The sequence below is a fragment of the Streptomyces beigongshangae genome, assembly GCF_019710745.1.
Lineage (GTDB): Bacteria > Actinomycetota > Actinomycetes > Streptomycetales > Streptomycetaceae > Streptomyces > Streptomyces beigongshangae.
In genome coordinates this window covers 1-55,621 of record NZ_JAHKJW010000034.1, presented here as the reverse complement: position 1 = coordinate 55,621, position 55,621 = coordinate 1, and the positions used below count along the sequence as shown (strand labels likewise).

Here is a 55,621-nt window from a genome sequence, read left to right as displayed (position 1 = left end):
CGTACGGCGGCACCACCCTGCTGCAGTACCCGCCGACCGTCTTCGCGAAGGAGCTGGTGCGCGGGGTGACCTTCGTCCTGCCGCTGGCCTTCGTCAACTGGCTGCCCGCGCTGTACGTGCTCGGGCTGCCGTATCCGCTCGACCTGCCGCAGTGGGTGGCGTTCCTGCCGCCGCTCGTGGCCGCCGGCTGCTGCGCGCTGTCGGGTCTGGCCTGGCGGGCGGGCCTTCGTTCGTACCGGAGCACGGGGAGCTAGCGCGTGGACACCGACACCAGTGACAGCGGCATCACCACCGGGACGGACGGACGTGACGGCGCCCTCATCCGTCTGGACCGCGTCGAGAAGGTCTTCGACGTACGCAGGAAGACCGGCTTCCTGCGCCGTGAGCGGCGGCGGGTGCGGGCGGTCGACTCGATCTCCTTCACCGTGTCGCGCGGCGAGATGGTCGGCTACATCGGGCCGAACGGCGCGGGCAAGTCCACCACCATCAAGATGCTCACCGGCATCCTCACCCCGAGCGGCGGGCACCTGCGGGTCGCGGGCATCGACCCGTCGCGCGAACGCACGCGGCTCGCGCAGCGCATCGGCGTGGTGTTCGGGCAGCGCACCACCCTGTGGTGGGACCTCCCGCTGGTCGACTCGTACCGGCTGATGCACCGCATGTACCGGATCCCCGACGCGCGGTACGCCGAGAACCTCGACCGGTGCGTCGAACTCCTCGAACTGGGCGACCTGCTGGACGTGCCCGTACGGCAGCTCTCGCTCGGCCAGCGGATGCGCGGGGACATCGCGGCGGCGCTGCTGCACGACCCGGAGGTGCTGTACCTGGACGAGCCGACGATCGGGCTCGACGTGGTCAGCAAGGTCAGGGTGCGGGAGTTCCTGCGGGACCTCAACGCGGAGCGCGGCACGACCGTGCTGCTGACGACCCACGACCTCTCCGACATCGAGCAGCTGTGCCGGCGGGTGATGGTCATCGACCACGGGCGCCTGATGTACGACGGGCCGCTCACCGGGCTGCACGAGGTGGGGGAGAGCGAGCGGACGCTCGTGGTGGACCTGGAGCGGGAACTGCCCCCGATCGACGTCGGGTCGGCTCGGGTCGTGAAGGTCGAGGGGCCGCGGCAGTGGCTCGCGTTCCCCGCGGCGCAGTCGGCGGCACCGCTGGTGGCGCGGATCGCGGCCGCGTACCCGCTGGTCGACCTGTCGGTGCGGGAACCCGACATCGAGGCGGTCATCAGCCGCATGTACGCGGGGAAGACGACCTCGTAGGCTGCTGTCATGACGGACGAACTCCCGGACCGGCGCCCCGGTCCCCCCGGGTCCCCCGGTCTTCCCGGGCCCCCCGGCGGACCCTCCGGGCTGCGCGCCTCCGACGCCGACCGCGACCGGGTCACCGAAGTGCTGCGGGACGCCCTCGCGGAGGGCCGCCTGGACATGGAGGAGTTCGAGGAGCGGCTGGAGGCGACGTACAAGGCGCGTACGTACGGGGAGTTGGAGCCCCTCACCCGGGACCTGCCCGCGCCGGGCGTCCCGGCTCCCGCGCCCGCCGTGCCGACGGGGAAACGGCCCGCGGCCCACGGGGGCGGGGACTGGGCGGACCGGATCGGCGGCGGTGACGGCCGGACGTCCCGGTGGGGCGTGGCGGTCATGTCGGGGTTCGAGCGCAAGGGGCACTGGACGGTGCCGCACGCGTTCCACTCCGTCGCGTTCTGGGGCGGGGTGACCCTCGACCTGCGCGAGGCGGACTTCGCGGCGGGCGAGGTGGTGATCAACTGCGTCGCGATCATGGGCGGGGTGAACGTGGTCGTGCCACCGGGGGTCGAGGTCGTGGTCCGCGGGATCGGGTTCATGGGCGGTTTCGACCACCGCGAGGGAGGTGTGCCGGGGGACCCCGGCGCGCCGCGCGTGGTCGTCACGGGGTTCGCCTTCTGGGGCGGGGTCGGCATCGAGCGCAGGGTCACCAGGGCGGAACGGGCCCGGCTGAAGGAGGAACGCCGCCGCGAGAAGCTCGAACGCCGGACGGGTGGCCGGGGAGAGCTGGGCACGGGCCGGGACTGAGGACCCCGCCCGGCCCCCCAACTGCCGGTGCGGACACGGGATCCGACGGGATCCGACGGGATTCGACCGGAAGTCCGGGGGCACGTGGACTCCACGACCACCGGGCGGTCCGGCACCGGCGGCCGCGAGATGACAGTCCGGTGGAAGTGGAAGTGGAAGTGGAAGGCGGCTGGCCATGGACCTCACGTCACTTCTCGTCTCCGGGATCGTCGGCGCCGTCTGCGGAGGCGCCGCGGTGATCGCCCTCGACAGGAGAAGGCACCGGCAGTAGCCCGGCAGCGGTCCTCGCCCCCGGAACCCGCCGACGCGGCCGTGCGGCCGGGCGAGCTTGTGCCGTCCGTCAGAGCTGGGCCGGAGCCGCCCCCCTGAGGTCGTCCACGTCGAAGGTCTCGGCCATGCGTTCGTAGCCCGCGTCGCTCGGGTGGAGGTGGTCGCCCGAGTCGTACTGGGAGCGCAGGCGGCGCGGGCCGTACGGGTCGCGCAGCGCCTTGTCGAAGTCGGCGTAGGCGTCGAAGACCTCGCCCGAGCGGATCCGGGCGTTGACGGCCTGGCGGGTGTCCTCCAGGTGCGGCCGGTACCCGCGGTGCCCCTGGAAGGGCATCAGCGTGACCCCGACGACCCGCAGACCCCGCGCGTGGGCCAGCCGCCGCAGCTCGCGCAGCCCGTCGGTGATCCGGCGGGCGTCGGTCTCGTGGGGCGTGCGCAGGATGTCGTTGACGCCCAGGGCGATCACGACGGCCCTGACGTTGGGACGGCCGAGCACGTCGCGCTCGAAGCGGACCAGGCCGCTCGGGTTCTCGGCGGGGCGGCCCAGGCCGCTGGCCAGGACGCGGTTGCCGCTGATGCCCTGGTTGACCACGCTGTAGCGGGGCCCCTCCCCGGCGCGCAGCCGGTCGGAGAGGACGTCCGTCCAGCGCCGGTTCTCGCCGACGGTCGAGGTGCTGCCGTCGGTGAGCGAGTCGCCGATGACGACGACCGTGCCCTCCGCCTCGTTGCTCAGCACGTCCACCGCGGTCACATACCGCCAGTAGGGCGTCTGCCCGGTGTACGCGGCCCCGCTGACGTCCTCCGTGCGGTCGCCCTCCGCGGTGTACGAGATCTGCCGTGCCTGCGGGTGGTGGGTGACGGGCCCGGACGGGGTCGGCGAGTACGTCGTCACCAGTACGTCCGTGTCGTGCGGGACCGGCAGCCGCACGGCGTCGCTGACGACCTGCTGCCCGGCGGGCACCACCACCGAGGGACGGCCGTTGAAGGTGAGGCGCCGCATGGTGCCCGCGTCCGCGGCGGCACCGTCCGCACCGTCCGCGACGGCGACCGAGGCGCGCGTGATGCCGAGCGGCTGCTGCCCGTACAGGTTGGAGAGCGTGATCCGGGCGGCGCTGCCGCCGACCCCCACGTGCACCACGTTGCGCACCGAACGCCCGGCCATGCCGTTCACCTCGGTGCCCGGCTCCGGTCCGACCGGGGACGCCGACCAGGCGCCGACCCAGGTGCCGACGGAGGCGGGGGCCGCCGGGTTGTTCGGGCCGCGGCCGTCGGGCACCGTGGTCTCCGCGCCGTCGTCGGAGGCGACCCCGACGTATATGGCGGCTGAGATGGCGACGATGACGGCGATGATCGCGGCCAGCAAGGCATAACCGTGACGCTTGGTCATGCGGTGCGTGTCTCCTCGAAGAATGTGGGAGCCCGTGGCTCCGATGTGATCACCCCATGATGAGGCATGGCGTGGAAGGGACCCGACCGGGCCCCGGCGTTCCCAGGATCCCGTCGGGTCCCGCGGGACTCCGGGATTTCGCCGGGAACTCCCCGCCCGGACAGACGCGGGGAACTGATGTTCCGTTCCAGTAGTCGGTCAGGTTGGGACAATGGGTTACGGGGGACCGGGAACGGATGGAGCGGATGGAACGCACGGAAGAGGACCGAACAGGGGAAACGGGCCCGGAGGGGCGGTCTTCCCGGCCTGGCGGTGTGGCGAAACCCACGCGGACCGGCGACGGCACACCGGGCGGCGCACCGGGCGGCGCACCGGGCGGCGCGCCCGGCAGTACGCCCGGCGGCGCGCCGAACCGCGCGATGAACACGTTCAGCCCCGCCGACGAGGAGAAGTTCCGCGGGGTGCGCCGGATGAAGCTCACGGCGACCGGCCTGCTGCTGCTGGTCGCCGTCGTCTACGTACTCGCCAAGTGGGCGGGGAACTCCGGTGCGGGTGCCTGGGCCGGATACGTGGCCGCGGCCGCCGAGGCCGGCATGGTCGGCGCGCTCGCCGACTGGTTCGCCGTCACCGCGCTGTTCCGGCGGCCCCTGGGCCTGCCCATCCCGCACACCGCGATCATCCCGACCAAGAAGGACCAGCTGGGCGTCTCCCTGGGCGAGTTCGTCGGCGAGAACTTCCTCTCGCAGGACGTCGTACGCCAGCGCCTGCGCTCCGTCGGCATCGGCAGCCGCCTCGGCACCTGGCTGGCCGACCCCGAGCACGCCGACCGGGTGACGGCGGAACTGGCCACCGCGCTCAGGGGCGCCCTCGCGGTGCTCCGCGACTCGGACGTGCAGGCCGTCGTCGGCGAGGCCATCAACCGCCGCGCCGACGCCCAGGAGATCGCCCCCGGCATGGGGAAGATGCTGGAGAAGGTCGTCGCGGACGGCGGCCACCGGCGGATCGTCGACCTGGTCTGCGTACGCGCCCACGACTGGCTCGTCCTGCACGACGAGCAGGTGATGGACGCCGTACAGGGCGGCGCCCCCGGCTGGACCCCGCGCTTCGTCGACAAGAAGGTCGGCGAGCGCGTCTACAAGGAGCTGCTGCGCTTCGTCACCGAGATGCGCGACATGCCCACCCACCCGGCCCGCGGCGCCCTGGACCGCTTCCTCGGCGACTTCGCCTCCGACCTCCAGTCCGACACCGACACCCGGGCGCGCGTGGAGAACCTCAAGCGCGAGGTCCTCGGCCGCGGCGAGGTCCAGGACCTGATCGCGTCCGTCTGGTCCTCCGTACGGCAGATGATCGTGGCCGCCGCCGAGGACGAGCGCAGCGAGCTGCGGCTGCGCGTGCGGGCCTCGCTGCTGTCCCTCGGCGCGCGGATGGCGGGCGACGCGAGGCTGCAGGCCAAGGTCGACGGCTGGGTCGAGGGGGCCGCGGTGTACGTCGTGACCACCTACCGCGACGAGATCACCTCCCTGATCACCGACACCGTCGCCGGCTGGGACGCCGAGCACACCTCGAAGAAGATCGAGGCACACATCGGCCGCGACCTCCAGTTCATCCGGATCAACGGCACGGTGGTGGGAGCCCTGGCCGGTCTGCTCATCTACACGGTGTCGCACGCCCTGGGCGGCTGACCGACGGCTGACCGGCGGCTGACCGGCGGCTGACCGGGCCCGGCCGGGCCCACGCCCCGGGGCGTCCCCGCCCGCCCCGGGCGGATGCCTGGCCCGATCGGGCGTAGCGCGCCCGTGCCGGGCGTAAGCCGGCGCGTCCGGGGGACCTGTAGGAGGTTCACCCAGGAGGTTCGCCCGCCCCCCCGTACGGGGTTCGCTCGAAGAGGAGAGAGCCCATGGCCGTAGCCGACGCCGGAGCCACCGGCACCGGAGCCGTCACCACCGCCGTGCCCGCCCGGCTGGACCGCCTGCCCTGGTCGCGCTGGCACTGGACCATCGTGATCGGTCTCGGCACCGTCTGGATCCTGGACGGTCTGGAGGTCACCGTCGTCGGCAACATCGCCGGCCGCCTCTCGGAGTCCGGCAGCGGTCTGCCGATCTCGGCCGCGCAGGTCACCGGTACGGCGGCCGCGCTCTACGTCGCCGGAGCCTGCGCGGGCGCCCTGTTCTTCGGCCGGCTCACGGACGTCTTCGGCCGCCGGAAGCTGTTCATGGTCACCCTGGCCGTCTATCTCGCGGCCACCGCCATGACCGCGTTCTCGTTCTCCACCTGGTGGTTCTTCCTCTTCCGCTTCCTCACCGGCTTCGGCATCGGCGGCGAGTACGCGGCCATCAACTCGGCCATCGACGAACTGATCCCGTCCAAGTACCGCGGCCGCGTCGACCTGATCATCAACGGCAGCTTCTGGCTGGGCGCGATCGCCGGCTCGCTGCTGTCGATCGTCGCGCTGGACACCGACCTGTTCGCGATGAACATCGGCTGGCGCCTGACCTTCCTCCTCGGCGTCGTCCTCGGCCTGGTGATCCTGCTGGTGCGCCGCAACGTCCCCGAGAGCCCGCGGTGGCTGTTCATCCACGGCCGGGGCGAGGAGGCGGAGGGCCTGGTCGACGAGGCCGAGCGGCAGATCCGGGAGGAGACCGGCCGCGACCTCCCGCCGCACGGCCGGGAGATCACCATCCACCAGCGCAAGAGCATCGGCTTCCTGGAGATCGCCCGCACGGTCTTCTCCACGTACCGCAGGCGCGCCGTGCTGGGCCTGTCCCTCTTCGTCGGCCAGGCGTTCCTCTACAACGCGATCACCTTCGGCTTCGGCGCGATCCTCACCACGTTCTTCGACGTGCCGACGGGCAAGACCGGCTACTACTTCGCCGTCATCGCGGCCGGCAACTTCCTCGGCCCGCTGCTCCTCGGCAAGTTCTTCGACACCGTGGGCCGCCGGATCATGATCTCGTCCACCTACATCCTCTCCGGCATCCTGCTCTTCGGCACGGCCTGGCTCTTCGACCAGGGCTCGCTGGACGCGACCACGCTGACCGCCTGCTGGTGCGTGGTCCTCTTCTTCGCGTCGGCGGGCGCGAGCAGCGCGTACCTGACGGTCTCCGAGATCTTCCCGATGGAGACCCGCGCGATGGCCATCGCCTTCTTCTACGCCATCGGCACCGCGGCCGGCGGCATCAGCGGCCCGCTGATCTTCGCCGAGCTGACGGAGACGGGCGTCGTCGGCGACACGGTCCTCGCCTTCCAGATCGGCGCCGCCCTGATGTGCGCGGCGGGCCTGGTCGCGGCGGCACTCGCGGTCAAGGCGGAGGGCCGCTCCCTGGAGGACATCGCCGCCCCGCTGTCGACGGCCGACGCACCGGAGAAGGGCGCGGGCGCGGGCGCCAGGGCCTAGCCCCGCCGGGCCCGAACTGAGTACGCGTACTCTGTCGGTCCCCGTGCGGCAGGGGAACCCTCGTTCCCATGACCGAGAAGCTGCTGGGCCCGCTGTCGAAGCGCCCCTGGACGGAACGCTGGCTGACCCGCCTGCTGGGTGCCGCCCTGTCCTCGGCGGCGTACCTCCTCTGCGTCCCCTGGGAACTGCGCGAGCACCCCGGGTCGGCGGGTCCGGCCGGACCCGCCGACCCGGTCGGCCCGGCCGCGGACACGGCCCCGGTGACCGCTCCGGAGGCCGCGGTCCTGGCCGCGTGCCTGCTCCTCCTGGCCGCGTACTTCGGCCGCCGGGACGCTCTCGCCTGGCCCCTGCTGCTGGTGGCGGCGCCGCCGGCCGCGCTCATGTACGTCTCGTTCCGCACGCACCGCGGGCCGTCCGACGTGTCGGAGAGCCCCTGGTCCCTGACCTGGGCCTCCGCCACGCTCGCCATCGCGGCGGGCGTGCTCGTCGCGACCTCCGTGGCCCGGCGTTTCCGGCAGGACACGGAGGAGTCGCTGGACGGCCTGGTCTCCGCCCGCCGACAGCCCGCCCCCTGCCGGACACAGGGCTGACCGTCAGGCGCCCGTCGTGGAACCGGGCCGCACGATCATCAGGATCGTGACGGTGGCCCACAGCAGATTGAAGACGCCGGTGAACATGGCGAGCCGGACGGTGAGGCGGGCGCTCACGGCGACGCCGGCGGACGTGCCGGCGCCGGTGGACGTGCCGATCGCCGAGTCGGCTTCCGCGGCACCGCCCGCGTCCACCGCTTCGAGCAGCTCCTCCTGACGCGGCAGCACCAGCGCCAGCAGGACGGCCGCCGCGACCCCGGTGAGCACCATCGACACGACCAGCCAGGTGTCGTTCAGCACACCCATGCTGAGCGCCGTGGCCATCCCGAGCACGGGAACGGCGATGCCCACGCCCGCGTACACCCGGCAGATCCGGTGCAGCAGCCGCAGGGTCTCCGCCGCCCGGGGATCACCGGGGTCGGCGAGCGCCCGCCGGGCACCGGGCGGGAACATGCTGGCCGCGACGGTGACGGGTCCGACGGCGACGATCGCGACGAGGACATGGAGGGAGAGGAGGAACTTGGTCACGAGGGGACGGTAGGCGGCGTACCGGATCACCCGGAAGTGGCAAGATTGCCACCCTCCAACGGATTCCCGCCAGGGCCGATGAACAGGTCTCTTCCACCAGGTCACCTGGCCGACTCCTTGGCGGGAAGCCGTTGCTCACCTACTCTCTCGCCATGCACACCGTGGCCGTACTGGCGCTCGACCAGGTCATCCCGTTCGACCTGTCCGTCCCCGTCGACACCTTCAACCGGGCGCGGCTGCCCGACGGCCGTACGCCCTACCGCGTCAAGGTCTGCTCGGTGGCCGGCGAGGTGGACGCCGGAGCGTTCGCCGTGCGGGCGCCGCACGGACTGGAGGCGCTGGCCGAGGCGGACACGATCATCCTGCCGGGCACCACCGACCCGACCCGGCCGCTGCCGCCGGAAGTGGCCGGGGCCCTGCGCGCGGCGGCGGCGAACGGCACGCGCATCGCCTCGATCTGCGTCGGCGCGTTCCTCCTCGCCGCCACCGGACTGCTGGACGGGCAGCGGGCGACGACCCACTGGAACGCGGCGGCCGACCTGGCCTCCCTGCACCCGGCGGTGACGGTCGACCCCGACGTCCTCTACGTCGACAACGGCCAGTTCCTCACCTCGGCGGGCGCCGCCGCGGCGCTGGACATGTGCCTGCACATGATCCGCGGGGACCACGGCTCGGCGGTCGCCGCCCACGTGGCCCGGATGTCCGTCATGCCGCTCGAACGGGAGGGCGGACAGGCGCAGTTCATCGTTCACGACCGGCCCCCGGCCCCGGCAGGCACGACGATGGAGCCCCTGCTCGCCTGGATGGAGGAGAACGCCGGCCGCGACCTGACGCTGGACGACCTCGCCGCCCGCGCGGGCACCAGCGCCCGTACGCTCAACCGCCGCTTCCGCGAGCAGACCGGCACGACACCCCTGCAATGGCTGCACCTGGCACGGGTGCGCAAGGCCCAGCACCTGCTGGAGAGCACGTCCCACCCGGTGGAACGCATCGCCGCCCAGGCCGGGTTCGGCTCCCCGACCGCGTTCCGCGACCGCTTCAAGCGGGTGGTGGGGACGAGCCCGCAGGCGTACCGGAGGGCGTTCCGCCGGGCACCGGTGGGCCAGGGATCGTGACCTTCGGCGCGGTGGCGCCGGGTACGCTCCCGGTCACCCGCCCAGTCCCCGGACGGCGCCCGGCACCACCTCGCCCGAGACCGGCAGCCCCAGCCCCGCCACGGCCCGCGCGACCAGCCGGGCCATCTCGACGGCGCCCCGCTCCTGGAAGTGGGTGTTGTCCTGGACCCCGTCGGGGAAGTTCGGGTACTGCCCCGCGTTCAGCCACAGGAAGATCCCCTTGGACGCCTCGACACCGATCCCGTCGAGGTAGGCCCGGCTGGCCGCCGCCAGATCGACCAGCGCAGCCCTCTCCTCCGCCGCGACGGCCTTCGCGGCCTCCACGTACGCGGGGAAGGAGACGTTGAACTTCCCGGTGGACGCGTTGTAGGAGCGCCGCGAGACGGGCGTCACGACGACCGGCGTCGCACCCCGCGCCCGCGTCGCCCGGATGTAGTCGTTGCGGAGGTACTCCTTGTAGTCGGCGGGGGAGGTGTACCGCTCCGCGTTGCCCACGGTGGCGTCGTTGTGCCCGAACTGCACGAACAGGCAGTCACCGGCCCGGATCACCTGATGGATCGCGGCCAGCCGCCCCTGCTCGATGAACGAACGCGAACTGCGCCCGCCGATGGCGTGGTTGGCGACGGTGACGTTCGAGGTGAGGTACGAGGCCAGCTTCTGCCCCCAGCCGGCCTCGGGGTAGTAGCGGGAGCTGTACGTCTGAGCGGTGGAGTCACTGGCGATGTAGACGGTGCCGACCGCCGCGGCGGCGGCGCCACCAGCGGTATCGGCGGCACCGGTGGCGGCACCCGCGGTACCGGACAGGCCCAGGGCACCGAGGACCCCGGCACCGGCCGCACCCGCGGCACCGCCCAGAAACCGTCTGCGGTCGGACACATTGCTGTTGCGGCTCATCAGGCCATCCCTGCACAGGAGTCGAGGAGCGGTCGGGGAAAGGTGGCAGCCGCGACGCGAAAGGTTGCCGGGAGGGCCGGACCGAAGTCCCGAGCAGCCGCAGCCGCTCTCCCCCTCGCCTTCCCCTCCCCGTGCTCAATGACGCGTGTCGGCCAGCCAGGTGCGCCAGACGAGCCGGCTGTTGGGCACCTCGGGCCGGTCGAGCATCCACAGCACGTACCCGGCGTGCAACCGGGCCCAGGGGTTCTCCGAGCGCCGGGCCGCTTCGAGCCGTACGCGCAGCGACTGCCCGTCGATGCCGTCGACGACCCGGGCGACGCGCACGTACTCACGGTCCTTGCACCGGTAGGCACGCCGCACGACGAGCTCCACCAGGTCGATCAACTTGCCCCGGGCCACCGGATCCTGCCCGACGGCGTCCACGGCCAGGTCCCGGATCAGCCCTTCCTTCGTCCCCCACGCCTTCGCGTGACGGGTCCACTCCTGCGGATACCGGGCCTCCCACTCCAGGAAGAGCAGCGCGTAGGGCAACCCCGGCCAGGAGAGAAGATCCTCGTAGTCATGGCCGCCCCACACCCCGTCGGGCAGCGAACAGTCGCGGACCCGCAGGTACTCCTCGTGGGCCGCCCGCAGCACCGGAACCTCGTACGGCTGCTCGGCCCCCTGCTCCTGCACCGCCACCAGCGTCCTGTTGAACTCGTCCAGGGCCTCCTCCGTCGCCTTCCGGGCGGAGACCAGCCGATCCAGCGCGACGGCCCGTTCGGCCGGGTCCTTCGAGATCAGCCCGTACGCCCAGGCCAGCCGCTCGTCCCACGCCCGGGCGTCGTCCATGCCCGCCCCGTGCCCGTTCTCATACCCCATGGCACAGATCATCCCCGAGCACACCGGGCGGCACCCCTCCGGGCACCTGTACAAGAAGGGAACGAAAACGCCACCTACCTCGCCTCGGCCGACGCAAAGACCCTCTCACCCAGCCCTGCCACCCACACGAGGCCGCCGAGCCGACCCGGCGTGCGGGCGAGATGAGCCCGCGCCCTCAAGCCCCGGCCCCCTCCACGGCCAACCCGCACAGACCCCACCCCGGCCCCCGCTCTTCCGGGGCTGCCCGCTCGCTTCCCTCCCGTGCCGGAGCGGGCCGGGTCAAGGGTGGAGCGCAGCGGAATCGCCGCAGGCGACGGCCGGAGGCCGCCCTTTACGCGGCTCACGGAGGCACGACACTGGGACAGGAAGCGGGCGGCCTTACGGCGCGATCAAAACCCGGGCTCACCAAAATCCACCCCCGAGCTCCGAATACCGGCCCGGGGTCGGACAAATGGAGGTCAGCGGGCGGCAGGCGCAGGAGTGCTCTGCTCCCTCAGCTCGGTCAATCGCCGCTGGTACAGGGGCCCGGCGGCGAACGCCCCTCTCGCCTCACTCGGAGTGGACACCTCCAACGACGTGCACACCCCCCGCAAGACACAACCTGCGAAACAGCGGGCGAAGAAGTCAACTACCCCACGATCACGCCGCACTGGTTAAAGATCAAGCTAGTGCACGGGCCGCCAGTCCGCGTGCGTCTCGTCCAGACGCGGCTGGTCCGGGTTCTGCCAGATGAGGCAGCCGTACACGATGCCGGGAACCTGCGTGCCCATCAGATCCGTCGGACCCTCCATGAGCGTGCGGTTGACACCCTCCAGGTAGGCGGCGATCGACGGATACCGGGGCTCGGTCATGAGCATGCCTTCGAAGCTCGTCCACTCACCGAGGCCCTCGGCCGACAAATACAAGCCTGCGTCGGTCGCCTCGGCGTAATTGCCGAATGGAGCGACCCACTGCGCGCTTTCCCAGTAGTCCTTGCCTTGTCGATCGAAGCCCGCCAAGCGTGGCCGGATCGACTGCTCAGGGGTGAGCAACAGTCCATGTGGCAGGAACCGCCCCGTCGCTACCTCACCCTCTTCGTCGTACTCGTCGATGTCGATCTGTCGTACCCCGCCGGCCAGCGCCCAGAGGTCCACCAGTTCGGGCGGGAAGCCGTACGCACAGTGCTCCCCGAGTCGGCTTTGCGCTGTCGCGATCTCGGCGTCGGTGGCCGGGGGGAGGATGGATGCATACGAGGCGGGCGCGTGGACCCGCAACCACTCGGCCAACTCCCGCCAGGCGTCTGCTGTACGCGGTGACTCTTCGGCGTTCATGAGTCACGTTCCTCCTCGTCCGAGACGCCGTACACCGTACCGAGCGAGAAGACGCACCACACCGCCTTGTGCCGCGCTACCTGCCAGGTGTGCTGCTGGCGCGCGTGACAAGAGTCCAAACTCACGGAAGCCGTGCAGCACACGAGATTGTCCTTGGGCGGGTGCGCGGTTGCCCCGTCCAGAGGAGCACATGGGGTGCGCAACGAATTCCTGTGGGAGCACCCCTGCCGCATCTATGAGGAGGACAACGACCCGCGTTGTGAAGCCAGAGAAGTCATCTACAGGCGTCAAGCCGGTGGATCCGGGCTCAGCCGAAGGCCACCCTGTCTCCAAGAGGCGTGCGCCAAGACGCCCGACACCAGGGACGTCCCTACAGCGCCCCCACGAAGGCATGCCAAGCGTGAACACGAATGGCGAGCACAGGCCCGTCGGCATTTTTGGAGTCACGCACGAGGGTTCCGCCGGCGGCGTGGGCGCACTCGACGCACTCACCGCCCGCGCCGTTGCTGTAGGAGGACTTGAACCACGAGGAGGGCACCGCGGGAGCAGACCGCGCAATCTTCATTCTGCGTATTCCTTAAGAACGGACTTGATCAGCTGGGCGGAACGCTGAGGACTCAGGGCGGCGGCCCGCAAGCCGTCGAAGGCTCTGGTGTACTCCCGCACATGATGCTCCCCTTCGAGGTAGACGGCGTCGGTGATGCCGTCCCGGTACACGACGTCCGGGTCCTCCCGGTCGGGAAATCCGCTACGACTCGGCCGGCGCCCCGGGCCCGGAGACCTTCACACTGCACGTCTGCGACGGTGGCCAGCACCTCCATCACCCGCAGTTCCCCGACCTGCCACTGCTCAGGCTCTGACGGGGCCTGTGGGCTCCGGGCGTCATGGTGGCCTCTACGCCTATAGGGGCGGGGCGGGATGGCGCGGGCCATGACGGTGATCACCTCTGCGGCGGGCAGCGGAACATAGTTGGCGAGGCTATGGCGTACGCGTCTCCCGAGCGGCCCCGAGGAACGCGGTCCAGGCGGCGGGGGATAGGGCGAGGCGTCGGCCGGCCGGTTGCTTCGAATCGCGTATGAGGATGCCGCAGGTGACGAAGGCGGCCTCTACGCACTCCGTCGTGGTAGCACCGCTGTAGGACGACTTGAACCAGGAGTAGTCGTCCTGGGGCTCGGGCGGGACGGGCATTACAGCTCCTTGCGGACACGATGGATCAGAGAGGCGGACGCCTCCATGTCCAACGCTTGTGCGCGCAGGTAGTCGAACGCAAGCCGGTATCGCTCCAGCTCCTTTTCCTTCTCCAGGAAGAGGGAACCGGCGTGGTAGTCCACGTATACGACGTCCAGCGTGGCTTCGGTGCCGCCGAGGATGACGAAGCTGCCCATCGCTGCACCGTGCGCGCCCTTGGAGAAGGGCAGGACCTGAAGGGTGATGTGAGGTGACTCCGTCGTCTCCAGGAGACGGTCGAGCTGCTGCCTCATGGTGGCTGGCGAGCCGACGACCCGGCGGATGACGGACTCATCGAGGATCGCCCACAGCCGGGGCGGTGCCGACCGGGTGAGGATTTCCTGCCGCTTCATGCGGATGCCGACGAGACGCTCGATCTCCGTAGGGGCGAGACGGATCTNTTCATGCGGATGCCGACGAGACGCTCGATCTCCGTAGGGGCGAGACGGATCTCGCTGGCCTGCTGCAAGGCGGTGCTGTAGGCACGGGTCTGCAATAGTCCTGGCACGTACACGCAGGAGAAGTGGTCCTCGCGCACGGCCTCGTCCTCAAGTGTGAGCAGCAGGTTCATGCTCTCCGGGATGGAGTCGGCGAAGGAGCTCCACCAGCCCTGCTGCTTGGCATCCTTGGCGAGCGCCACAATGGCGTGCCGCTCAGCGCTGGTCGCGTCGTACTGCCGGCACAACGCGTCCACCACGAGCCACTTGACCGGGCCAGCTTGCGTCTCGTACCGGCTGACCGTGGCCTTGGAGACGCCGACCAAGCCGCCGGCCTCCTCCAGGGTCAGGCCCTTGCGTGCGCGGAGCTTGCGCATCATCGCGCCGAGCTGCCGTCGGCGCGTAGTGGTCTGAACAGACATGCGGTTTCCTCCCCGCGCGCCGGGCTCCTGCCCGGCAACGCCCTGAAGGGTAGGCAGCCGGAGAGCGGCGGAGCCAGCGCATTCACTCGATAGATGTTCATGAGAAGTTACACAGCGAGAATTCTCTGTGCCATTCTCGTAGTCGTACCGCTACGCAGTGCTGTCGCCCCATGGCGGCAGGCGCAGGGCTGTGTGGCCAGGGAGGGAGCGAGCATGTCCTTCTGTGAAACGCGCGAGCGCCGGCTGCACGAGGTTCTGCCGTTCACGGCCGCGCCGGCGCAAGTCGGCCTGCTGCGCAGGTCGGTTCGCCGCACTATGCGGCAGTGGGGTGCCGAGGCCATCACGGACCAAGCCGAACTGGCGGTCACGGAACTGGCGACGAACGTTCTCAAGCACGTTGGGGATGGTGCGCCGGCGGTGGCCGTGCTGGAGCCCAGGGGAGACTGCCTGCGGGTGGAGGTGCATGACAGTAGTCGCAGTGTGCCCGTCCTGAGTGAGATGTGTGCCGAAGCGGAATGCGGCAGGGGTCTGCATCTGATCGCGGCAATGAGCCAGGATTGGGGGACCCTCTACACCGCCGACGGCAAGGCCGTCTGGTGCGAACTGTCCCTGGAGCCGGCCCGGCAGGGCATGAGTGTGCAGCGCGCGGCGATGGTGCTGGATGAGTACCGGCGTGTGGTTGGTGCCGACCCTGTGCCGGCCCGCATGGCAGCGGAGGAATGCGTCTCCGACGTCATCGCTGATCTTCTGCACTGGCTGGTGGCTTCGGGCGGCGATGCCGTCGAAACGCTGGGTCGGGCGCGGATGCACTTCGAAGCGGAGGCCGCGTAAGTGCGGTGTGCCGAGGGTGTGTCCTTACGCGTCGTCGCGCAGGACGTTCAACAGGGCGCGTGCATCAGCTAGATGACCTTCATCAAGCAAGGCCGCGGCGATGTTGATAGATGCCTGCACGTCACGGTCAGCGGCTGCGTTGAGCATGGTCTCCACTGCCTCTTCTGCCCCGGACCGCCTATAGGAAGCGACGGCGAGAGGGAACTCATTTGAAGGCAGCCTGCTTCCCATCGCCCAGGCGTGAAAGTGGGCATCGCGCACTCTGCCTGCCGCAAGGTGGCGCCCGTAAGCGGCGATGTCGGCGGCGTGTGAAGTGACACTGTTGCGCCGGTCCCCCTCACTGGAGGGGACCGGCGCAACAGTCTGTTCCGCCGGTGACGACTCAGAGGCGTCAGGAATAGCGGGTTCCGCTTCGTGCGGCGCCTTGGCTAAGGTTTCAGGGAAGCGCTTTTCCAGCGCGGCATCCAAGCGGAGGTCAAGCAGGTAGGGCAGCGAGTGCGGCAGCTCGCCCCCCTGAGCGACTACGTCCGCCTCAAGGGCCTTGTAAATGCTTTCGAGGTTTTCAAGCCCCGGTACACGCCTGCCCGTTACGTAACAGGACATAGTGGATGCGGCGATGCCCGCTTTCTCGGCGATCCGCCCCTGAGTGCGGTCAGCCGCGGCCAGGGCCAGGCGCAAGGCGGCAGTGAACGCCTCCTGGCGTGAGAAGAGGCTCCCTTCACCCTCGATCTCCGTAGCTGCTCTGTGCGCTTCCTTCATGGGATGGGCGGCCTTCCTTCTCGGCGTAAGCCACTGGCTGCGGATCTTTCATTGTGGTTCTGCCGCACGCTGGCTGAGAAGGGCTTTCGTGCAGTTGCGGAGCCGCAATTCTTTGCGCTGCCGCAATGTGCCGACAGGGCTGGCTTTGCTGCCGAGGTTCAGGCGAGAGTCGTTCTTGTCGCTCGCCGCCGCTAGGCGGGAGAGCGCCAGTCGGCATTCGGACGGACGTAAGGGGAAGCGATGGGCACGCCGTCCTGGACGGACACGAAGCTCGGCACCATGAAGCGCGCGGCTCTGTGGCTCGTCGAGGAGGTGAAGGAGGGGGAGATCTTCACGAAGGAGCAGGTGAAGGAAGCCTTCCCCGGCGTCAGCCAGGCGGACCGCCGGGTGCGGGATCTCCGTGACTTCGGCTGGCAGATCGATACGAACCGCGAAGACGCGTCGCTGGGCCCGCACGAGCAGCGCTTCGTCAAGCGGGGCGAGGCTGTGTGGGAGCCGGGCAAGGGCAGCCGGCCTGCTTCGTCCATCACCCAGACCCGGCGTCGGGAAGTGCTGGCGGGGGACGGTCACTTCTGCCGCTCGTGTGGGATCGCCCCCGGGGAGACCTACGCCGGCACGTACGAGTCAGCGCAGATCGACATCGCCCGGCGCGTGGTGCGGCAGCCGGACGGCAGCAAGACGACGGAACTGGTATCCGAGTGCAACCGCTGCCGTGTGGGTGGCAGGGGGGTGGAGACGGACCTCGGCTCCATGCTGTCCCGCGCGTCCGCGCTGAGCGCGCTTGAGCGCAGGATGCTCTCGGAGTGGATGGAGCGTGACCGGCGTGAGTTCAGCGCGGCCGAGACCTTCTGGGCGGACTACCGGGCGCTGCCCGAGGAGTCGCGTGCGAAGATCCGCGCGGCCTTGAACTCGCCGGCTCAGTAGACGGCCATGGCGTGGGCGGGGCCCAGGACAAGCAGTCCCGGGCCCCGCGGTTTGAGACACAGCACTGACGACAGAAGGCATGAGGAGATCTGGTGCGCAAGGAGTTCGGCCGGCCGCCGCTGGCAGAAAAGAACCGGTCGCTGGTTGAGCGGCGCCTGAAGGAGCTGTCCACGGGGGGCGCTGTCCGCGAGACCCTGACCGTCGAGTGGCGGACGCAACCCTTGCATGTGGAAGTCATCGACATGCCCGTCGAGATGCTCTACTACAATCCCGGGACGCACCGCATCCGGGCTCAGCGCAGCTACGCCCCCGATCGCGACCGGCTGCTCGATGAGTCGCCCTGGATCAGTGAGAGCCAGGATTACCTGCACCACCTGTTGATGGCTCTGCCGGCGGACCCGAGCAGGCCGGACCCCGAGTTCACCGAATTGCTCAACAGTCTGCGTGACTACCGGCAGAACGAGCCCGGGCTGATCACGCGCGACGGCATCCTCGTGAACGGCAACACCCGGCGTGCGGCGCTGAAGGAACTCGGTGTCCCGAACATCCGGGTCGGTGTGCTCCCTGAGTCGTGCACCTGGGACGACATCAACGCCGTGGAGCTGGCGTTGCAGCTCCGTCCGGACCAGCGACGGGAGTACTCGTACATCAACGAGCTCATTACGATCGACGAACAGCTGGCCCTCAACCGTCCCCTGGCGGAGGTGGCCAAGTCCTTCCGCCGCCGGGCCGACACGGTTGAAGCCGACATGTGGATCCTCGCGACGCTCAACGACCTCCGCGAGCGTTCCACTGACGGCAAGGCCCAGCTCAAGCTGGTGGACTTCGAGGGCGCCAAGGAAAGACTGCGTGAACTGTGGCGCCGTTACCGGAAGGACCGGGCGGCCAGCGAGGAGAAGGCCGAGCTGGTGAAGGAGCAGCGGCTGGCCGCGATCGTCATGGACTTCTCGAAGACGGACGTCCGCCTCATCGAGGACGACTTCAGGGCCAGATACCTGGACCGGATGCTCCCTGAATCGCTGAAAGCCGAGGCCCGTTCCGAAGCGCCGGCCGCGGTGCGGATTCCCGGCCTGAACCGAACGGTGAAGGCAGCTTCCGCCTCAGTCGCTGAGGCCAAGGAGCTGACGAACGCCATCCTGAAGGCCAAGGCGGTGGAGAAGGCCGAAGGGGAGAGCGTCTCCGAGCGCGCTGTGACCGCTGCCCGGATCTACGCTGACGCGCGCAAGGCCATGGAAGAGGCCCTGGAGCCCGCTGGCAAGGACGCCCGGGTACGCAAGCGGAAGCAGGCGGCCCCTGACCGCATCACCGACGCGTGCCAGGACATCGAGCAGTGCATCACCGATCTGACGCTCGCCAAGGCGTCCGGAAGTCTGGACGAGGAGGCGTTCGACGAGGCCGTACTTACCCTGCGGCAGTCGCTGACCAAGCTCGCCGTGGCTACTCAGCGCAGCATCAAGGCCCCGGGCGATGGCGTCTCGTGGCTGCACGACGCAGTTCGGCAGGAGGGCCCGTGATCGAGAGCCCATCTCTCCGGATCGCGTTCGACGTCACGCGTACCCGGGCCGTCCTGCGGGCGTCCCAGGAACATGCAGGTGACTTCGGCAAGCTGGCCGCCCGCTTCCCTGCTGGCGGCCAGCGCACCCTGACATCGGTCGAAGTCGATCTGGACGACTTCCTGACGGGCCTCGCGGCGCTGGGTGACTGGCCTGCCGCGGATACCGTGGAGTGGGAAGAAGACCTCGCCGTACTGGTGGGCGGTGTCCTGGATGACGCTGACCGTGCCGAGCAAGCGCTGCTCGACCCTTCCGCCGTCAGTTCTGTCGGCGACAGCGAAGTCCAGGACCGGCTCGGTTCCGACTGGCGCGCTGACCTCACGGATTTCCAGCGCCGGGATATAGCGCGGCTCCTCTCGCTCCAGCACGGAGCCAACTTCTCCGTCCCTGGAGCGGGAAAGACGCGCGTCGGCCTTGCGATGTTCGCCGCGATGCGGGAGCAGGGCGAGGTGCGGCGTCTGCTCGTAGTCAGCCCGAAATCGGCATACGAGTCGTGGACGTACGAGAGCGGAGTGTGTTTCGCGGAGCCGCTCACGGCCCGGGTGATGGGAAAGAGCCCCGAACCGGGTACGGAGGTGCTGCTGATCAACTACGAGAGGCTTGACCGTTCGCTCCCTGTCCTGGCCGCGTGGCTCAGGGCAGCTCCTTCGATGATCATCCTGGACGAAGCGCACCGTATGAAGCTGGGCGCCGAGGGCATCTACGGGAGTGCCTGTATGGCCCTCGGGCCCTTGGCTCGCCGCCGCCTCATCCTTACGGGTACCCCCGCACCGAACGGGGCCAAGGACCTGGAGAATCTGCTGTCCTTCGTGTGGCCGGGGCACGGCCGCCGGGTAGTGACCCAGGCCGTCGCGGGTGGCGACCTCGCCCACGCTAGCCAGGTGCTCCGCCCGCTGTTCACGCGCACCACCAAGAGCGAGCTCGGCCTCCCTCCTTTCGAGACGCGTATCCGTTACGTGGAGCTGCCCGCTCTGCATCGCGAGGTCTACGACGCCCTCGTAGGCAAATACACAGCGCGTGCGGAGTCAGGCCGGGACAACTTCGACGCCCTGGGCAAGGCGATGCTGCGCCTGCTCATGGCGGCGACAAGCCCAGCCCTGCTCGTGGAAGGCGAAAGCCGGTACGCGCCCCTGGACTATCAGGTGCCGCCCCTGGAGGTGCCGCAGACGGACTCGCTGTACGGCCTGCTGGAAAGGCTGCCGGACTACGAGTTCTCGCCTAAGTACAAAGAGGCACTGCGTATCGTCGCGGACAACGCGGCGCAGGGCCGCAAGACCTTGGTGTGGACGACCTTCGTCCGCAGCCTCACCACTCTGGAGCGGTTGTTCTCCGCCTACCAGCCGGCGGTAATACATGGCGGGACAGTGGACCGGGCCGGGCAGCTCAAGCGCTTCAGGGAAGACCCGGACTGCCACGTGCTGCTCTCCAATCCCGCGACGCTGGGCGAGGGCATCAGCCTGCACCAGGTATGTCATGACGCTGTCTACGTGGACCGTGACTTCATGGCGGGCCGCTTCTTGCAGAGTCTCGACCGCATTCACCGTCTGGGACTCGCGCCTGGCACCGAGACACGGGTCACCGTCCTCGCGGCCCAGGACACGATTGACGAAGTGGTGGCTCTGAGGCTCGAAGACAAGCTGGAGTTCATGGGGCGCATCCTTGACGACCCCTCCGTGCAGCAACTCGCGGACCTCCAGGAGGAGCCGTCGCTCGCGGCGGGAATGAACATGGCCGATATCCGTGCGCTGCTGCGCCACATCGAGTCCCATGCAGCCGAGTGAGGGAGTGCGGCGCGCGGCGCTGCGGTGGCTTGACCTGCTGCCGGTCGCTGACGTGCCGCGCGCCCGCGCTGTGCTCACCCACCACCCGGATTACGCGGATCTCACTCCGGCCCAGTACGCGGAGGGCCTCGCTTGGCTCCGCCGCGTACGCCTCCTCGACGGCGCTGACCGGCCAGTGCTGCGTGTCAGCGAACACGAGGTTTCCGACGAGCGGGCGGCGTTCCGTATCGCACACACCCAGTGGAGCGAAGAAGCGGAGGCCGCACACCGGGCCACGGGGACGGCGGGGGAGGCGGCCGTAGCGGAGTTACTGATGCGTGGCGGCGCGAGAGAAGTGGTGCACGTGGCTCTTCTCACGGACGTCTGCGGATATGACATCGAGGCCGTCTCGTCGACGGGCGCGCCCGCGCATATCGAGGTGAAAGCCACTACGAACCCCACCGGGCTGGTCATTCATCTCTCGCGGAACGAGTACGACGTGATGTGCCGCGACCCGGACTGGCTCCTGGTCGCTGTCCTTATCGGCAAGCGGGACGAGGCACTGAACGTGGTAACCGTGGATACCGAGTGGCTGCGCCAGCGCGGCCCCGCGGACCGCGACCGGCGGGTCAGCTGGGAATCCGCTCGCTATCGGGTGCCAGGGCACGCGCTGATCCCCGGACTGCGCAGAAGCGACGGCATGCACGTCATCCCGAAGAGAGCGTCCCCCGCGCTGCCCATATGGGGGATGTCGTCCTCACCGGCGTGGTCGGCCTGAGTCAGGGCGTCCGCGATGGACTGGCCCACGGCCCGTGCGACCGGAGGCGGGAAGGCATTGCCAACCTGCCTGTACACCGATGTCTTCCGCCCGGCGAACCGCCAGTCCGGAGGAAAGCCCTGGAGCAGCGCGAGCTGCGGGACCGTGAGCCGCACAGGGAGAGAGTCGCCGGCGGAGGGAGGCTCATCAGCGACGCTGGAGCCATTCACCCCCATCTCTGCCCAGGCGCGCCGTGCGCGGGAGGGACCCAGGTCCGCTCCACCGTGCTTCCTGGAGCCGCCACAGACAGTCGGAGCAAGTTCCCGGGCCTGAGCGGCCCAGGCGTCGGCCAGCTCCCAGCCGCGGGACGCCATAGAAGCGTGCAGGACGTCCCCCACAAGGCGGGGGATGTGAGCCGGATGCGTCGCGGGCCAGGTGAACGCGTCGAACGCTCGGGCTTCCAGCGCGACGAGAACCGCGCGAGGGCGGAGCTGGGGAACTCCAAAATCCCGCGCGTACAGCAGTTTCCATTCCGAGAAGTATCCCAGCGCGGACAGAGTGGCAAGAATTTCCGCTCGGTAGGCCGCAAATTTCCTCTGAAGAATCCCCTTCACGTTCTCTAGCATCACCGCTCTCGGTCGCAGTTCTGAGATCGCGGAGAGCGCGGCCGGGAAAAGGTCCCGCTCATCGGCACATCCCAGTCGCGCGCCCGCCAGTGAGAAAGGCGGACACGGCACTCCTGCGGCCAGGAGGGCGGGCCGGTCGCCGCACCGCCTGAGGGCGGGAACCGTCTCCCGGAGATCCGCCCGCACGACGTTCCAGTCCGGCCGGTTCAGTCGCAGGGTGTCGCAGGCGTCAGGATCGAACTCGACGAGCGTCCGATGGCTGAAGCCCGCTTGTTCGAGGCCGAGGGCCTGGCCACCCGCACCAGCGCATAGCTCGACGCAGGTGTAGGGGCCGTCCTTTGTGCGCTTGCCAGTCACGTAGAGCCTCCTGAGGCAGGTGTGTACGAGCCTGTTCGCACACGGTGAGAGCAGCTTGCCGCCACTTGCCGCGGCAAGTGGCGGCAAGCTAAGGTCTCCATCCCGAGGGGTTGGGTTACGAACATATGAGCGGATTGGCGGAGCTGTGGAAGAGGAAGAACTGAGCTGGCGGAACACGCACTTGGGCACCCGGATCAGGGTCGCGCTGTGGCTGCGTGATGAAGTGGGCGAAGGCGGTACCTTCTCCAAGGCCCGGCTCCGGGGAGCCATTCAGGGAGCCGAGCAGGTGGACCGCCGGATGCGTGATCTCCGCCCTGCTGGCTGGGTGATCAAGACGTACCGCGACAAGCCCAGTCTTCAGCCGGACCAGCTCTACCTGGAGGCGATGGGACAGCCGGTGTGGGAGCCGGAGCACCGGGCCGCCGGCCTGCGCCAGATCAGCGCCAAGACGAGGCGGTTCGTGTACGAGCGCGATCTCCATATGTGCCGCCGTTGCGGCATCGCGGCAGGCGAGGAGTACGCGGATGCCCCCGGTACGCGCGGCCGTCTCACGCTCGGCCACGTCAATCCGCACAAGTCCGGGAGCGCGGGGAACGCGGAAGACCTGATCACCGAGTGCGCCCGGTGCAATGAGACCGTGGGCCATCTCACCGGCGTGCAGATGACGAAGGAGCAGGTCTGGGACCGGGTGGCCGCCCTGCCCAACCGGAGCAAGCGGGACCTGCTGGAGTGGATGGAGGCCGATCATCGCACGCTGTCGTCGGCGGAGAAGATCTGGGGTATGTACCGCCAGCTTCCCGCGGTGATGAGGGAGGCGCTGCGCCAGGACCTTGAGTCGCTCCTGAAGAGCTGACCGCCTGCGCGTGGTCATCCCGGCTGGGCCGTGGCTCCTGGGGCCCGAGGGATGCGACACTTGCGTGTCTGCAATCGCCGCACCAGGAGGAGTCGAGTGGTTACCGCCGACGACCGCAAGCTGACCTCGATCGAGATCTGCGCGGGCGCTGGTGGCCAAGCTGTGGGGCTTCACCGTGCCGGCTTCCGGCACCTCGCGCTGGTGGAGATCGACAAGCATGCCGCCGCGACGCTGAAAGCCAACATCGAAGCCCGGCCTTCCTGGCGTTGGGAGAAGGGCAATTGCCTCGTCCGCACGGCAGACGTCAAGGAGTTCAAGCCTCTGGAGGAGGTCCCGGATCCTGAGGCTCTGGCGAGCGGGATTCCTGCCGGCGAGGCTGGCCGCATCAAGCCCCGGCAGCTTGATCTGCTGGCTGGCGGAGTTCCCTGCCCGCCCTTCTCGGCGGCTGGCAAACAGCTCGGCCGTGACGATGAGCGAGACCTTTTCCCGCGCATGCTCGAACTTGTCGAAGAACTCAGACCCCGCGCGGTGATGATTGAGAACGTGCGCGGTCTGGTCGAGCCGGAACTCAAATTCAGGCCCTATCGGAACCACATTAAAAACAGGCTCCGCGACCTTGGATATGTGATTTGCGGTTGGCAGGTCCTCCAGGCACAGGATTACGGCGTTCCGCAGTTGCGTCCGCGTGCCATCCTCGTGGCTATCCGCAAGGACGAGTACCGGGGCTTTGACTGGCCTGAGCCGCTGCCGAAGGTGCACCGGGTGGTGGACGCGCTTGAGGAGACCATGAAACGGCGACTGGGCGAAGGGTCGCCGCGGTACAACACCTGGTATGACGCGGCGAAGCTCGGGACCGTCGCGCCGACCCTCGTAGGCGGCTCGAAGAAGCACGGCGGAGCCGACCTCGGGCCTACGCGGGCGAAGCGGGCCTGGGGCATGCTCGGCGTCAACGCCATGGGAGTGGCCAACGATGAAGACAAGATGGTCGACCCGAAGCGGGACTTGGGCGACCTAGAGACAGGACCGATGCTGACCGTTCAGCAGGCCGCGCTCATTCAGGGCTTCCCGGATGAGAGGGATCCCGAGGGGCCCTGGGAGTTCCTCGGAGGCAAGACCGCGCGGTACCGCCAGGTCGGCAACGCGTTCCCGCCGCCCGTGGCCGCTGCCGTCGGTGAGCAGATCCGGGAGGCCCTGCTGCGCACGGGCCCTCTGCTGCCTGATCCCAGCCCTGAGTACGAGCCTGAGGACGAGCCCTCACTCATCGCGCCCGGAGGGCCTGAGCAGCAGAGCATCCTGACCCCGACGCTTGAGGACGACGCGGAGAACAGTGCTCGCGCACTCCTCGGGGGACTCGTGCTCCCAGAAGCGGAGCACAGTCCAGCCAGCCGCTGACAAGCGCTGATCGGTGTCACGGTCGCGGGCGACATTGCCCGCGACCTTGTCCGACCAGTAACCGGGGTTGGTTTTCGGAGAGACGTAGTGCTCCGGGCAGCCGTGCCAGTAACAGCCGTCAACGAAGACGGCCACCTTGACGGGCCGGAACACGATGTCGGCCGTGCGGCGAAGATCCGGGAGCGGCTTGGCCGCCACCCGGTAGCGCAGTCCCTGAGCATGCAGCAGACGACGCAGCGCTCGTTCCGGCTTTGTGTCCCTGCTGCGGATCGCCTGCATGTTGCGCCGCCGGGCCGCCGAGGAAGCCCATGACCCTTCGGGGGGAACCCAGTCCTCGGTGTCGGGCATCGCGGTGCCTTCCCTGTGCGCGATCGGTCCGGCCCCGGTTGGGGAGGACCAGTTTGCCTTCGTCTCTGTCCCCAAGCCGCGGTGCTATCCATTTTCCAGGTACCGGAGAACCGGTGTGGCCTGTCCCGTTCTCCGGAACGGGACAGGCCACACCGTCCCTCACTTCTCTCAGGGGCAGGTTTTCAGTCCAGCGTGGGCATAGACGAATCACCCGCGCGGAACCGTACGTAGGGGCGTGCTGGGCCCGCGCGGTGTACGGCGGGTACGAAGGCCGCGGCCAGTACAAGCCTGGTCGTGTTGACGGAGGCGGCCTTGGCCGGGCTGTTCGGGCCGGGCTCCGATTCCAGGACCGGGTACAGGAGGAGCGCCCCACGGCGCGGCTGGTGGAACTGGGTCGCGAAGGGGTCATCCGGTGCCAGAGCGCGAGCGCCGGCGATCCGTTCGGCTGACTGCCTGTGCGCCATACCGGAGATGCGGTTGAAGACGCCGCGGGCGTTCCGGCTTCGGTGGACGAGACTGAGAGGTTGGCTGCCGAGGATGCTGCCCGCTGTAGCTGTCCGGCCGCTGGTCTGGGGCAGGATCACCGCCCAGTCGTCGGTACCGCAACCGTTGTCGCTCGGATCCCGCAGGTACTCAAGGTGGGGCGCGAAGAGATCGGGGCGCTCCCAGATGAGGCTCTCGAAGATACCGAGGAGCTGGGCGTGCGGGATGATGTGTGTTTTCGCGGCGTAGGACACGTAGGTGCCGCGGTCGTCGCTCGGGAGATACACGAAGGGAACCGGTTCCTCGCTGAGCGCGGTGAGGACGGGCTTCCAGATCTCTGCGTTGTGCTTGAGATCCGCCGCGGCATCGGGGTAGGCCGTGGGCTCCACCCATTCGCCCGGTGAGCGGATCTCCACCAGTTCAGCGTTATACATCTTGTTCCGGGCAGCAGGCTTGAGCCAGGGCAGATGCTGGGAGACCAGCGGCCGGACCTGCGAAGGCGTCAACTGCGGATGTCCGTCCACCAGCTCCGCGTACCGCGCCAGCTGCCCGCGGAACAGTTCCTCGTCCCGGCAGACCGCCTCGAACGCCTCGTACAGGTCCGCCGTCTGGCTGCGGCCGTACGTCTCCTCGCGGCCGATGTACAGGCGTACGAGGTCGCGGTAGCCGGGGCGGAAGCCGAACCAGCGGCCCATCTGCATCAGGGTGTCGGCCTGCTGGGTCGTGCGGCGGTAGTAGGTGACCGTCAGGCCCTCCACGGTGAAGCCGCGCGAGAGCTTCGTGCCGCCGACGAGGATCTTCCAGACGTGCGGCGTGCGATCGAAGTCCAGGTCGAGCTGGTCGAAGTAGCGGTCCGAGTCGCCGTTCACGACGATGACGGGACGGCCGCCGGAACCGATGAGCTGGCGGGCGCGGCTGACGTGCGGGCGCAGTTCCTCGTACGAGGCAGGCGAGGGCAGGTCGGCCGCGCGGGCCTCGCTGACCTTCGCGTAGTCCGACTCCCACAGTGCGGCGAGCCGCGTGTGGCCCGTTGTGGACGCGTATCCTGCCTCGTGCCACATGGAGTTGATGTGCAGCGCGAGCTCCGCGTGGTCGTCCTTCTTCACCGATTCGTGCACCAGCATCGTGTGGTGGCGGAACGGCCCCTCCGGCACACCGTGCGCCGCCCGGTACAGCTTCAGCGCGCCGGACAGGACGAACGCGTCCATCGCCTCCTGGAGCCGGTCGCCCGTCGAGTCGTAGATGCCGCGTACGTGTGTCTTCTCCTGCGAGTTGGCGTACGTGCGCTCCTCCGGCGGCACCGCCGAGTCCAGGTCGTGGAAGTCCTGTACGCCCATGTAACCGGCGGGCCGCGGGAGGGAGATCAGGAAGTCCGACGGGAAGATGTCGTCGCCGTCGCTCGGGTCCACGAAGACGTTGGCGAACGGGGTAGCCGTGTAGCCGACGTACTGGGCGCGCGGCAGCAGGCCGAGGAGCTGGGATACCAGCTTGTTGATCGCGGTGCGCTCGGTGCGGCCCTGCTCCCACTTCTTCGGGTTCGACGTGTTCACGGACGCCTGGTCGGACTCGTCGTCGATGATCAGGGCGGGCAGCTCGCCCAGGATGCCGTGGATCTGCTTGAGGTCCTTGACCAGCTTCTCCAGGACGCTTTTGTTCTTCTTGACCACCATCACGCGGGCCGCCGCGTGGTGCAGGTTCGACGGGTCGTGCAGCGGACGGGTCGGTTCGCGCTTCTCGAACTCCAGGGCGCGGATGCCCTGCGCGAGGCTCTTGTAGTCGTTGTCGCGCGTGGTGAGGCGTTCGATGTCGAACGCGCCGCGGGTCGAGGGACGCCCGCCGTGCCGGACGAACTCCGGCCACTCCTCGTCGTCCCCCACGTAGTCCACGCCGACCAGGCTGTCCACGTCGTCGGGGTCCGCGCCGCGCAGGATGTTCTCCTGCCCGATCAGCTCCATGTCGAGGCGGCGCTGCGTCTGCGCGCGCAGCATGTTGAGGGTGCCGCCGAGGACGATGACCAGGCGGTATCCCGTGTCGATGGCCTTCGCGGCCACGCCGGTGAAGTTCGCGGTCTTGCCGGACTGCACGTAACCGACGACCAGACCCTTCGCCTGGCGCGCGGCAGTCTGCTCCGGGTCGGCGAGGCGCTCGACCACCGCGCGGCTCGCCTCATCGAGACCGGCGACCGCTTCCGGCGACCAGCCCTTGGCGCGCAGCTTGCGTTCATACGCCCGCCAGTAGAAGGAGCGGGCTTCCGCACGCTCCGGGGTGTACCAGGGGGTGAACTCCCGGGTGATGATCGTCGCGCCGGGCACCTCGGACACCCGTACCAGTTCGTCGAGCACCTTGCGCAGGTCCTCGCCGAGCCGCAGCCGGTCGTACGCGGCCGCGCGACGCTCCAGGGTGCGCGGCGGGACGCCGGGGGCCCAGGGAGCGGACTCGGCGAAGTCCCAGTCGTTGAGGTGACGGCTCCACAGGGCGAGGAGCGCCTCGTCGCCGGCGGTGAGCCGGGCACGGAACGTCTCCTCGGTCAGGTCGGCGTCTGGGTGGTCCTCGTCGGCGGCTAGCGCCGCCCACTTGGCGAAGTACTTCGGGCCGCTCGTCATACCGGACAGGGCGGAGGTGTGGATGGTGAGGAGGGCGTCGTCGCTCACGGAGGTCCTTAGACGATCGGGGTGGCGGTCACAGTGGAGGTGGCGGGGGAGGGAAGGTCAGGAGACGCCGCGTTCGCGGCGCTCGCGCTGGACCCGTACCGACGCCAGCAGGATCGTGTTCCAGTAGTCGACGCGGTCCTGCCGCGTCTTCTCCCAGCGCCCGAGGCCGAAGCAGTCCTCAAGGAGGAGATAGAGGAGCGTCTTGGTGACCGGGGCGTCGTTCGAGCCGCCGCGCCGGCCGTCGTTGAAGTCCTCCCGGAAGGACTTGTTGAGGAGGACGGCGTTCGCCTCGCGGTCGAGGTCGAAGAAGCGGTCGTCCGGCAGAGGGGCCCAGCGGAATTCGATGGGCTCCTCGCCCGGCTTCTCCGGAAGCTCCTCCTTGACGACCCGCTTGACCTTCGGGTCGAGGCCCTTGCCGGGCGGGGTCACCGGCTTGCGGACGATCTCGGTGCGCTTTGTGCCGTCGCGGTACGCCGCCTGCGCGTCCAGGAGGTAGGCGTGGAAGGTGTGGCCCGCCGCGTCCACCGCCTTCTCCACACCGAGCGTGAAGGCGGGGGTCACGGTGACGCCCTCCTTCTTCACGTCGAGGCTGAAGACACCGTTCGGCGTGGCCGACAGGTCCACCTCCACGCGGGCCAGGACGAGGTGGCCCTCCGGGCTGCGGAGGCCGTTCCAGCCGCCCGCCTGCACGAGCCGGTCGTTGCGGTAGAAGTAGAAGCCCTGCCGCTCGGCCAGGGCGCCGATCTGCCGGAAGCCCGCCTGCTTGGACTTGGCGGGCCAGATGTGCGCGGTGAGCGTCACCTCGCCGACGCCTTCGACCGGGGCCGTGAACGAACGGGGGTAACCCGACCGCCCCGGCACGCTGTAGCCGAACGGGTCGAGGGGCTCGACGCTGATGTGGTCCAGCTCCTCCCACTGCTCGCCGTCGCCGTCGCCGACGTCCCACACGGCGATGTCCAGCTTCAGGCCCTTGCGCAGGAACCGGTGGAAGTAGAGGCCGAGGTGGGTCTCCAGACGGGATATCGCCTTCGACAGGTACTGGTCGCTTTGTCCGCGCGCGACCGTCTCGAAGGTCCGCACCCGGTCCCAGCGGACCACCGTGCCCTGCCACTCGATGACGCCGTCGTAGCGGTCGACGAGGTCCTGCGCGTAGCGCGGGTCGACGGTGTCGCAGCGGAAGCCGTCCTCGATGCCCTCGGCCGTGAGGCGGCGGCCCGCGGCGCGGCTGCGCCGGGTACGGCTGACGACGGTGAGCGAGGAGGCGTGGGAGAGGGAGGCGGCCTTCAGGCCCGTGCCGTACATGCCGAGGGAGTCGTCCTCGTAGTCACGGCGCTTGCCGACCGTCATCGCGGCGTCCAGGCCGGCGTCGTCCATGCCACGGCCGTTGTCGATGATCAGGAGCGTCAGGATGCGCTCGGCGTCCCGCAGGAAGTGCACCACTATCTCGTCGGCGCCCGCGTCGAGGGAGTTGTCGATCAGGTCGGCGACGGCCACTTCGAAGCCGTACCCCTGGTTGGTGAGCGCCTTGCCGTAACCGGCGTCCGGGGGCAGGTGCGTACTGCCGGTGGTGGGGACGTCGTACTGCCAGGCTGCGCTTGATTCGTAGGGCATGGGCTTCCTCGTGCACACAGGTCGGAGCCTGCGTGGGGGAGGAGCGGCCCGACATCCCGATCGATGGTGTGACGGTACTGCAAAGATCGGGCACCGGCACCGTCGGTACCGAAATGAAGACAGAGAGTTCCTGGTGCCTCCTGCCCGGGCGCCCGAGGGCTCCAGTCTGAACCCTCGGCGCCGGGGACGAGCGGACAGCGTAAGGCCGCCTACAGATCCGCCCCATGACAAGCCTCGTAAGCCCGCCCCGACCCGCACCAGCAAGCCGCCCCCCGCTCCGGCGGCCAAGCCACCGCCCGCCCCCGGGCCGCCAGGGTCGTCGCGTACTGCGGGAGCAGGGACGCGTCGCCCGGGGACGCGGCCTCCGAGGCCGCGAACGCCTCGTACGACGGGACCGTGCCCGTCACGATGCCCAGGTTCGGGGTGCCCGAGGCGGCCAGTTCCCGCAGGGAGCCCTCTATCGTCGCGAGGTGCTCCTCGTGGGACGGGTACTCCGCGGACAGGGACGGGTACGCCGACAGGAGTTCGGCGAGTTCGGGGGCCGGCCAGTGCAGGACCGCCACCGGGAACGGGCGGGACAGGGTCTCCCGGTGCGTGCCCAGTTCGGCGCGCAGGCGGGAGATCTCCGCCGCCAGCTCCGCCGGGTTGTCGGAGCCCAGGGACCACACGCGCTTCGGGTCGTGCAGCTCGTCCAGGGAGACCGGGGAGGAGTGCAGCGTGTCCGCGATCCGGTCCCAGTCGTCGTGGGCCAGGCCCAGCATGCGGCGTACGCGGTGGCGGCCGAAGAGGACGGAGTGGGTCGCGTACGGCGGCTCCTGGACGTCGGTCAGGAGGTGGACCGCAGCCTCCGTGAACGTCTCCTGCGCGGCCTCCAGTTCGTCGTGGGACTCCAGGGACTCGGCGACGATCACCCAGGGGGCCGGGTCGCGCGGGGCCGCCGCGCGGACGCCCTCGATGATCGCCCTGGCCTCCGCCTCGTGGCCGTACTCCCAGAGGTTGGCCGCCTTCAGGGCCCGTACCAGGAACGGGTTCTCCAGCGGGATCGTGCCGGCGAGCAGGCGGTCGTAGAGGGAGGTGGCTCGCGGGCGGTCGTCGGCCAGTTCGAGGTGGGCCGCGGCCTGCAGGAGCAGGTGTTCGGCGTCCTCGGGGTACAGGCCGGCTGTCCGCTCCAGGCGTGCTGCTTCGGCGTTGTGGTCGACGTACTCGGCAGACGTGTCGGGGCGCATGGGTGACACGGTACTGCCGTCGGCCGACAGAGGTGAGGTACGTGCAGGCCAGGGGTGCGATCGAGGGAGCGGCTCCGCGCGGCGACGGCCCGCGGGACCCGCCCGTGCAGACCGGTCCGCGCCCTGGGAGGGGCAGCCGTCCACCGGACCCGTCCTGTATAACGGCAGGAGGCCGCAGGGGCGGACGGACCGGTGGGGAGGAGGGCAGGCGATGACACGGAGCTGGGCGCAGGTCAGGCCCGCCGTTCTGCTGCTCGTCCTCGTCCTCCAGGTGGCGCTCCTCGACACGGGCAGCCTCTCCGGTGCCGTCGCCGTCACGTTCGCGGCCACCGCCGCGGCCGGGGCCGCGCTCGCCGCCTGCTCCGTCATCGCCTCGCGGCTCGCGCCCGCCGTGCCCCGTACGCGGGTCCGTACGGCCATGCGCGACCGTGAGCAGCGCACGGCGTTCCTGCCGCAGCGCGACCCCGACGCCCGGGGGCGCAGGCGTCCCCGGGCTCCTGGGCTGTCCCTCCCGACGGCCGCGTAGGGGACTTCGCAGCGCAGCGGTGGCAGGAGCAGTGTTCCTGCCTTTCGTCTCCGTGGTTCTCCGCGCGGGCCGTCATGCCGACGCACGTCACGTCACCGGCACGACGAGACCCTCGGAGGGCTCACCCATGTCTGTCTTCTCTTCCGGCTTCTCCTCCCTCATGTCCGCTTTCGCGAGCCTCGTCGAAGGGCTGGCCGAACTGCTCGATCCGGTCTTCCACGCCTCGGCCACGGCGGTCGCGATCGTTCTCTTCACCGCGTTCGTACGGCTTCTCGTGCACCCCTTGTCGCGGGCCTCGGCGCGGGGGCAGCGGGCCCGGGCCGCGCTGCAGCCGCGGATCGCCGAGCTGCGGAGGAAGCACGGGAAGAACCCGGAGAGGTTGCAGAAGGCGGTGCTGGAACTGCACGCCGCCGAGAAGGTCTCCCCGCTGTCCGGGTGCCTGCCCGGCCTCCTCCAGCTGCCGGCCTTCTTCCTCCTCTACCACCTGTTCTCCACCTCGCGGATCGGCGACGAGGCGAACGCGCTGCTCGCGCACCGGCTGTTCGCGGCGCCGCTGGGGGAGCGGTGGGCGGACGCGCTCGGCGACGGCGGGGTCCTCGGGGCGCAGGGGATCGTGTACCTGGGGCTGTTCGCGGTGGTCGCCGTCGTCGCGACCTTCAGCTATCGGCGTACGAAGCTGACGATGGCCGCCGGTGCGGCGGAGGCGGCCGGTGCGGTCGGCGGGGGACAGGACGGGCAGGGACAGGTACCGGGGCTCGGTGTCATCACCAAGGTCATGCCGCTGATGTCCTTCTTCACGCTGGTGACCGTCGCGTTCGTGCCCCTGGCCGCCGCGCTGTACGTGGTGACCAGTACGACGTGGAGCGCGGTGGAGCGGGCCGTGCTGTACCGGGACATGCCGGGTGCGGTACCGGCCGCCGCCGCGCTGGGCTGAGTTGAGCTGACACGGTCCAGGATCACGGTCCGGTCCGTGAACCACGTGTTGCGGACTGAACGTCGACCTTGGAGGATCGACCGGTCCCGCGCCGGTCGCACCCGTCGGGCGGGCCGCCCGCGATCAGGGGAGAGTGCTCATGAAGTTGTTGCGCGTCGGTACGGCGGGAGCCGAGCGTCCCGCGCTCCTCGATGCCGAGGGGGTCCTGCGGGACCTGTCCGGCGTCGTGCCGGACATCGACGGGGCGCTGTTCGCCGACGACGGGGCGCTCGACCGGGTCCGTGCGGCCGCCGCCTCCGGGGAACTGCCGGTGCTCGACGCGGACGGGCTACGGGTCGGGCCGCCCGTCGGCCGGATCGGCAAGGTGGTCTGCATCGGGCTCAACTACCACGACCACGCCAGGGAGATCGGTGCCGGGCCGCCCGCCGAGCCGGTGGTCTTCCTCAAGGCCGCGGACACGGTCGTCGGGCCGTACGACACGGTGCTCGTGCCGCGCGGCTCGGTGAAGACCGACTGGGAGGTCGAGCTGGCCGTCGTCATCGGGCGTACGGCGCGCTACCTCGGGTCCCGTGAGGAGGCGCTGGAGCATGTCGCCGGGTACGCGGTGGCGCACGACGTGTCCGAGCGGGAGTTCCAGATCGAGCGCGGCGGGACCTGGGACAAGGGGAAGAACTGCGAGACGTTCAACCCGCTGGGGCCGTGGCTGGTGACGGCGGACGAGGTGGCCGATCCGCAGGCGCTCGGGCTGAGGCTGTGGGTGAACGGGGAGCTGCGGCAGGACGGGAGCACGGCCGACCAGATCTTCTCCGTGGGCGAGGTCGTGCGGTATGTCAGTCAGTTCATGACCCTCCACCCCGGGGACGTCGTCAACACCGGGACACCGGCGGGGGTCGCCATGGGGATGGCGGAGTCCAAGCCGTTCCTGCGGGCGGGGGACGTGGTGGAGCTGGAGGTCGAGGGGCTGGGGCGGCAGCGGCAGGTCTTCGGCGCGGCGTGATCGTCGCAGGGGGGTGCGGGGGAGGAGGGGGCCGGGGCCGAGGTGCGCCGCCGGGCGGGGCGTCGCGTCGAAGTCCACGATGCCGTCGAGCCGGCGGCTGACCACTCGGAATCGATGCCGAACGCCCTTACGTGCCGGAGATGTCGACGCTGAAGGAGGAGATCGAGTTGTCGAATCCCGTGGTGGAGAGCTTGGAGTTCCAGGACTTCGGGGGAATCACGGTTCGGCCCCCCTTGTAATTGGCGTCCTTGTGGAAGGACGCGGTGTGCCTGGTGTTGTTGATGATCGACGATATGTGGTCGTTCAGGTACACGCCGCTCAGCCACTTCGGCGGATCCATGTTCAGGTTGGGCTCGTAGTACCCGTTGGCGGCGGGAAAGGCGTAGACGTGACCGGCGAACGCGTCGTTGTCGTACACGCACACGTAGTCGACCGGGCAGCTGTAGGTGGCGGCCGAGGCTGTCGACGAGGAGAACATCATCGAAGCGGCTGCGATACCGATCGCAGAGCTCGCGACACCGATCCTGTGTGCCACGGTGTTCCTCATTCGGTGCTCCTTTTTCGATTCGTCCTGCTGTCTTCGGCCCGCGGGGTTCCGTGGGCCGGCCGACGTCGCTCAGATCGGTCGCATGGAACTGATCGTGTCGTTCTGGGCGACCAGGCTGGTCCATTTGCGGGGTGCCAGCACGTCCGCGTAGGACCCCCCGTAGTTCTGGTCGGTGTAGAACGCGAAGGTGAAGGTGGTGTTGTTGATCACTGAGCTGATGTTGTCGTTGACGGGCGTGCCGTCACCGAACTTGTACTCGACCTTGTTCAGCGTGACGTAGTTGTTGGCCGGGAAGGAGTACATGGGGCCGGTGAAACCGGCGTCCCTGTACACGCAGACGGACTGCTCCGGGCAGCGTTCCGCCGCTGACGCGCTGGGGGCGAGCGTGATCACGGAAGCCGCCATGGCGGCACCGACGGCACCGGCGGCGATTTTTCCTGCGAATATGCGAATCTTCAACCTACGGTCCTCGCTCGGTGAATGTGCTTCTTCGTGCGGTCATCTGTTGGTGAACGATGAGATCGAGTTGTCGAAGCCTGTCGTGGACAGCTTCGAGTTCCACTTGTGGGCGTCCACGTCGATCCTGTAGCCGCCGTAGTTCGCGTTCGTCCAGAAGTGGCCGACGTAATTCGAGTTGTTGATGATGGACGAGACGTTGTCATTTACCGGTACGGCGCGGGGGAAATAGTAATCCGGGCCGTTCAGGTCCGGCGCCTGCAGGACGGCTGTCGCGGGTGCGACCCAGGCGAACATGCCGCCACCGAACGCATCGTCCTGGTAGAGGCAGATGGAGTTGGCGGGGCAGACCGGGGCGGCGGACGCCTGCGTGGAGAACGAAACCGTCGCTCCCAGCGTCAGCGCCAGAACGACGGGAACCCTGAGACTCTTCCACTTGGCCATTGCGTGTGATCTCCGTGTGTCGTGGGGGAGTGGTGTCGAAGGGGATCCGGCGGGCGTTCCTGTCCGGTGGGAGGGTGCCGGGCCGGGGTTGTCGGAATCGCTGCCGTTCCCGATATGGCCGTCATGGTCGGAATTACTGCGCCGATTCGCGACCCGGCATTACGCATTCCTGTGCATTCCCTGGGTCTGTCTGCCGGGCGGCGATTCCGTATGCGCCACGTAATTTAACTTCCCGGCAAGCCGGTCAGATAGAATCTGAGCGCCAATGTGACGGCATGTTTCCGGCAGGCAGACAGGCAGACAGGCAGTCCGGCCGTCCGTGCCGTGGCAGGGGTCGTACGGCGGGGGCCGGACGATTCGGCGGGGCCGGCCGAGAGGGGGCGCAGGGTGCAGGAGCGGTTGCGGTTTTCGGTGCTGGGGCCCGTCAGGGCGTGGCACGGCCCGGACGAGATCGAGTTGGGCCCGGCGCAACAGCGCGCGGTCCTGGCCGTGCTCCTGCTGGCGGAGGGGTCGCAGGTGACGACGGGCGGGCTCGTCGACGCCGTCTGGGGAGGCCGGGTGCCGGTGTCCGCGCTCGGGAACCTGCGGACGTACGTCCACGGGCTGCGGAAGGCGCTGGAGTCCGCCGGGTGCGCCGCATCGTCCGTGATCCGTTCCACGGGGGACGGCTATCAGCTCCGTGTCCCGCCGCAGGGGCTGGATCTCGGTACCTTCCAGGAACTGCTCGCCCACGCGGAGGAGGCGCGACGCGCGGGAGACGCACAGCGCGCGGCGGTGTACCTGCGGGACGCGCTCGGACTGTGGCAGGGGACGGCGCTGGCCGGTATGCGTGGCGAGTACGCGCACACCCAGCGGCAACGGCTCGGTGAGCTGCGCCTGTCCGCGCAGACGGCACGTTCGGAGGTCGACCTCGATCTGGGCCGGTGGGCGAAGGCGGCCTCGGAGCTGACCGTGCTCGTCGCCGAGCACCCGTTGGACGAGCGATTACGGGAGTTGCTGATGCTCGCCCTCTACCGGTCGGGACGGCAGGCGGCCGCCCTCACCGTCTACCGAGAGGTGCAGACACTGCTCGCCGACGAGTTGGGGGTCGATCCCGGACCGGCGCTGCGAGCGATCCACCAGCGGGTTCTGCGGGCCGACACCGGCCTTCTCGCGCCGCCTTCCCCGGCCGGGCCCGCCGCCGGCTCGGCCTCCGGTACGGCCCCCGGCGCAGCTCCCGGTACGGCCTCCGTACCCGATCGACCGGATCGGCCGGCCCAACCGGATCGGCCGGACCGACCGGACCGACCCGCCCGGACCTCCCTCGTCCCGGCGCAACTGCCCGCCGCCCTGGCGGTGTTCGTCGGCCGTGACGCCGAGCTGGCCGAGGTGGCCCGGCTGCCCTCGGACGGCACGGTGGTGGTCAGCGCCATCGCGGGCATGGCGGGTGTCGGCAAGACCACCTTCGCGGTGCACTGGGCGCGGCAGGTCGCACACCGCTTCCCGGACGGTCAGCTGTATCTGAACCTGCGCGGTTTCGATCCGTCCGCACCGCCGATGCCGCCGGAGCACGCCCTGCGGACGCTGCTGGAATCGCTGGGCGCCGACACGCAGGAACTGCCGCAGGACGTCGACGCGCTCGCCGCCCTGTACCGGACCCTGCTCACCGGCAGACGCGTGCTCGTGCTGCTGGACAACGCCCGCGACGCCGCGCAGGTACGACCGCTGCTGCCCGGGGCGCCCGGGTGCCTGGTCATCGTCACCAGCCGCAATCGGCTCGCGGGACTGGTGGCCGTGGACGGTGCCCGTCCGCTGCGACTCGATGTGCTCTCCGTCCCGGAAGCCCGCGCGCTGCTGGTCCGGCGGCTGGGACCGGACCGGGTCGCGGCCGAACCGGAGGCCGTCGAGGAGATCATCGCCCGGTGCGCACGGCTGCCGCTGGCGCTGGCGGTCACCGCCGCCCGCGCAGCCACCCGGTCCGCCTTCCCCCTGTCGGTGATCGCGGACGAACTGCGCGACAGCGCCGCGGGTCTGGACGTGTTCCACGACGGCGACGCCGTGGCCGACGTCCGCGCCGTCTTCTCCTGGTCCTGTCACACGCTCACCCCCGACGCCGCCCGCCTGTTCCGGCTCCTCGCCCTGCACCCCGGCCCCGACATCGCCCTGCCGGCGGCGGCCGCCCTCACCGGTCTCACCGCCACGCACACGGGGCGACTGATGGCCGAACTCGTCCAGGCCCACCTCGTGGACGAGACCGCACCCGGCCGTTACGCCTCGCACGACCTGCTGCGTGCCTACGCCGCCGAGCTGGTCCGGACCGCCGATCCGGACCGGCAGGTGCGGGCGGCCCGGCACCGGATGTTCGACCACTACCTGCGCACCGCCCATGAGGCGGTCGCGCTGAAACTGCTCACCCGGGTGCTGATCGACCCGCCCCCCGCGGTCGAGGGGGCACGTGCCGAGGATTTCGGAGGTGACACCGCGAAGGCGACGGCCTGGTTCGCCGCCGAACAGGCGGTACTGCTCGCGGCCGTCGAGCAGGCCGCCGTCCACCGGTACGACGTCCACTGCTGGCAACTCGCCTGGGCCCTGACCAACCACCTGCACTGGCGCGGTCTGTGGCGCGAGCAGGAACAAGTGCACCGCACCGCGATGGAGGCGGCGCTCCGGCTGGGCGACCGGACCGCCCGGGCCCATGCCCATTGCGGCCTCGGCTGGGCCGCGGGGAACCTCGGCCGGTTCGACGAGGCACGCGGTCAGATCGAGCGGGCTGTCGAACTGTTCACCGAACTGGGCGACATGAGAGCCTGCGCCGAGTGCTGCCGCACGTTGGCCTGGGTGGAGAAGGAACAGGGGGATCTGCACGCCGCGCTCGACGCCGCCCGGCGCTTCCTCACCCTCCGCCCTGTTCGGGAGGGCCGTGGCGCGGACGGTAGGCGTGACCGGATGACAGAGGCAGCCGCACTCAACGAGGTGGGCGGGTACCTGAGCCTGCTCGGCCGGCACCAGCAGGCCCTCGACCACTGCCGGCGGGCGCTGGCCCTGTGTCAGGAACTCGGGTACGACACCGGGGCGGCGGACACCTGGGCGCACATCGGGCACGCGGAACACCACCTCGGCCGGTACGAGCAGGCCGTGACCGCCTACCGCAACGCCCTGGAGACCAACCGGCAGGGCGACTTCCCCCTGTTCATGGCCGACACCCTCCTGCACCTCGGGGACGCCCACCTGAGCGCCGGCCGCCCGGACGCGGCCGGTGCCGCATGGGCCGAGGCGCTGGACGTCAAGGAGCGGCTCGGCGGGCACGCGGACACGGAGTCGCTCCGCACCAGACTGCGTCGGCTCGACGAGCCGGGCAGCTCCGCGGACCCGGCGGACCCAGCGGGCTCTGAGGACTCTGAGGGCTCTGAGGGCTCTGAGGGCTCCGCGGAAGAGGACGCGATGGTCGACCCGTAGTCCGAGGCGTGCGCCGGGTGGCGCGAACGCTCCGTATATCCGCTGTGAATCAGTTGTGGATGGTCGACGGGTTTCCTTTGCCGGGCAGCCCGCGGTGTCGTCTCCGCGCGCTGCTCATCAAGACGTCGAAGCGTCAAGACGTCCTGCGGCGAACGGAGGAAGATGCGATGACCGTCAAGTCCCGGTCGGGTGTTCTACGGGAAGCGAGGAACGTCATCGAGGAGAACCTCGGAGATCCCGACCTCTCTCCCGCTCTGATCGCCCGAACGCTCGGCGTATCCCTTCGGACGCTCCACCGCGCTTTTTCGATGTCGGACGACTCCGTCATGTCGTTCGCGCGCCGCCGTCGACTGGAGAGGGCGCACGGCGATCTGGTACGGGCCGACAACCCGGCCGGTATCTCGGAGATCGCGGCTCGATGGCATTTCTCGGACGCGAGCCACTTCATCAGGAATTACAAATCCTTTTACGGAGCGACTCCGGCGGCCCATCTGAGGAGGGTGAGCCGGTCAGGCGTTCCGCGAACGCGTGTGGCACTCACGTTCTATGGGCGTGAGGCCGGGAGGGCTACGGTCTGACCGCGGCGCTTTCCCCGTGGCTGTCCGGTGCCGCCCGCTGGGTGGGACGGGCGGCAGGGGGCCGTCCACCATCGAAATCGAACCGACCGCGCTTCGGTGCACGGACGGAAATGAGAGACGGTTCCGTGAAAAAATACAGGATGCTGACCGTTCTGCCCGTGACGGTGCTCGCCGTCGGCGGCGCACTGCTCGCGGCCGCCCCGGCGAACGCGGCCGCGAGTCAGTGCCCCGCCGGAAAGGTGTGTATCTTCCAGGACAGTAATTTCGGGGGCGAGGTGTGGGTCGCCGACACCGTCTGCAGGTCGGACTTGTCGGAGGACTACCCGGGGAACTACCCGAACGTGAACGACAGCGCGTCGTCGATAGTGAACAACACGTCGAAGACGATCCGTCTGTTCGAGAACACCGGATTCGCCGGCAGGTACGTCTTCGTTCCCGCGAACGGGTCGATAGCCGACCTGAAGCAGAGGAACCTCACCGTCTACCACAACGACGGATCCATCTTCGCGAATCCCGGCGAATTCAACGACGTGGCGAGTTCCTTCTGTTAAAGGTCCTTGAAGCGGGTCAGGGCCTTCACCACCAGCGCGTGGTCGTCCAGTTGGGGGAGGCCCGAGACCACCACCGTGCCGATCACTCCCGCGCCCTCCACCGTGATCGGGAAGGCCCCGCCGTGGGCCGCGTAGGTGTCGGGGTCCAGGCGGGAGGACGCCTCGAACGTGGTGTCCTTCGCGCGGAAGCGGGTGCCCACCAGGAGGGACGAGGCCGCGTAGCGTTCGACGACGCGGCGTTTGCGGTCTATCCAGGCGTCGTTGTCCGGGGTCGAGCCGGGGAGCGCCGCGTGGAAGAGCTGCTGGCCGCCGCGGCGGATGTCGATGGCGACGGGCGCGCTGCGTACGCGGGCCAGCTCGACGAGGAGCGTGCCGAGGGTCCACGCGTCGTCGTGGGTGAAGCGGGGGAGCGTCAGGTCGCGCTCCTGCTGCTCCAGTTCGGCGATCGTCGGGGCCGCGGGGGCCGGGGAGGCGGGCGTGGAGGAAGTGGTCACAGGGTCACCGTCACCTTCTCGTGGGCCGAGCGGTGCGCGGCCTCCAGGACGTCCAGGGCGGCGGCGGCCTCCAGGGCCGTCACCGGGTTCTCGCCGGTGCCGCGCAGGGCCTCGGCGACGGCCGCGTAGTACGCGGGGTACGCGCCCGGCACGGTCGGGACCGGGGTGCCGCCGCCGGTCAGCGGGGACTCCCCGGAGCCGACGCGGCCCCACAGCTCCTCGGGCTCGACGCCCCACTCCTTCTCGTCGCCGCCCGCGGCCGGACGTGCGCCGTCGCGCAGGGCCGCCTCCTGGGGGTCCAGGCCGTACTTCACGTAGCCGGCCTCCGAGCCCAGCACGCGGAAGCGCGGGCCGAGCTGGGCCGTCGTCGCGGAGGCGTAGAGGTGGGAGCGGACGCCGTTCGTGTGCGTGATCGCGATGAACGTGTCGTCGTCGGCCTCGGCGCCGGGGCGGCGTACGACCGACTCGGCGTACACCGTGGCCGCCGGGCCGAACAGGACCAGCGCCTGGTCGACCACGTGGCTGCCGAGGTCGTACAGCAGACCTCCGATCTCCGCGGGGTCGCCGGACTCGCGCCAGCCGCCCTTGAGCTGGGGGCGCCAGCGCTCGAAGCGGGACTCGAAGCGGTGGACGTCGCCGAGGCCGCCCTCGGCGATCAGCTTCCGGAGGGTCAGGAAGTCGTTGTCCCAGCGGCGGTTCTGGAAGACGGAGAGCAGCAGGCCGCGCTCCTCGGCGAGGGCGGCGAGCTCGCGGGCCTCCGCCGCCGTGCCCGCGATCGGCTTGTCGACGACCACCGGCAGGCCCGCCTCCAGGGCGGCCCTTGCGATCGGGACGTGCGTCTTGTTCGGGGACGCGATGACGATCAGGTCCAGCTCGCCGGCGCGCCGCCAGAGCTCGTCGGGGTCCGTCGCGAACCGTACGTCCGGGAACTCGTCCTCCGCCTGCCGCCGCCGGTCCGGGTTCCCCGTCACGACCGTGTCGAGGACGAGGCCCTCGGTGGCGGCGATCAGCGGGGCGTGGAAGACGGAGCCCGCGAGTCCGTAGCCGACGAGACCCACGCGGAAGGGGTATCGGCCACGGGACTCCCCGGGGCGGGAGCCTTGGCTGAGGGGGGTGTCAGAGCCTGTGCCAGTCATGCCCCCCACTTAAACAACGCTGTTGCCAAAGTGCAAGCGCCGGTCACAATGGGGGTGTGGACGCGAGTGGTGCGGAGGGGTACGGAGTGGCTGGGATCAGGGTCGGAGGGCCGGGCCGGGGCGGTGGGGGCAGCGGGAGCAGAGGGGGCGGCGGGGGCGGCGGGATCAATCTGCTCGCTCTGCGCAGCCACAACGCCGCGCTGCTGCTGGAGCTGTTGCGGCGGGCCGGGCGGGTGGGGCTCAGCCGTCTCGAACTCGCCGAGCGCACGGGGCTGACCCCGCAGGCAGTCAGCAAGATCACCGCCCGGCTGCGGGAGGACGGGCTGGTGGCCGAGGCGGGGCGGCAGGCATCCACCGGGGGCAAGCCCCGCACCGTGCTGCGGCTGGTGCCGGAGGCCGGGCACGCGGTGGGACTGCATGCCGACCGGGACGAGCTGCGGGCGGTCCTGGTCGACCTCACGGGCGCGGTCGTGGCGGAACGGCGGACCGCGCTGGACCTGGGCGCGGGGGCGGACGCCGTGCTGGCGGCGGTCGTGGGTGCGGTCCGAGGGCTGGTGGAGGAGGCGCGGGGCGTCACGAAGGCGAGGGTTGGAGAGGGGACCGAGGCGAGGGCTGGAGAGGGGACCGAGGCGGGGGCTGAGGGCGACGGCGGGCCCGTCGTCCTGTCGGGAATCCTCGGCGTCGGCGTAGCCATGCCCGGTCCGCTCGACCACACCCACGGTGTGCTGCACCGGGTGACCGGGTTCCCCGAGTGGGACGGGTTCCCGCTGCGGGACGCCCTGGCGCGCAGGCTCGGCGTGCCCGTCGTGCTGGACAAGGACACGAACGCCGCGGCGCTCGGCCTGGCCGTCGCGGGCGAGCCCGGCGCCTTCGCGTATGTGCACCTCGGTACGGGACTGGGGGCCGGCCTCGTGCTCGGCGGGGCCGTGCACCGCGGGGTCCGTACCGGGGCGGGGGAGTTCGGGCACCAGGTCGTCCAGCTGGACGGACCGGTCTGCCCGTGCGGCAACCGGGGCTGCGTCGAGGCGCTGTGCCTCGCGGCGGTGGCCCGGGGCGACGTCGACGAAGCGGCCCGGGTCCTCGGCGAGGCCGCCGCGAACCTCGTCGGGCTGCTCGACATCGACCTCGTCCTGCTCGGCGGCCGTACGGTCGCCGCGGAGCCCGAGCGCTTCGTACGCGGCGTCGGCGCCGTCCTGGACGCCCGCGCCCGGCGCGGGGGCGCGGGCAGCCCCGTCCCCGTGCGGATCGCCCCCGGCGGCGCGCGGGCGGTGGCGGAGGGAGCGGCCCAGCTCCTGCTGGCCCCGCTGTTCGGCCGCGCGCAGGAGTGAGGGGGAGGCCGCCCACCGGCAGGACTCCGGCAGGGACCCGACCTTCACCCGACAGAGCGGCTCCCCGCCCTCCGAACGGCCCTCACCCCCGCGTGCCGCGGCCCTTCCGGCGCGCCGCGTGGCAGGCTCCCGTGTCCATGCGACTGAGCAAGCCCGTCTCCCTTGCCGTCACCGCCGCAGCCGCCCTCACTTCCGTGCCCGCCGCGCAGGGTTCCGCGCAGGCGGCCCCCGCGACCGGGACCGACCGGCGCGCCGACCGGTACGCGGACCAGCACACCGGCCGGTACGCCGACCGGCACGCCCGCCGACCGGGACCCGGGCCGTCCGGCTGTGCCGCGTCCGGGAAGCGGGAGTTCCCCCTCCGTACCCGGATCCACGGCGGGCCCGACGCCTATGACGCCGGGGGCGGGTACCGGACCTGGTACATCGACCTCACCAACACCACCGACGTCGTCTGCGAGAACATCCACCCGGTCGTCGTCCTGGTGGACGGGAAGCGGGCACTGCGGCCGGAGCAGCCGCGCCTGGAGTTCTACGGGGGGAACGGCGGGGACGGCGAGGGTGACGGGGAGCGACCCCGTCCCGTGACCTTCGAGCGGACCGACGAGGACGAGCACATCGGCGTGCTCGGCTCCGGCGCGGAGGGCGACGACTTCGCGGGGTTCACCGTGGCGCCCGGCAAGACCCTCTCCGTCAAGGTGCGGCTCGCGGTCACCTCGGACGCGGTGCCCAACGAGGTCGTCGCCAACGCGGCCGTCGTGCAGCGGCAGGAGGACGACGGGGCCTGGGTGGGGCAGTCGAACGACTACCGGTTCCGCATCGTCGGCGGAGAGGTGGTGCGGAAAGAAGGGGACGGGGAGCGCGACGGCACCGGTACCGGTACCGGTACCGGTACGAGCGCCGGTACCGGTACGAGCGCCGGTACCGGTACGAGCGCCGGCACCGGCGACCCGGACCGGCGGCGGGACGGCGGCGCCGCCGACGGCGTACCGGACGGGCTGCCGTTCGCCGAGGAACTGGCCGGCACGGGACTGTCCTCGCCCCGCGCCGTCCTCGCCATGGCGGCCGGCGCGCTGCTGCTCCTCGGCGCCGGGACCGTCGCGCTGATCGCGGCCCGCCGCGGCAGACGCTGAGCGCGCGGCGGGCCCCACCGCGCCGTGCGCGCCTCCCCACCTGCCCTCTCCACCAAGATCGAGCGGATGACTAGGCTGGGCACGTCGGCACACAGCTGTGTCCGGTGACGCCGGCACACAGCGGTGGCGGCGTCCTCCACACCCCCGCACGGCACACACCCCCGCACGGCGGACTCCGCACGCGTACGGCAGGAGACGGCACATGGCAGAGCGCAAGCCCATCGAATCGTGGCTCACCGACATGGACGGGGTGCTCATCCACGAGGGCGTACCGATCCCCGGCGCCGACGCCTTCATAAAGAAGCTCAGGGAGTCCGGGAAGCCTTTCCTGGTCCTCACCAACAACTCCATCTACACGGCCCGCGACCTGCACGCCCGCCTGCGGCGGATGGGCCTGGACGTGCCCGTCGAGAACATCTGGACGTCCGCCCTCGCCACCGCCCAGTTCCTGGACGACCAGCGCCCCGACGGCTCCGCGTACGTCATCGGCGAGGCGGGGCTGACCACCGCGCTGCACGACATCGGGTACGTGCTGACCGACCACGACCCCGACTACGTGGTCCTGGGCGAGACCCGCACGTACTCCTTCGAGGCCATGACCAAGGCGGTACGGCTGATCAACGGCGGCGCCCGCTTCATCGCCACGAACCCCGACGAGACCGGCCCCTCCACCGAGGGCCCGCTGCCCGCCACCGGCGCGGTCGCCGCGCTGATCACCAAGGCCACCGGCAAGAAGCCGTACTTCGCCGGCAAGCCGAACCCGCTCATGATGCGTACGGGGCTCAACGCCATCGGCGCCCACTCCGAGACCAGCGCGATGATCGGCGACCGGATGGACACGGACGTCCTGGCGGGCCTGGAGGCGGGCATGCAGACCTTCCTCGTCCTGACCGGCCTCACCACGCGGGCGGAGATCGAGAGGTACCCGTACCGCCCGTCCACGGTCGTCGACTCCATCGCGGACCTCGTCGAGCGCGTCTGAAACCTCCGCACCCCCTCCTGACACCCGTACGGAGCATCCGGACCCCTCTCCGGGTGCGCCCGTGTCCCCCGAGGGGCACGCTCCAGGTGTCTGGAGGTTCACGATGGGTTCACTGCGACTCGCTCTCTGTACCGGGGCGCTGGCCGCCGCCGTACTCTCCCCCGCCGCGTACGCGGCCGACGGGGACGTCCTGGTGACTCCGGGGTCCCCGGTCCCCGGCAGTGACATCCGGCTCCGGGTGCAGGGCTGCACCGGGAAGTCCGGCACCGCCGCGTCCAGGGCGTTCGTCGCCGACGCGCGGCTCACCGGGAAGACCGGGTCCCTGACCGGCGGAACCCGTATCCGCTCGACGCTCGACCCCGGCACGTACGGCGTCGAGGTCACCTGCGACGGATTCGGCAACAGGGTCGAAGGCACCGTCACCGTCGTCGACAGGAAGCAGCGGGAGGAGCCGCAGCGACGGGAGGAGGGGCGAGGGGAGCAGGAGGAGCAGGAGGAGGAGCCGCAGCAGGAGAAGCGCAAGGCGCAGGGGGCGCAGGAGGCGCAGGAGGACGTGCCCGCGTCGCCCGCCGTACCCACGCCCGCATCCGCATCCGCATCCGCATTCACGCCCGCATCCGTGCCCACGCCCGCATCCGTGCCCACGCCCGCATCCGTGCCCACGCCCGCGGCCGTGCCCGCGTCCCCCGTCGCCCCCGTGCACGCGGGCGGTGGCGGGTCCGCCCGGCTCGCCGCCTCCGAGAGCCGGTCCGAAGGGCCCGGTATCCGGCACGCGGTCGTCGGACTCGTCCTGGCCGGGGCCGCCGCCGTCGCCGTGGCCGTCAGCAGCGCCCGGCGCGCGCGCGACCGTACGGACTGAGCGGCCATGCCGGACAGGGAGTACCGGGAGAACCGGGAGAACAGGGAGAACCGGGAGCGTGCCTCCGGCCGCGGGCGTCTCCTGGTGGGAGTCGCCTGGGCCCTGCTGCTGCTCGGAATGTGGCTGTGGGGGCGCGAGGTCACCGACATACGGCAGGGCATGTCCTCGCCGACCACGGGCGACATGGCGGCGGTCGGACGGCCGCTCGGTGTCGAACTGCCGCCCGCCGTCCGGCCCTCGCGCGGCGCGCGGCCGCAGCGCGTCGACATACCCGCGCTGGGCGTACGGGCGCCCGTGGTGACCCGGGGCCTCGACCCGCGGGGCGCGATCGAGCCGCCGCCGTACGGGCGGCCCGGGACCGTGGGCTGGTACGGGGGCGGGGTGCGGCCCGGGGACGCCGGGGCCGCGCTGCTCGTCGGGCACGTGGACACCGCGACCCGGCCCGCGGTCTTCTACCACCTCAGCGAGGTGCGGCCGGGCGCGAGGATCAGGGTGCTCCGCGACGACGGCACGGTCGCCGAGTTCACCGTCGAGGACGTCCAGGTCTTCGCCCGCGACCGCTTCGACGCCCAGCAGGTGTACGGGGTGCGGCAGCCCGGGCGGTCGGAGCTGCGCCTGATCACGTGTGGCGGCTCCTTCGACCGGGACCGCCGCGCCTACACGGCGAACGTGGTCGTCTCCGCGTACCTCAGCGGCACCGACGGGAAGAGGGGCGAGGGGACCGGCCGCTGAGGAGGAGCCGGGCGCGGGGCCGCTGTGACAGCCGGGCTCAGGCGTCCTCGTACACGCTGTGCCGGTCGTCGGTGAAGGAGTAAGGGGGCCAGGGGCCGAGGAACCGGATGCGGACGGCGGGCTGCCGTGCCTGCAGTTCGCTCAGCACGCCGCCGACGGTGTCGATGTCCTCGGTGCGCACGAGAAGGGCGGCGGACAGGACACCGGTCTCGTCCGGGTTCTGACGGGGCAGCCCCCGGTCGCGGAGGTCCTCCGCGACGGAGAGCAGGTCGTGGCGGACTTCGGCGTGCAGGGTGTCGGCGAGTTGTCCGGCCAGGTTCTTCGCCTGCTGTTCCCGCTGCTTGAGCAGCAGCCGGCGCATACCGGCGGACCGGCCGGCCAGGTGGGCTTCCTCGTACGCCGGTGAGTCGGGTGCCGTGACGGCGGTGCGGTCCACGGTGATCTCCACCCTGAGTTCGCACCGGCCGGCCAGTTCCGCCAGTTGGGCGGTGATCTCCGGAGCCCGCTCGGTGATCCAGCGGGTCAGGCGCTGCTCGGCGGTCTGCCCGCGGTCACGGTGCCGGGAGCTGTCGGGGGAACCGTCGTGGGAGGCGGTGGTGGAGGACTCGTCGGCGACCAGGACGTTGAAGGTCATCGGCAGCAGGCTGCCGGTGCGTTCCCATACGGTGGTGACCGCCTGGTTCTGCTCTGCCACCCAGCGCCGGATCTGCTCGTCCTCACCCTGGAAGGGCGTCGGTGCGGCATCGTGGACCAGGGCCGCGACGGAGGTACCGGGCGCGTGCAGCAGCCGGAGGGCGCGGCCGTCGAGACCGGTGACACCGGCGAGGGCGCCCGCGGTTCCGGCTTCGCCGTCGTGGCGCAGGAGCGCGTACACGTACAGCGCCGTGTGCTCGGTCATCCGCGTGCCTCCTCCGCCCACCGCCGCGGGTTGATCAGCTTGTCCACGACGTCGTCGACCACCTCGTCGAGACCCCGGTGCAGATCGGCGACGGAGGAGGTGATGCCGTGGTCGTCCTTGATCTGTTCCATCGCCTCGTCCAGTTCCAGCAGGGCGTCGGCCAGGCGTTCCATCTCCTCCATGGTGAGGTCGTTGCCGTTCATGCGGCGCATGGCCTGGCGTTCGAGCGCTTCCTGGATGACCTCCACCAGAGTGACCACCAGAGACAGCACTCCGTGCTTGAGGCTCTTCTCGTCAACGGTCAATGCCATGGTGCGTACCCCTCATGTCGCTGTCCCCGCTGCTGTCGTCCCTGCTGCCGCCCCCGCTGCCGTCCCCGTCCCCGTGTCGGGCAGGACCGCGGTCAGCCCCTCCGTCCAGGGGCCGAGGCCGTCGGCGGTCAGTCGCACCTCGCCCCGGGTCGCGGTCCGCAGCACCAGGACGCGGCCGTTCCCGGCCGGACTGCGTTCGGCCGACAGGCGCACCTCGGTGATGTCCGCCGTCGCCAGGGCCAGGGCGGGCCGGGAGTCCACGGGGGACTTCCACGTCAGACGGCCGGCCGTCAGCCGTCCCTGTCCGCCACGCCACAGGGGTTCGCCGCGGCGTGACTCCTGGTACCAGAGATGTCCCTCGACGAGGGGCTGCTCGTCGGTGACGGACGAGGCGGGGAAGGGCGCGCGGAGGCGTCCGCCGCACGCGGCGGTGACCAGGTCGTGCAGCTTCCCGGGGTCCTGGGCCGAAAGACGTACCTCCTGGCCGTCGGCGAGAGCCACCTGTAGGCGCAGCCGCTCCTCACCGCCCACCGTGCGCTCGGGATCCAGTCGCACGGCCCTGACGGTGTCGAGTTCGGCCTGCCACAGGGTCTCCCGGGGCTCCTCCCGCAGGACGACCAGACGCCGGTCGGTCAGGTAGACGGTGCCGGGCCGCCATCCGGTGCAGACGCCCTCCGCCAGCAGATGACCACCGCTCATGCGGCAGACGAGACTCTCGTTCTCGCGCAGGTCGATGGCACGGCGTGCGGTGGACCGCTCGGCCCAGGCGCGAGTGGCCTCGTCCCAGTTCCGCATCATGCCGTACTCCAGCATCGTCTCCATCCCGGCGATGGCGGCGCGGATGGAGACGCCGATCAGGGGGATGTCGGCCACGGCGACGATGAGGTCGAGGTGCAGGACCGCCCCCTTGTTCAGCAGGACCTCCACCAGGTCGTCCAGGGTCACCCGCGGGTCCCGGGTGGGCCGCATGGGGGGTTGCCCGGCCGTCACGCCCCGTCGCTCCGCTCTCGTTGCGCGTCCGCTCCTTCGACGACCCGGTCGGCGTCGTGACCGGTCTCGGACTCGGCGTCGTGACCGGTCTCGGGCTCGGAGTCGTGACCGGTCTCGGACTCGGCGTCGTCTTCGGCCTCCCGCCCGGCGTCGTGATCGTCGCCGGTGGCGGAACGGACCTCGTCGCGCGGTCCGGTGACGGCGCGAACGCCGTGGTCCGTGTCGTGCTCCGCGCCCTGGCCCAGACCGTGCTCCGTGCCGTGGTCCGGGTTCTGGTGAAGCTGCGCCTGGGCGCTGCGCCATCCGCACCAGGGACACCATTGGTGGAGCAGTTGCTCGACGGGAACGCGCTTGCCGCATTCCGGACAGGTCTCCTTCTCCTCGCGTGCCTGCCGCCACGCGGCGGTCTCCGTGTCCGTGCCCGAGGGGAACTCCAGCCCGTAGCGCGCGGCCGTCTCGAACGAGGCCAGCGCCGCGCGCAGGCGGATGCCCAGCAGTTCCACCCCGGCCACGGAGACCATGATGTCGGCGTTGAGGACGAGTCCCTTGTCCAGCAGCGTCTCGATGACGTGCGCCAGACTCCCCTCCCCTTCCCGGCTGGGCCGCAGGGGCGCCGCTCCGGTGGCCGACAGAGCGGGCGTCGACGGACCGCGCCGCGCAGCCGGCGACGGGACGGCGCTCCCGCTCGACGTGCTCCTCTCCGGAAAAGTGCTCATGCAGTACCCCTGTCCGCTTTCGCCTCAGGCACACCACCGGACCACGGCGGTTCCCCGGAACCCGCCGTGCGCTCGGGTGGACGCCCCGGCGGGTATGTCAGGATTGGTGCTTCGGACGGTGCACCCGAGGGAGAGTTTCTGATGTACGGGAGCAGGGGGGCCGGGGCAAGGGCGTCCGTGGCGGTGGCGGGAGCTGTGCTGCTGCTCGCAGGATGTTCGTCCTCGGACGGCGGCGGCGACGGCGGCGACAAGGAGAGGCCGGGCGCCGGGGTGAGCCAGCAGCCCAAGGACAAGGACCCGTTCTGGGTCAACCCGGACGGGAACGCGGCCGAGCAGGTCGCCGCGTACACGAAGGACGGCAAGGACCAGGACGCCGAGCTCATCCGCAGGATCGCCGAACAGCCCACCGGCCAGTGGCTCTCCCCGGAGAACGCCGAGCAGGAGGCGCGCGGCTTCACCGAGGCCGCCGCGAAGGCCGACCGGGAGGCGCTGCTCGTCGTCTACAACATCCCGCACCGCGACTGCGGCCAGTTCTCCGGCGGCGGCGCCGCGGACGGCAACGCGTACCGGGCCTTCGTCGACCAGGTCGCCAAGGGCATCGGCGACCGTGCGACCACGGTGGTCCTGGAGCCGGACGCCGTGCTGCACATGGTGGACGGCTGCACGCCGGAGGAGTTCCACGAGGAGCGTTACGACCTCCTGCGGGGCGCGGTGGAGAAGTTCACGTCGCTGAAGGACACGAAGGTCTACCTGGACGCGGGCAACGCGGGCTGGGGCAAGACCGACGACATCACCGAGCCGCTGAAGCTGGCGGGCGTCGAGAACGCCGACGGCTTCGCGGTCAACGTGTCCAACTTCTACACGACGGCCGACAGCACGAAGTACGGCAAGGAGCTGTCGGCGAAGGTCGGCGGCAAGCCGTTCGTGATCGACACCAGCCGCAACGGCAACGGGCCGTACACGCAGGGCGACCCCGCGGAGAAGTGGTGCAACCCGCCGGGGCGCGCGCTGGGGGAGACGCCCACCACGGACACCGGTGACGACCTCGTCGACGCCTACCTGTGGGTCAAGCGGCCCGGCGAGTCCGACGGCACGTGCAAGGGCGGGCCGAAGGCGGGAGAGTGGTGGCCTGAGTACGCGCTGAAACTCGCGAAGGCGAGCAAGTAGCGACCGCCGTCGCCCGTGATGTGAGGGGGGCCACCGCAAGCGGTGGCCCCCCTCACATCACGCGTCCCGTTCGTGTCAGGGGACCTTCACCCACTGCGCCTTGCTCGGGATGCCCCGGTCGTCCGTCACGAACAGCATGTACCAGCCCGATCCGACGAGGTTGCGGCTCTTCGGGACGGTCACCTCGATGCCGTCCTCCGTCTTCTCGAAGTCCAGCGCGACGGACCGCTGGTCGACGTCGGTGACGTGCGTCGAGGCGCTGGGCCGGATCAGCCGGACCGACTTGATCGACGAGGACTGCCGTGTCGGGAACGTCGCCGACCCGCCGCGCTCGATGGTCTCGGGCCCGCCGGAGAGCGTCGGCCGCGAGCCCTGGAACAGGTACGGCGGCGTGTAGATCTCCACGCGCTGCTCGAACTTGCCCGGCTTGGTGTTGGCCTTGTCGGCGTAGAGCGAGTCCGAGCCGAAGAACATCACGCGGCCGTCGGGCAGCAGGATGGAACCCGAGTGGTAGTTGCGGCCCACCAGGGGGTCGGCGACCCGCTCGAACTCGTTGGCCTTCGCGTCGTACATCCGGGCCTGGAGGATGTCGGAGTCGCCGCGTCCGCGGTAGTCCTCCGAGCCGCCGGAGACCAGTACGCCGTCGTCGGGCAGGATCGAGTACTGCGGGTAGCGCGTGCCCTTCTCCAGTTCGGGGCCGTCGGTGAACTTCGGGTCGTCGGCGAGCAGGTCGACGATGCGGGTCTTCTTGCTGGACCGCTGGGACTCGCCGACCCCGCCGCCGCCGATCACCATGTACTTCTCGTCCTGCGCGGGCGGCAGCAGCACCGTGCCCGCGGTCTCCAGGAGCTTCGGGTCGGACATGCCCTTGAGCTTCTTGAACTTGTTGGTCTCCAGGTCCCAGACACCCGGGTCACGGCCGACGTCGTCGGGGCCGTAGCCGGCGTTGGCGCCCGAGTAGAACAGCTTGCCGTTCTGCATCAGGGAGATCGCCGGGTAGGTCGGGAACTGCCGGACCTTCTTCGTGTACGTCCACTTCTTGGTCTTCGGGTCGTACACCTCGTTCTTGCCCGGCACCAGCTGGCCGATCTCGTCCAGGCCGGAGAGGCTGAGGATCCTGCCGTCGGACAGCGTGGTGAGGGTCGGGTACCAGCGCGCCTCGTTCATCGGGTCGACCTTGATGTACTTCTCGGCGACCGGGTCGAACTCGTAGGCGTCCTTGATGCCCTGGAAGTCCTTCTTGTCGAGGGCGAGCTTCTCGGCGATGCCGTACGTGTTGCGGGAGTCGGCGCCCGACAGGCCCTGCACGCGGTAGTTGTCCTGCGTGCCCGTCTCGTACTTGGCGCCGCTCTTCTGCGCCTCGACGTAGATGCGGCCGAGGCCCGGCTCGTTGCGCAGGAACGCGCCGGTCGCCGGGTCGAATATCTTCTTCGCCCGCTCGACGTTGACCGGGTCCTTCGACACGAACGTCTTGCCGTTCTGCTTGCCCGTGAAGCGGGTGCCCGCGGGCAGGGTGATCGGCTTGTCCGGGTTCTCGTTGTGCACGACCATCAGGCCGCCGGCCTTGGTGATGTCGCCCTTGAGCTTCTCGTAGCGCTTGGTGCCGCCCGCGATCAGCAGGTTGCCGTTGGGCAGCTGCGTGTGGCCGGTGCAGAACAGGTCGGCCGGCGTCGGGACCTTCTTGATCGTCTTCTTGACCGGGTCCCAGACGCGGGTGTCGAACTTCTTCGCGTCGAAGTTGTCCTGGTTGTTGCCCGAGCCGGCGATCAGCAGGATCTTGCCGGTGTGCAGGAGCGCGGCGTGGATCGTGTTGAGGCGGTACTCCTCGGGGAACTCCACGATGTCCCACTTGCCGTTCGCGGCCTTGTACTCCGGCTTGTTGATCTTGTACTCGTGGTACTGCTCCGACCCGAAGCGGTAGAGCGCGGGTCCGTTCATCCCGGCCAGCGCAAGCACCACCGCCGCACCTATCGCGATGCGGCGGGCACGGCGGCGGCTGGAACCGTCTTTCACTTCATTTCCCGTCTGACTCGACTTGTGGTGAGGGGCGGCGGCGCCCGGAAGGCTCTTCCTCCGGGCGCCCGGCCCGAGGTCGGGCGTGAGGTCCGCGGCTCAGGGGCCGCCGGCCTCAGTGCCCGGACGGATCGCGCCGACCGCCGAGGGATATCTGTACGGTCTGGTCGTTCCCGGCGTCCGACGCCCAGCTCGGCCTGTGCTGAGGCACCTGCTGAGACGCCTGCTGGGGCGCGTGTTCGGGCGCGTGCGGGGCCGCGTGCCGCGGTGTGTGCCGGGGCGCGTGCGGGGCGGCCGGGGGGTGAGGCTGGTAGGTCTGGTGGGACTGATGAGGCTGGTGGGTCTGGTGAGGCTGGTGGGACTGCTGGGGCTGGAGGGGGACCCGGCTGTCGTACACGGGGGCCGGGGCCTCCCGGGGGGTGCCGTGACGGTGCCTCCCCGCCTTCTTGTCCTTCCGCATCATCCAGCGCCAGGCGAACATCGGTGAGGCCGTGATGAGCAGCGCGAACGTCGCCCAGATGATCATCGCCGGGTGGGCGTGACCGTAGACGAAGCCCGCGGCGATCGAACCGCTGAAGATCGCTATGAAGTACCAGTGGTAGCGGAACGTCCCGAACCAGGTGTCGGGGCTCGCGGAGTCGCCCTTCGGCGTCACCACGAACTTGCTCTTGCGGCGCAGCATCGAGTCGATCAGCGCCTTCGCGTACAGCGGCGCCGACAGCGCGGACATGATCATGCCGGCCACACCGCCGGAACCCTCCGGCTCGTGCGGCGAGACGTTGTGGCGGCGGTTCCAGACGTACAGGCCGATCTGCAGCGCCGAGGCGTTGCCGTAGAGCATCAGCCAGATCGCCGGGTCGATGTTCACACCCGAGGCGCCCAGACCCAGGAACAGGGCGCAGCTCAGCGCCGCCAGGATCCAGTTGAGCGCCGACATCGGGTAGAAGATGATCATCATCGTGTAGTTGAAGAACTTGCTCGGCGGCAGCGAGTACGCGCCCTTCCAGTACTGCTTGAGGATCGTCTCGTACGTACCCCGGGACCAGCGCATCTGCTGGGTGAAGAAGTCCGTCCAGGCGTTCGGGCCCTCACCGACCGCGAGGACGTCCGGGGTGTAGACCGAGCGCCACTTGCGGCCCGTCGCCGGGTTCTTGTGGCGGTGGATCTCGAAACCGGTCGCCATGTCCTCGGTGATCGAGTCGTACAGACCGCCGATCTGCTTCAGCGCCTTGATGCGCACGGCGTTCGACGTGCCCACGAACATCGGCGAGCCGTAGGCGTTGCCCGCCCGCTGGATCAGCGCGTGGAACAGGAACTGCTGCGACTCGGCGGCCTTGGTGATCGGGTTGTCGTAGTTGCCGTACACCTGCGGGCCGATGACGAAGCCGACGTCCGGGTCGCGGAAGAAGCCCAGCATCCGCTCCAGGTAGTTGGGCAGCGGCACGTGGTCGGTGTCGACGGAGGCGAAGTAGTCGTAGTGGTCGCCGTGCGCGTCCAGCCAGGCGTTGTAGTTGCCGTGCTTGGTCTTGGCGCGGTGCGGCCCCTTCTTCTGGTTCCACTTGGCGACGCCCTTGCGGGAGAAGTGGTGCACGCCGAGGCGTTCGCAGACCGCCTTCACCTCGGGGTCGTCGCCCTCGTCGAGCAGCCAGACGTGCATGAGGCCGCGGTGGCGTATCCGCACCGCGGCTTCCAGCGTCTTCGTCACCATCTCCAGCGGCTCCTTGCCGGGCACGAAGGAGGTGAGGAAGGCCACTCTGGTGCCGGTCTCGGGCACCACGGGGACCGGGTCGCGGGCGACCAGCGTCGCGTGCGCGTTCGACAGCACGTTCATACAGCGGAACAGCTCGATCAGACCGATCGAGACGAGCATCACCACGTCGAGCGCGGGCAGGAAGTCGTATGCGGGATAGTCCCGCTCGGTCCAGTGCGCGGGCTGGAGCAGCCAGACCAGCAGGACGATCGACAGGAGCGGCGCCGCGCCCAGCATCAGGGCGGCGCGCAGCCGGTGCGGCTCCTGCGAGAGGAGCGTGCGGTACTGCACCTTGTACGGCTTGCCCGGATCGGGCTGTGTGAGAGGACCCGCGAGCCGGCTGTAGTGCTCGTAGTCGTATCTCGGCAGGTTCTTCCTGATCCTGCGGAAAGTGCCGGTCCGCGTCTGTGACGCCACCCTCAGCTGGGTGGTCTCGGACGGATCGGAGTTCTGCCGGGCGCCCGTCGGCGTCGACGTCATGAGTCATCCCCCCACACGCGGGTCGCCGCGTGTTTGTCGTTCCTTTCGCCGGCGGGGCCCCCTAGACCCGCACAGGCGTATCAACAGCAGGCCCCCGTCACCACATCTCCACACACCTTATAGACATGGTGGAGTGACCTTCCGGTTGCATGATGCCCCCCTCGGCATCCGTTATCGAACGGGTCCCCGATCCCCGTCGCCGGACACAACCGGTTCCAAGCCCCCGACTGCGCCGCAACCGCAGTCTCTTGTTACCCAGGGTTCTACGCGGTTCCGCATGATCGCAAGGTGCGAAACACGCTGTTTAACGGTCATACGCGCTCATTGGGGTGCCTGTCGATCTCGTTCGGTACGGTTGCGGTCAATCGTGTACGGATGTTGCCAAAGTGTTCTCTTATCGCATCCTCGGCTCTGATGGCGTCACCGGAGCGCACCGCGTCCAGGATCTCCCGGTGCTGCCGGCAGGTGACCTTCGGGTCCTGCGGGAGCTCCGCGAGGTCCGTGCGCACGCGGTGGAAGGCGTCCCAGAACGCCTCCAGGAGTTCGCTCAGGAGCAGGTTGCCCAGGCCCCGGTAGAGGGTGGCGTGGAAGGCGCGGTCGGTCTCGGCGAGACCCGCGCCCGCGGTGGCCTCGGTCTCCATGCGGTCCACCAGCGCGTCCAGCGCCGCCAGGTCCTCCGGCGCGACCCGGCCCGCGACCCGGGAGACCAGCCCGGTCTCCACGGCCTCGCGCAACTGGAGGAGCTGGAGCAGGCTGTCCTCGCCGCGGTAGTGCCCGGCGACCGTGCGGAAGGCCAGGCCCTCGATCATCGGGGCCATGGACATCGGGCCGACGTACGTGCCGAAGCCGTGGCGGATCTCGACGATGCCCATCGCCTGGAGGGCCTTGAGCGCCTCCCGTACGGAGTTCCGGCTGGCGCCGAGCAGCTCCATGAGGTCGGGCTCGGTCGGCAGTACGGCGCCCGAGGGCAGCCGACGGTCGATGATGAGCTTCTTGATCTGCTCCTGGAGGTCGCGCGCCATGGCGAGAGGGTAGCGGGTGCCTTCCGCCGGGTCCGCGCCCGGGAACGGGGCATCCGCGCCCGGGAACGCGGTATCCGTGCCCGGCAACGGAGTATCCGACTACATCATTCGGACCGTCAGCATGCGACGTCCGCCCACAGTTGAGAAACTGACGGACGTGCAGAAGCGCGAAAAGACCCAGCCGAATAACCAGCCGAATACCCAGTCGAATGCTCAGCCGAACGGCCGGCCGAACGAAAAGCCGAACAACCGGTCGGATATTCGAAAGAACGGCCGGACGGATATCCGGACGGACCGCGAAGGGAGTCACATGCCCGCTCCGGTGTTCGAGGAATTCGCTCCCGAGAGCGACTGCGACTGCCCCGGATGCGCGCACTGGCGTCGCGTACTGCCGCACTCCGCGGCCGGCGCCCACCCCGCGGCCGGCCCGTCGGGCCTCGCACTGGTCCGGGCGGGCGGCACCCCCATGGCGCTGGCCCTCGCCGCGGCCACCGGTACGGTGCTCGGCGCGGCCGGCAC

At 70.1% G+C, this 55,621-nt stretch carries 51 protein-coding genes and 4 pseudogenes (1 of these 55 cut by a window edge); 27 read left to right on the top strand and 28 right to left on the bottom strand.

All coding sequences use genetic code 11. The features are described from left to right. The 3 genes in view from KM933_RS24900 to KM933_RS24890 are tightly spaced (at most 9 nt apart) and all read left to right on the top strand, a layout consistent with a single transcriptional unit that may run on beyond the window. Positions 1-254: the 3' portion of an ABC transporter permease gene (locus tag KM933_RS24900; RefSeq protein ID WP_308013536.1), read on the top strand. 631 nt of this gene lie to the left of the window's left edge; only the last 254 of its 885 coding nucleotides appear in the window; the start codon falls outside the window, past its left edge; the stop codon is at positions 252-254. 3 nt (positions 255-257) lie between these two features. Next, positions 258-1,271: an ABC transporter ATP-binding protein gene (locus tag KM933_RS24895; protein WP_430727363.1), complete on the top strand. Its 1,014-nt coding sequence runs from the start codon at positions 258-260 to the stop codon at positions 1,269-1,271. A 9-nt stretch (positions 1,272-1,280) separates the two neighbouring features. Further along, positions 1,281-2,060, top strand: a complete 780-nt coding sequence (locus KM933_RS24890; protein WP_221355851.1) for a DUF1707 SHOCT-like domain-containing protein — start codon at positions 1,281-1,283, stop codon at positions 2,058-2,060. A 340-nt stretch (positions 2,061-2,400) separates the two neighbouring features. Here KM933_RS24890 and KM933_RS24885 read toward each other — a convergent pair whose 3' ends face one another. Then, positions 2,401-3,714, bottom strand: coding sequence for an SGNH/GDSL hydrolase family protein (locus KM933_RS24885; RefSeq protein ID WP_221355849.1), 1,314 nt, complete (start codon positions 3,712-3,714; stop codon positions 2,401-2,403). 236 nt (positions 3,715-3,950) lie between these two features. On the opposite strand from KM933_RS24885, the gene KM933_RS24880 reads away from it, so the two are divergent. The 3 genes from KM933_RS24880 (at position 3,951) to KM933_RS24870 (ending at position 7,698) form a co-directional block, all read left to right on the top strand. Then, positions 3,951-5,396, top strand: a complete 1,446-nt coding sequence (locus KM933_RS24880; RefSeq protein WP_221355847.1) for a DUF445 domain-containing protein — start codon at positions 3,951-3,953, stop codon at positions 5,394-5,396. A gap of 215 nt (positions 5,397-5,611) precedes the next feature. Next, positions 5,612-7,108: an MFS transporter gene (locus KM933_RS24875; protein WP_221355845.1), complete on the top strand. Its 1,497-nt coding sequence runs from the start codon at positions 5,612-5,614 to the stop codon at positions 7,106-7,108. 68 nt (positions 7,109-7,176) lie between these two features. Then, on the top strand, positions 7,177-7,698 hold the full coding sequence (locus tag KM933_RS24870; protein ID WP_221355843.1) for a hypothetical protein: 522 nt from the start codon (positions 7,177-7,179) through the stop codon (positions 7,696-7,698). 3 nt (positions 7,699-7,701) lie between these two features. On the opposite strand, the gene KM933_RS24865 is transcribed toward KM933_RS24870, so the two are convergent. Further along, positions 7,702-8,226, bottom strand: coding sequence for a protease (locus tag KM933_RS24865; protein WP_221355841.1), 525 nt, complete (start codon positions 8,224-8,226; stop codon positions 7,702-7,704). A gap of 152 nt (positions 8,227-8,378) precedes the next feature. On the opposite strand from KM933_RS24865, the gene KM933_RS24860 reads away from it, so the two are divergent. Next, the gene (locus tag KM933_RS24860; RefSeq protein ID WP_221355839.1) at positions 8,379-9,341 is read left to right on the top strand and encodes a GlxA family transcriptional regulator; all 963 of its coding nucleotides are present in this window, start codon (positions 8,379-8,381) and stop codon (positions 9,339-9,341) included. Positions 9,342-9,374: 33 nt separating this feature from the next. Here the strand turns inward: KM933_RS24860 and KM933_RS24855 are convergent, their stop codons facing one another. From KM933_RS24855 to KM933_RS40680, 8 genes and pseudogenes are all read right to left on the bottom strand, one after another. Further along, entirely contained in the window at positions 9,375-10,235 is an 861-nt protein-coding gene (locus KM933_RS24855) for a rhamnogalacturonan acetylesterase (protein ID WP_221355837.1), read from the bottom strand. A gap of 135 nt (positions 10,236-10,370) precedes the next feature. Then, positions 10,371-11,096 (bottom strand): hypothetical protein, encoded by a 726-nt coding sequence (locus KM933_RS24850; protein ID WP_221355835.1) that lies wholly within the window; start codon positions 11,094-11,096, stop codon positions 10,371-10,373. Positions 11,097-11,761: 665 nt separating this feature from the next. Further along, entirely contained in the window at positions 11,762-12,406 is a 645-nt protein-coding gene (locus tag KM933_RS24845) for an SMI1/KNR4 family protein (RefSeq protein WP_221355833.1), read from the bottom strand. A gap of 370 nt (positions 12,407-12,776) precedes the next feature. Then, positions 12,777-12,971 carry a DUF397 domain-containing protein gene (locus tag KM933_RS24840; RefSeq protein ID WP_221355831.1) on the bottom strand — a complete coding sequence of 65 codons (195 nt, stop codon included), beginning with the start codon at positions 12,969-12,971 and terminating at the stop codon, positions 12,777-12,779. Further along, positions 12,968-13,153, bottom strand: a pseudogene (locus KM933_RS24835) (Scr1 family TA system antitoxin-like transcriptional regulator); the annotation flags it as partial. The pseudogene KM933_RS24835 and the gene KM933_RS24840, both read right to left, overlap by 4 nt. Positions 13,154-13,384: 231 nt before the next feature. Continuing rightward, complete coding sequence (locus KM933_RS24830) at positions 13,385-13,594, bottom strand: DUF397 domain-containing protein (protein ID WP_221355829.1); 210 nt, start codon at positions 13,592-13,594, stop codon at positions 13,385-13,387. Beyond that, entirely contained in the window at positions 13,594-13,986 is a 393-nt protein-coding gene (locus KM933_RS40685; RefSeq protein ID WP_430727362.1) for a DUF5753 domain-containing protein, read from the bottom strand. The genes KM933_RS24830 and KM933_RS40685 overlap by 1 nt, the downstream gene beginning before the upstream one ends. Continuing rightward, positions 13,983-14,447 (bottom strand): helix-turn-helix domain-containing protein, encoded by a 465-nt coding sequence (locus tag KM933_RS40680; protein ID WP_430727364.1) that lies wholly within the window; start codon positions 14,445-14,447, stop codon positions 13,983-13,985. Before KM933_RS40680 ends, KM933_RS40685 begins: the two co-directional genes overlap by 4 nt. Positions 14,448-14,705: 258 nt before the next feature. Between KM933_RS40680 and KM933_RS24820 the strand changes: the two genes are divergently transcribed. After that, on the top strand, positions 14,706-15,323 hold the full coding sequence (locus KM933_RS24820; protein ID WP_221355827.1) for an ATP-binding protein: 618 nt from the start codon (positions 14,706-14,708) through the stop codon (positions 15,321-15,323). Positions 15,324-15,347: 24 nt separating this feature from the next. Here KM933_RS24820 and KM933_RS24815 read toward each other — a convergent pair whose 3' ends face one another. After that, the gene (locus tag KM933_RS24815) at positions 15,348-16,082 is read right to left on the bottom strand and encodes a helix-turn-helix domain-containing protein (protein WP_221355825.1); all 735 of its coding nucleotides are present in this window, start codon (positions 16,080-16,082) and stop codon (positions 15,348-15,350) included. A 240-nt stretch (positions 16,083-16,322) separates the two neighbouring features. Between KM933_RS24815 and KM933_RS24810 the strand changes: the two genes are divergently transcribed. The 4 genes from KM933_RS24810 to KM933_RS39645 all read left to right on the top strand — a co-directional run bounded on the left by KM933_RS24810 (position 16,323) and on the right by KM933_RS39645 (position 21,097). Further along, positions 16,323-17,006 carry a hypothetical protein gene (locus tag KM933_RS24810; protein WP_221355823.1) on the top strand — a complete coding sequence of 228 codons (684 nt, stop codon included), beginning with the start codon at positions 16,323-16,325 and terminating at the stop codon, positions 17,004-17,006. Positions 17,007-17,098: 92 nt separating this feature from the next. Continuing rightward, positions 17,099-18,520 (top strand): transcriptional regulator, encoded by a 1,422-nt coding sequence (locus KM933_RS24805; protein ID WP_221355821.1) that lies wholly within the window; start codon positions 17,099-17,101, stop codon positions 18,518-18,520. Next, on the top strand, positions 18,517-20,340 hold the full coding sequence (locus tag KM933_RS24800; protein WP_221355819.1) for a DEAD/DEAH box helicase: 1,824 nt from the start codon (positions 18,517-18,519) through the stop codon (positions 20,338-20,340). The genes KM933_RS24805 and KM933_RS24800 overlap by 4 nt, the downstream gene beginning before the upstream one ends. Further along, positions 20,327-21,097: a protein NO VEIN domain-containing protein gene (locus KM933_RS39645; RefSeq protein WP_260334116.1), complete on the top strand. Its 771-nt coding sequence runs from the start codon at positions 20,327-20,329 to the stop codon at positions 21,095-21,097. Before KM933_RS24800 ends, KM933_RS39645 begins: the two co-directional genes overlap by 14 nt. 26 nt (positions 21,098-21,123) lie before the next feature. On the opposite strand, the pseudogene KM933_RS24795 reads toward KM933_RS39645, so the two are convergent. After that, positions 21,124-22,059, bottom strand: a pseudogene (locus KM933_RS24795) (DNA cytosine methyltransferase); the annotation flags it as partial. A gap of 145 nt (positions 22,060-22,204) precedes the next feature. Here KM933_RS24795 and KM933_RS24790 point away from each other — a divergent pair. After that, positions 22,205-22,912, top strand: a complete 708-nt coding sequence (locus KM933_RS24790; RefSeq protein WP_221355815.1) for an HNH endonuclease — start codon at positions 22,205-22,207, stop codon at positions 22,910-22,912. A gap of 96 nt (positions 22,913-23,008) precedes the next feature. Next, positions 23,009-24,304 (top strand): DNA cytosine methyltransferase, encoded by a 1,296-nt coding sequence (locus KM933_RS24785; protein WP_308013535.1) that lies wholly within the window; start codon positions 23,009-23,011, stop codon positions 24,302-24,304. Here KM933_RS24785 and KM933_RS39640 read toward each other — a convergent pair. The 4 genes and pseudogenes from KM933_RS39640 to KM933_RS24770 all read right to left on the bottom strand — a co-directional run. Next, positions 24,209-24,652 (bottom strand): annotated as a pseudogene (locus KM933_RS39640) (very short patch repair endonuclease); the annotation flags it as partial. The gene KM933_RS24785 and the pseudogene KM933_RS39640 overlap by 96 nt on opposite strands. Before the next feature lie 182 nt (positions 24,653-24,834). Next, on the bottom strand, positions 24,835-27,738 hold the full coding sequence (locus KM933_RS24780; RefSeq protein ID WP_221355914.1) for a Z1 domain-containing protein: 2,904 nt from the start codon (positions 27,736-27,738) through the stop codon (positions 24,835-24,837). Between the two features lie 105 nt (positions 27,739-27,843). After that, entirely contained in the window at positions 27,844-29,397 is a 1,554-nt protein-coding gene (locus KM933_RS24775) for an ATP-binding protein (RefSeq protein ID WP_221355811.1), read from the bottom strand. 209 nt (positions 29,398-29,606) lie between these two features. Next, complete coding sequence (locus KM933_RS24770; protein ID WP_221355809.1) at positions 29,607-30,623, bottom strand: SEC-C domain-containing protein; 1,017 nt, start codon at positions 30,621-30,623, stop codon at positions 29,607-29,609. Positions 30,624-30,834: 211 nt separating this feature from the next. Between KM933_RS24770 and KM933_RS24765 the strand changes: the two genes are divergently transcribed. From KM933_RS24765 to KM933_RS24755, 3 genes are all read left to right on the top strand, one after another. Then, entirely contained in the window at positions 30,835-31,149 is a 315-nt protein-coding gene (locus KM933_RS24765; protein WP_221355807.1) for a DUF6412 domain-containing protein, read from the top strand. Positions 31,150-31,309: 160 nt separating this feature from the next. Further along, the gene (locus tag KM933_RS24760; protein WP_221355912.1) at positions 31,310-32,083 is read left to right on the top strand and encodes a YidC/Oxa1 family membrane protein insertase; all 774 of its coding nucleotides are present in this window, start codon (positions 31,310-31,312) and stop codon (positions 32,081-32,083) included. Positions 32,084-32,222: 139 nt separating this feature from the next. Continuing rightward, entirely contained in the window at positions 32,223-33,080 is an 858-nt protein-coding gene (locus KM933_RS24755) for a fumarylacetoacetate hydrolase family protein (RefSeq protein ID WP_221355805.1), read from the top strand. Between the two features lie 127 nt (positions 33,081-33,207). On the opposite strand, the gene KM933_RS24750 is transcribed toward KM933_RS24755, so the two are convergent. The 3 genes from KM933_RS24750 to KM933_RS24740 all read right to left on the bottom strand — a co-directional run bounded on the left by KM933_RS24750 (position 33,208) and on the right by KM933_RS24740 (position 34,527). Further along, positions 33,208-33,627 (bottom strand): peptidase inhibitor family I36 protein, encoded by a 420-nt coding sequence (locus tag KM933_RS24750; RefSeq protein ID WP_221355803.1) that lies wholly within the window; start codon positions 33,625-33,627, stop codon positions 33,208-33,210. Between the two features lie 69 nt (positions 33,628-33,696). Continuing rightward, on the bottom strand, positions 33,697-34,086 hold the full coding sequence (locus KM933_RS24745; RefSeq protein WP_221355801.1) for a peptidase inhibitor family I36 protein: 390 nt from the start codon (positions 34,084-34,086) through the stop codon (positions 33,697-33,699). Positions 34,087-34,125: 39 nt separating this feature from the next. Then, a complete protein-coding gene (locus KM933_RS24740) occupies positions 34,126-34,527 on the bottom strand; it encodes a peptidase inhibitor family I36 protein (protein ID WP_221355799.1) in 402 nt (133 codons plus the stop codon). Positions 34,528-34,914: 387 nt separating this feature from the next. Between KM933_RS24740 and KM933_RS24735 the strand changes: the two genes are divergently transcribed. The 3 genes from KM933_RS24735 (at position 34,915) to KM933_RS24725 (ending at position 39,091) form a co-directional block, all read left to right on the top strand. Continuing rightward, positions 34,915-37,962, top strand: coding sequence for an AfsR/SARP family transcriptional regulator (locus tag KM933_RS24735; RefSeq protein ID WP_308013534.1), 3,048 nt, complete (start codon positions 34,915-34,917; stop codon positions 37,960-37,962). 167 nt (positions 37,963-38,129) lie between these two features. After that, a complete protein-coding gene (locus KM933_RS24730; protein ID WP_260334114.1) occupies positions 38,130-38,540 on the top strand; it encodes a helix-turn-helix domain-containing protein in 411 nt (136 codons plus the stop codon). A gap of 140 nt (positions 38,541-38,680) precedes the next feature. Next, the gene (locus KM933_RS24725) at positions 38,681-39,091 is read left to right on the top strand and encodes a peptidase inhibitor family I36 protein (protein WP_221355795.1); all 411 of its coding nucleotides are present in this window, start codon (positions 38,681-38,683) and stop codon (positions 39,089-39,091) included. Here KM933_RS24725 and KM933_RS24720 read toward each other — a convergent pair. Then, a complete protein-coding gene (locus KM933_RS24720) occupies positions 39,088-39,585 on the bottom strand; it encodes a heme-degrading domain-containing protein (RefSeq protein WP_221355793.1) in 498 nt (165 codons plus the stop codon). The two genes, KM933_RS24725 and KM933_RS24720, sit on opposite strands and share 4 nt — an antisense overlap. Beyond that, a complete protein-coding gene (locus KM933_RS24715) occupies positions 39,582-40,721 on the bottom strand; it encodes a Gfo/Idh/MocA family oxidoreductase (protein ID WP_221355791.1) in 1,140 nt (379 codons plus the stop codon). Before KM933_RS24715 ends, KM933_RS24720 begins: the two co-directional genes overlap by 4 nt. 86 nt (positions 40,722-40,807) lie before the next feature. Here KM933_RS24715 and KM933_RS24710 point away from each other — a divergent pair, with 86 nt between their 5' ends. The 5 genes from KM933_RS24710 to KM933_RS24690 all read left to right on the top strand — a co-directional run bounded on the left by KM933_RS24710 (position 40,808) and on the right by KM933_RS24690 (position 45,755). Then, positions 40,808-42,049 (top strand): ROK family transcriptional regulator, encoded by a 1,242-nt coding sequence (locus KM933_RS24710; RefSeq protein ID WP_430727361.1) that lies wholly within the window; start codon positions 40,808-40,810, stop codon positions 42,047-42,049. A 137-nt stretch (positions 42,050-42,186) separates the two neighbouring features. Next, entirely contained in the window at positions 42,187-43,182 is a 996-nt protein-coding gene (locus KM933_RS24705) for a hypothetical protein (protein WP_221355789.1), read from the top strand. A gap of 202 nt (positions 43,183-43,384) precedes the next feature. Then, the gene (locus KM933_RS24700) at positions 43,385-44,164 is read left to right on the top strand and encodes an HAD-IIA family hydrolase (protein ID WP_221355787.1); all 780 of its coding nucleotides are present in this window, start codon (positions 43,385-43,387) and stop codon (positions 44,162-44,164) included. Between the two features lie 103 nt (positions 44,165-44,267). Further along, a complete protein-coding gene (locus KM933_RS24695; RefSeq protein WP_221355785.1) occupies positions 44,268-45,023 on the top strand; it encodes a hypothetical protein in 756 nt (251 codons plus the stop codon). 6 nt (positions 45,024-45,029) lie between these two features. After that, positions 45,030-45,755 (top strand): class F sortase, encoded by a 726-nt coding sequence (locus KM933_RS24690; RefSeq protein WP_221355783.1) that lies wholly within the window; start codon positions 45,030-45,032, stop codon positions 45,753-45,755. A 37-nt stretch (positions 45,756-45,792) separates the two neighbouring features. Here the strand turns inward: KM933_RS24690 and KM933_RS24685 are convergent, their stop codons facing one another. The 4 genes from KM933_RS24685 to KM933_RS40675 are packed head-to-tail and all read right to left on the bottom strand — an operon-like array spanning position 45,793 to position 48,670. After that, entirely contained in the window at positions 45,793-46,653 is an 861-nt protein-coding gene (locus KM933_RS24685; RefSeq protein WP_221355781.1) for a GvpL/GvpF family gas vesicle protein, read from the bottom strand. After that, positions 46,650-46,964, bottom strand: a complete 315-nt coding sequence (locus tag KM933_RS24680; RefSeq protein WP_221355779.1) for a gas vesicle protein K — start codon at positions 46,962-46,964, stop codon at positions 46,650-46,652. Before KM933_RS24680 ends, KM933_RS24685 begins: the two co-directional genes overlap by 4 nt. Before the next feature lie 12 nt (positions 46,965-46,976). Continuing rightward, a complete protein-coding gene (locus tag KM933_RS40350) occupies positions 46,977-47,909 on the bottom strand; it encodes a gas vesicle protein (RefSeq protein ID WP_308013533.1) in 933 nt (310 codons plus the stop codon). Between the two features lie 41 nt (positions 47,910-47,950). Further along, positions 47,951-48,670, bottom strand: a complete 720-nt coding sequence (locus tag KM933_RS40675; RefSeq protein WP_308013532.1) for a gas vesicle protein — start codon at positions 48,668-48,670, stop codon at positions 47,951-47,953. Between the two features lie 141 nt (positions 48,671-48,811). Here KM933_RS40675 and KM933_RS24665 point away from each other — a divergent pair, with 141 nt between their 5' ends. Beyond that, positions 48,812-49,837, top strand: coding sequence for a glycoside hydrolase family 6 protein (locus KM933_RS24665; protein ID WP_221355775.1), 1,026 nt, complete (start codon positions 48,812-48,814; stop codon positions 49,835-49,837). A gap of 75 nt (positions 49,838-49,912) precedes the next feature. Here the strand turns inward: KM933_RS24665 and glxA are convergent, their stop codons facing one another. From glxA to KM933_RS24650, 3 genes are all read right to left on the bottom strand, one after another. Next, a complete protein-coding gene (gene glxA / locus KM933_RS24660; RefSeq protein ID WP_221355774.1) occupies positions 49,913-51,850 on the bottom strand; it encodes a radical copper oxidase GlxA in 1,938 nt (645 codons plus the stop codon). A 115-nt stretch (positions 51,851-51,965) separates the two neighbouring features. Continuing rightward, positions 51,966-54,080 (bottom strand): glycosyltransferase family 2 protein, encoded by a 2,115-nt coding sequence (locus KM933_RS24655; protein WP_221355772.1) that lies wholly within the window; start codon positions 54,078-54,080, stop codon positions 51,966-51,968. 311 nt (positions 54,081-54,391) lie between these two features. Continuing rightward, positions 54,392-55,102: a FadR/GntR family transcriptional regulator gene (locus KM933_RS24650; protein ID WP_221355770.1), complete on the bottom strand. Its 711-nt coding sequence runs from the start codon at positions 55,100-55,102 to the stop codon at positions 54,392-54,394. A gap of 310 nt (positions 55,103-55,412) precedes the next feature. Between KM933_RS24650 and KM933_RS24645 the strand changes: the two are divergent. After that, positions 55,413-55,621, top strand: a pseudogene (locus tag KM933_RS24645) (peptidoglycan-binding protein); the annotation flags it as partial.

Excerpts from the sequence above, each read along its gene's own strand:
- KM933_RS24890 (WP_221355851.1), top strand. The coding sequence starts at position 1,281 with ATGACGGACGAACTCCCGGACCGGCGCCCCGGTCCCCCCGGGTCCCCC.
- KM933_RS24885 (WP_221355849.1), bottom strand. The coding sequence starts at position 3,714 with ATGACCAAGCGTCACGGTTATGCCTTGCTGGCCGCGATCATCGCCGTC.
- KM933_RS24880 (WP_221355847.1), top strand. The coding sequence starts at position 3,951 with ATGGAGCGGATGGAACGCACGGAAGAGGACCGAACAGGGGAAACGGGC.
- KM933_RS24875 (WP_221355845.1), top strand. The coding sequence starts at position 5,612 with ATGGCCGTAGCCGACGCCGGAGCCACCGGCACCGGAGCCGTCACCACC.
- KM933_RS24870 (WP_221355843.1), top strand. The coding sequence starts at position 7,177 with ATGACCGAGAAGCTGCTGGGCCCGCTGTCGAAGCGCCCCTGGACGGAA.
- KM933_RS24860 (WP_221355839.1), top strand. The coding sequence starts at position 8,379 with ATGCACACCGTGGCCGTACTGGCGCTCGACCAGGTCATCCCGTTCGAC.
- KM933_RS24855 (WP_221355837.1), bottom strand. The coding sequence starts at position 10,235 with ATGAGCCGCAACAGCAATGTGTCCGACCGCAGACGGTTTCTGGGCGGT.
- KM933_RS24850 (WP_221355835.1), bottom strand. The coding sequence starts at position 11,096 with ATGGGGTATGAGAACGGGCACGGGGCGGGCATGGACGACGCCCGGGCG.
- KM933_RS24845 (WP_221355833.1), bottom strand. The coding sequence starts at position 12,406 with ATGAACGCCGAAGAGTCACCGCGTACAGCAGACGCCTGGCGGGAGTTG.
- KM933_RS24840 (WP_221355831.1), bottom strand. The coding sequence starts at position 12,971 with ATGAAGATTGCGCGGTCTGCTCCCGCGGTGCCCTCCTCGTGGTTCAAG.
- KM933_RS24830 (WP_221355829.1), bottom strand. The coding sequence starts at position 13,594 with ATGCCCGTCCCGCCCGAGCCCCAGGACGACTACTCCTGGTTCAAGTCG.
- KM933_RS40685 (WP_430727362.1), bottom strand. The coding sequence starts at position 13,986 with ATGAAGCGGCAGGAAATCCTCACCCGGTCGGCACCGCCCCGGCTGTGG.
- KM933_RS24820 (WP_221355827.1), top strand. The coding sequence starts at position 14,706 with ATGTCCTTCTGTGAAACGCGCGAGCGCCGGCTGCACGAGGTTCTGCCG.
- KM933_RS24815 (WP_221355825.1), bottom strand. The coding sequence starts at position 16,082 with ATGAAGGAAGCGCACAGAGCAGCTACGGAGATCGAGGGTGAAGGGAGC.
- KM933_RS24810 (WP_221355823.1), top strand. The coding sequence starts at position 16,323 with ATGGGCACGCCGTCCTGGACGGACACGAAGCTCGGCACCATGAAGCGC.
- KM933_RS39645 (WP_260334116.1), top strand. The coding sequence starts at position 20,327 with ATGCAGCCGAGTGAGGGAGTGCGGCGCGCGGCGCTGCGGTGGCTTGAC.
- KM933_RS24780 (WP_221355914.1), bottom strand. The coding sequence starts at position 27,738 with ATGACGAGCGGCCCGAAGTACTTCGCCAAGTGGGCGGCGCTAGCCGCC.
- KM933_RS24775 (WP_221355811.1), bottom strand. The coding sequence starts at position 29,397 with ATGCCCTACGAATCAAGCGCAGCCTGGCAGTACGACGTCCCCACCACC.
- KM933_RS24770 (WP_221355809.1), bottom strand. The coding sequence starts at position 30,623 with ATGCGCCCCGACACGTCTGCCGAGTACGTCGACCACAACGCCGAAGCA.
- KM933_RS24765 (WP_221355807.1), top strand. The coding sequence starts at position 30,835 with ATGACACGGAGCTGGGCGCAGGTCAGGCCCGCCGTTCTGCTGCTCGTC.
- KM933_RS24760 (WP_221355912.1), top strand. The coding sequence starts at position 31,310 with ATGTCCGCTTTCGCGAGCCTCGTCGAAGGGCTGGCCGAACTGCTCGAT.
- KM933_RS24755 (WP_221355805.1), top strand. The coding sequence starts at position 32,223 with ATGAAGTTGTTGCGCGTCGGTACGGCGGGAGCCGAGCGTCCCGCGCTC.
- KM933_RS24750 (WP_221355803.1), bottom strand. The coding sequence starts at position 33,627 with ATGAGGAACACCGTGGCACACAGGATCGGTGTCGCGAGCTCTGCGATC.
- KM933_RS24740 (WP_221355799.1), bottom strand. The coding sequence starts at position 34,527 with ATGGCCAAGTGGAAGAGTCTCAGGGTTCCCGTCGTTCTGGCGCTGACG.
- KM933_RS24730 (WP_260334114.1), top strand. The coding sequence starts at position 38,130 with ATGACCGTCAAGTCCCGGTCGGGTGTTCTACGGGAAGCGAGGAACGTC.
- KM933_RS24725 (WP_221355795.1), top strand. The coding sequence starts at position 38,681 with ATGCTGACCGTTCTGCCCGTGACGGTGCTCGCCGTCGGCGGCGCACTG.
- KM933_RS24715 (WP_221355791.1), bottom strand. The coding sequence starts at position 40,721 with ATGACTGGCACAGGCTCTGACACCCCCCTCAGCCAAGGCTCCCGCCCC.
- KM933_RS24705 (WP_221355789.1), top strand. The coding sequence starts at position 42,187 with ATGCGACTGAGCAAGCCCGTCTCCCTTGCCGTCACCGCCGCAGCCGCC.
- KM933_RS24700 (WP_221355787.1), top strand. The coding sequence starts at position 43,385 with ATGGCAGAGCGCAAGCCCATCGAATCGTGGCTCACCGACATGGACGGG.
- KM933_RS24695 (WP_221355785.1), top strand. The coding sequence starts at position 44,268 with ATGGGTTCACTGCGACTCGCTCTCTGTACCGGGGCGCTGGCCGCCGCC.
- KM933_RS24690 (WP_221355783.1), top strand. The coding sequence starts at position 45,030 with ATGCCGGACAGGGAGTACCGGGAGAACCGGGAGAACAGGGAGAACCGG.
- KM933_RS24685 (WP_221355781.1), bottom strand. The coding sequence starts at position 46,653 with ATGACCGAGCACACGGCGCTGTACGTGTACGCGCTCCTGCGCCACGAC.
- KM933_RS24680 (WP_221355779.1), bottom strand. The coding sequence starts at position 46,964 with ATGGCATTGACCGTTGACGAGAAGAGCCTCAAGCACGGAGTGCTGTCT.
- KM933_RS40675 (WP_308013532.1), bottom strand. The coding sequence starts at position 48,670 with ATGAGCACTTTTCCGGAGAGGAGCACGTCGAGCGGGAGCGCCGTCCCG.
- KM933_RS24665 (WP_221355775.1), top strand. The coding sequence starts at position 48,812 with ATGTACGGGAGCAGGGGGGCCGGGGCAAGGGCGTCCGTGGCGGTGGCG.
- KM933_RS24655 (WP_221355772.1), bottom strand. The coding sequence starts at position 54,080 with ATGACGTCGACGCCGACGGGCGCCCGGCAGAACTCCGATCCGTCCGAG.
- KM933_RS24650 (WP_221355770.1), bottom strand. The coding sequence starts at position 55,102 with ATGGCGCGCGACCTCCAGGAGCAGATCAAGAAGCTCATCATCGACCGT.